This window comes from Streptosporangium sp. NPDC002544 (assembly GCF_040295965.1).
In the GTDB taxonomy this organism is placed as follows: Bacteria; Actinomycetota; Actinomycetes; order Streptosporangiales; family Streptosporangiaceae; genus Streptosporangium.
Genome location: NZ_JBEOWJ010000020.1, coordinates 135,742 through 183,740 on the forward strand (window position 1 = coordinate 135,742; position 47,999 = coordinate 183,740).

General features: G+C 71.5%; 39 protein-coding genes (1 of these 39 running past the window's edge). 19 read left to right on the top strand and 20 right to left on the bottom strand.

Annotation, left to right across the window (positions count from 1 at the left end; genetic code table 11):
* Window positions 1-1,891: the 5' portion of an ATP-binding protein gene (locus ABT061_RS28430; RefSeq protein ID WP_350923605.1), read on the bottom strand. The gene continues 224 nt to the left of window position 1, outside the view; 1,891 of the gene's 2,115 nt are visible here — the first part of the coding sequence; the start codon lies at window positions 1,889-1,891; the stop codon falls past the left edge of the window.
* A 167-nt stretch (window positions 1,892-2,058) separates the two neighbouring features.
* On the opposite strand from ABT061_RS28430, the gene ABT061_RS28435 reads away from it, so the two are divergent.
* The gene (locus ABT061_RS28435) at window positions 2,059-2,241 is read left to right on the top strand and encodes a hypothetical protein (RefSeq protein WP_030918684.1); all 183 of its coding nucleotides are present in this window, start codon (window positions 2,059-2,061) and stop codon (window positions 2,239-2,241) included.
* On the opposite strand, the gene ABT061_RS28440 is transcribed toward ABT061_RS28435, so the two are convergent.
* Both ABT061_RS28440 and ABT061_RS28445 read right to left on the bottom strand, forming a co-directional pair.
* Window positions 2,238-3,119, bottom strand: coding sequence for an ABC transporter permease (locus ABT061_RS28440; RefSeq protein WP_350923607.1), 882 nt, complete (start codon window positions 3,117-3,119; stop codon window positions 2,238-2,240). The genes ABT061_RS28435 and ABT061_RS28440 overlap by 4 nt on opposite strands.
* Entirely contained in the window at window positions 3,116-5,707 is a 2,592-nt protein-coding gene (locus ABT061_RS28445; RefSeq protein ID WP_350923609.1) for a CocE/NonD family hydrolase, read from the bottom strand. Before ABT061_RS28445 ends, ABT061_RS28440 begins: the two co-directional genes overlap by 4 nt.
* 226 nt (window positions 5,708-5,933) lie before the next feature.
* Between ABT061_RS28445 and ABT061_RS28450 the strand changes: the two genes are divergently transcribed.
* The gene (locus tag ABT061_RS28450; RefSeq protein ID WP_350923611.1) at window positions 5,934-7,094 is read left to right on the top strand and encodes a hypothetical protein; all 1,161 of its coding nucleotides are present in this window, start codon (window positions 5,934-5,936) and stop codon (window positions 7,092-7,094) included.
* On the opposite strand, the gene ABT061_RS28455 is transcribed toward ABT061_RS28450, so the two are convergent.
* The 7 genes from ABT061_RS28455 to ABT061_RS28485 all read right to left on the bottom strand — a co-directional run bounded on the left by ABT061_RS28455 (window position 7,052) and on the right by ABT061_RS28485 (window position 12,223).
* Window positions 7,052-8,083: a CopD family protein gene (locus ABT061_RS28455; protein ID WP_350923613.1), complete on the bottom strand. Its 1,032-nt coding sequence runs from the start codon at window positions 8,081-8,083 to the stop codon at window positions 7,052-7,054. The genes ABT061_RS28450 and ABT061_RS28455 overlap by 43 nt on opposite strands.
* Window positions 8,080-8,685: a copper resistance CopC family protein gene (locus ABT061_RS28460; RefSeq protein ID WP_350923616.1), complete on the bottom strand. Its 606-nt coding sequence runs from the start codon at window positions 8,683-8,685 to the stop codon at window positions 8,080-8,082. Before ABT061_RS28460 ends, ABT061_RS28455 begins: the two co-directional genes overlap by 4 nt.
* Window positions 8,686-9,006: 321 nt before the next feature.
* Window positions 9,007-9,378 (bottom strand): DoxX family protein, encoded by a 372-nt coding sequence (locus tag ABT061_RS28465; RefSeq protein ID WP_350923618.1) that lies wholly within the window; start codon window positions 9,376-9,378, stop codon window positions 9,007-9,009.
* A 32-nt stretch (window positions 9,379-9,410) separates the two neighbouring features.
* A complete protein-coding gene (locus ABT061_RS28470; protein ID WP_350923620.1) occupies window positions 9,411-10,208 on the bottom strand; it encodes an ABC transporter permease in 798 nt (265 codons plus the stop codon).
* Window positions 10,205-10,975 (bottom strand): ABC transporter permease, encoded by a 771-nt coding sequence (locus ABT061_RS28475; RefSeq protein WP_350923622.1) that lies wholly within the window; start codon window positions 10,973-10,975, stop codon window positions 10,205-10,207. Before ABT061_RS28475 ends, ABT061_RS28470 begins: the two co-directional genes overlap by 4 nt.
* Window positions 10,965-11,882, bottom strand: coding sequence for an ABC transporter ATP-binding protein (locus tag ABT061_RS28480; RefSeq protein WP_350923624.1), 918 nt, complete (start codon window positions 11,880-11,882; stop codon window positions 10,965-10,967). The genes ABT061_RS28475 and ABT061_RS28480 overlap by 11 nt, the downstream gene beginning before the upstream one ends.
* 50 nt (window positions 11,883-11,932) lie before the next feature.
* Window positions 11,933-12,223, bottom strand: a complete 291-nt coding sequence (locus ABT061_RS28485; RefSeq protein WP_350923626.1) for an antibiotic biosynthesis monooxygenase — start codon at window positions 12,221-12,223, stop codon at window positions 11,933-11,935.
* 60 nt (window positions 12,224-12,283) lie between these two features.
* On the opposite strand from ABT061_RS28485, the gene ABT061_RS28490 reads away from it, so the two are divergent.
* On the top strand, window positions 12,284-12,916 hold the full coding sequence (locus tag ABT061_RS28490) for a TetR/AcrR family transcriptional regulator (RefSeq protein ID WP_350923628.1): 633 nt from the start codon (window positions 12,284-12,286) through the stop codon (window positions 12,914-12,916).
* On the opposite strand, the gene ABT061_RS28495 is transcribed toward ABT061_RS28490, so the two are convergent.
* The 3 genes from ABT061_RS28495 to ABT061_RS28505 are packed head-to-tail and all read right to left on the bottom strand — an operon-like array spanning window position 12,913 to window position 16,006.
* Window positions 12,913-14,097 carry a 2-oxo acid dehydrogenase subunit E2 gene (locus tag ABT061_RS28495; protein ID WP_350923630.1) on the bottom strand — a complete coding sequence of 395 codons (1,185 nt, stop codon included), beginning with the start codon at window positions 14,095-14,097 and terminating at the stop codon, window positions 12,913-12,915. The genes ABT061_RS28490 and ABT061_RS28495 overlap by 4 nt on opposite strands.
* On the bottom strand, window positions 14,094-15,080 hold the full coding sequence (locus ABT061_RS28500; protein WP_350923632.1) for an alpha-ketoacid dehydrogenase subunit beta: 987 nt from the start codon (window positions 15,078-15,080) through the stop codon (window positions 14,094-14,096). Before ABT061_RS28500 ends, ABT061_RS28495 begins: the two co-directional genes overlap by 4 nt.
* A complete protein-coding gene (locus tag ABT061_RS28505) occupies window positions 15,077-16,006 on the bottom strand; it encodes a thiamine pyrophosphate-dependent dehydrogenase E1 component subunit alpha (protein WP_350923634.1) in 930 nt (309 codons plus the stop codon). The genes ABT061_RS28500 and ABT061_RS28505 overlap by 4 nt, the downstream gene beginning before the upstream one ends.
* Before the next feature lie 410 nt (window positions 16,007-16,416).
* On the opposite strand from ABT061_RS28505, the gene ABT061_RS28510 reads away from it, so the two are divergent.
* From ABT061_RS28510 to ABT061_RS28555, 10 genes are all read left to right on the top strand, one after another.
* Window positions 16,417-22,110, top strand: coding sequence for a non-ribosomal peptide synthetase/MFS transporter (locus tag ABT061_RS28510; protein ID WP_350923636.1), 5,694 nt, complete (start codon window positions 16,417-16,419; stop codon window positions 22,108-22,110).
* Window positions 22,107-22,286 carry an MbtH family protein gene (locus tag ABT061_RS28515; RefSeq protein ID WP_350923638.1) on the top strand — a complete coding sequence of 60 codons (180 nt, stop codon included), beginning with the start codon at window positions 22,107-22,109 and terminating at the stop codon, window positions 22,284-22,286. The genes ABT061_RS28510 and ABT061_RS28515 overlap by 4 nt, the downstream gene beginning before the upstream one ends.
* Entirely contained in the window at window positions 22,283-22,531 is a 249-nt protein-coding gene (locus ABT061_RS28520) for an acyl carrier protein (protein ID WP_350923640.1), read from the top strand. The genes ABT061_RS28515 and ABT061_RS28520 overlap by 4 nt, the downstream gene beginning before the upstream one ends.
* Window positions 22,528-24,021 carry a class I adenylate-forming enzyme family protein gene (locus ABT061_RS28525; protein ID WP_350923642.1) on the top strand — a complete coding sequence of 498 codons (1,494 nt, stop codon included), beginning with the start codon at window positions 22,528-22,530 and terminating at the stop codon, window positions 24,019-24,021. Before ABT061_RS28520 ends, ABT061_RS28525 begins: the two co-directional genes overlap by 4 nt.
* 8 nt (window positions 24,022-24,029) lie before the next feature.
* Window positions 24,030-25,580, top strand: coding sequence for a condensation domain-containing protein (locus tag ABT061_RS28530; RefSeq protein WP_350923644.1), 1,551 nt, complete (start codon window positions 24,030-24,032; stop codon window positions 25,578-25,580).
* Complete coding sequence (locus tag ABT061_RS28535) at window positions 25,577-27,073, top strand: condensation domain-containing protein (RefSeq protein ID WP_350923646.1); 1,497 nt, start codon at window positions 25,577-25,579, stop codon at window positions 27,071-27,073. Before ABT061_RS28530 ends, ABT061_RS28535 begins: the two co-directional genes overlap by 4 nt.
* Window positions 27,060-28,541 carry a condensation domain-containing protein gene (locus ABT061_RS28540; protein WP_350923648.1) on the top strand — a complete coding sequence of 494 codons (1,482 nt, stop codon included), beginning with the start codon at window positions 27,060-27,062 and terminating at the stop codon, window positions 28,539-28,541. Before ABT061_RS28535 ends, ABT061_RS28540 begins: the two co-directional genes overlap by 14 nt.
* A gap of 56 nt (window positions 28,542-28,597) precedes the next feature.
* Window positions 28,598-30,448: a non-ribosomal peptide synthetase gene (locus tag ABT061_RS28545; protein ID WP_350923650.1), complete on the top strand. Its 1,851-nt coding sequence runs from the start codon at window positions 28,598-28,600 to the stop codon at window positions 30,446-30,448.
* The gene (locus ABT061_RS28550) at window positions 30,445-33,543 is read left to right on the top strand and encodes a non-ribosomal peptide synthetase (protein WP_350923651.1); all 3,099 of its coding nucleotides are present in this window, start codon (window positions 30,445-30,447) and stop codon (window positions 33,541-33,543) included. Before ABT061_RS28545 ends, ABT061_RS28550 begins: the two co-directional genes overlap by 4 nt.
* Window positions 33,544-33,696: 153 nt before the next feature.
* Entirely contained in the window at window positions 33,697-34,968 is a 1,272-nt protein-coding gene (locus ABT061_RS28555) for an MFS transporter (protein ID WP_350923654.1), read from the top strand.
* 90 nt (window positions 34,969-35,058) lie between these two features.
* Here ABT061_RS28555 and ABT061_RS28560 read toward each other — a convergent pair whose 3' ends face one another.
* Window positions 35,059-35,856: an SDR family NAD(P)-dependent oxidoreductase gene (locus ABT061_RS28560; RefSeq protein WP_350923656.1), complete on the bottom strand. Its 798-nt coding sequence runs from the start codon at window positions 35,854-35,856 to the stop codon at window positions 35,059-35,061.
* Window positions 35,853-36,860 carry an AurF N-oxygenase family protein gene (locus ABT061_RS28565; protein ID WP_350923658.1) on the bottom strand — a complete coding sequence of 336 codons (1,008 nt, stop codon included), beginning with the start codon at window positions 36,858-36,860 and terminating at the stop codon, window positions 35,853-35,855. Before ABT061_RS28565 ends, ABT061_RS28560 begins: the two co-directional genes overlap by 4 nt.
* A gap of 180 nt (window positions 36,861-37,040) precedes the next feature.
* Here ABT061_RS28565 and ABT061_RS28570 point away from each other — a divergent pair, with 180 nt between their 5' ends.
* The gene (locus tag ABT061_RS28570; RefSeq protein WP_350923661.1) at window positions 37,041-38,015 is read left to right on the top strand and encodes a DMT family transporter; all 975 of its coding nucleotides are present in this window, start codon (window positions 37,041-37,043) and stop codon (window positions 38,013-38,015) included.
* A gap of 13 nt (window positions 38,016-38,028) precedes the next feature.
* Here ABT061_RS28570 and tnpA read toward each other — a convergent pair whose 3' ends face one another.
* Entirely contained in the window at window positions 38,029-38,457 is a 429-nt protein-coding gene (gene tnpA / locus ABT061_RS28575; protein ID WP_350923663.1) for an IS200/IS605 family transposase, read from the bottom strand.
* Between the two features lie 24 nt (window positions 38,458-38,481).
* Between tnpA and ABT061_RS28580 the strand changes: the two genes are divergently transcribed.
* Window positions 38,482-39,624: an RNA-guided endonuclease InsQ/TnpB family protein gene (locus ABT061_RS28580; RefSeq protein ID WP_350923665.1), complete on the top strand. Its 1,143-nt coding sequence runs from the start codon at window positions 38,482-38,484 to the stop codon at window positions 39,622-39,624.
* 53 nt (window positions 39,625-39,677) lie between these two features.
* Here ABT061_RS28580 and ABT061_RS28585 read toward each other — a convergent pair whose 3' ends face one another.
* Together ABT061_RS28585 and ABT061_RS28590 are read right to left on the bottom strand one after the other, a co-directional pair.
* Window positions 39,678-40,295 carry a TetR/AcrR family transcriptional regulator gene (locus tag ABT061_RS28585; protein WP_350923667.1) on the bottom strand — a complete coding sequence of 206 codons (618 nt, stop codon included), beginning with the start codon at window positions 40,293-40,295 and terminating at the stop codon, window positions 39,678-39,680.
* 17 nt (window positions 40,296-40,312) lie between these two features.
* Window positions 40,313-41,248: a sensor histidine kinase gene (locus tag ABT061_RS28590; RefSeq protein ID WP_350923669.1), complete on the bottom strand. Its 936-nt coding sequence runs from the start codon at window positions 41,246-41,248 to the stop codon at window positions 40,313-40,315.
* Window positions 41,249-41,413: 165 nt separating this feature from the next.
* Between ABT061_RS28590 and ABT061_RS28595 the strand changes: the two genes are divergently transcribed.
* From ABT061_RS28595 to ABT061_RS28610, 4 genes are all read left to right on the top strand, one after another.
* Window positions 41,414-42,592 (top strand): acyl-CoA dehydrogenase family protein, encoded by a 1,179-nt coding sequence (locus ABT061_RS28595; protein WP_350923670.1) that lies wholly within the window; start codon window positions 41,414-41,416, stop codon window positions 42,590-42,592.
* Between the two features lie 31 nt (window positions 42,593-42,623).
* Window positions 42,624-43,604, top strand: coding sequence for an acyl-CoA dehydrogenase family protein (locus ABT061_RS28600; RefSeq protein ID WP_350923672.1), 981 nt, complete (start codon window positions 42,624-42,626; stop codon window positions 43,602-43,604).
* A gap of 13 nt (window positions 43,605-43,617) precedes the next feature.
* Window positions 43,618-45,093, top strand: coding sequence for an AMP-binding protein (locus ABT061_RS28605; protein WP_350923674.1), 1,476 nt, complete (start codon window positions 43,618-43,620; stop codon window positions 45,091-45,093).
* A gap of 297 nt (window positions 45,094-45,390) precedes the next feature.
* Window positions 45,391-46,146, top strand: coding sequence for a dienelactone hydrolase family protein (locus ABT061_RS28610; RefSeq protein WP_350923676.1), 756 nt, complete (start codon window positions 45,391-45,393; stop codon window positions 46,144-46,146).
* A 108-nt stretch (window positions 46,147-46,254) separates the two neighbouring features.
* Here the strand turns inward: ABT061_RS28610 and menC are convergent, their stop codons facing one another.
* Together menC and ABT061_RS28620 are read right to left on the bottom strand one after the other, a co-directional pair.
* The gene (gene menC / locus ABT061_RS28615; RefSeq protein WP_350923678.1) at window positions 46,255-47,355 is read right to left on the bottom strand and encodes an o-succinylbenzoate synthase; all 1,101 of its coding nucleotides are present in this window, start codon (window positions 47,353-47,355) and stop codon (window positions 46,255-46,257) included.
* A 205-nt stretch (window positions 47,356-47,560) separates the two neighbouring features.
* On the bottom strand, window positions 47,561-47,999 hold a 439-nt coding region (locus ABT061_RS28620; RefSeq protein ID WP_350923680.1), incomplete at its 5' end, for a dipeptidase.

Below are 47,999 nucleotides of genomic sequence, written 5' to 3' on the forward strand. Positions count from 1 at the left end.
GGGAGGCGAGCACCGGCTGGCCGTCCTCCAGCGCCTGCCTGGCGACCACCTCGATCGCCAGGCCGATGCCGAGCACGTCGTGGAAGTAGCGTTTGAGGCGGAGCGCCTCACGGGCGTTCGACGTGGCCTCGGGCGAACGGCCCATCGCCTGGCACACGCTGGCGAGCGCGTAGATGGCGTACGAGCGCAGCCACAGCTCGCCGCGCTGGGTGCAGACCGCGATGCAGTCGCGCAGCAGCACCTCGGCCTCGGCCGGCTCGTTCTGGATGAGCAGCACCATGGACAGCTCGACGATCGAGGGGAGCAGACCCGGGTTGAGCTCCCGCCCGCTCTTGTGGAACTCGATCGCCACGCCCAGCAGCGCGCTCGCCTTCTGCAGGTCGTTCTGGAGGAAGGCGGCGGTGCCGAGCATCTTGGTGGCCAGGATGACCGCGCCCGAGTCGCCGACCCTGACGGCGTCCGAGCTGCACTGCTCCGCGGCCTCGATGGCACCGCTGATGTTGCCCTGCGCGCTGTTGATGTAGGACAGCACCCAGAGCGCCTTGCACCGCTCGGCGCTCGGCTGGCGAGCCAGCTCCAGGGTCTTCTCCAGATAGAGCCTGCCCTCGCGGGCCAGCCCGCAGGCGACCCACATGAACCACAGGGAGGACAGCAGCTTCAGCCCGGACTGCACCTCGCCGGGAGTGCGCAGGCAGTAGTCGAGCGCGACGCGGATGTTGTCGTGCTCGTGGCGCATCCTGACGTACCAGTAGACCTGGCGGGCGCCCGACCAGGCGTCCTCGCTCCTTGAGGCCAGCTGCAGGTAGTAGTCGCGGTGCTTCTCCCTGATCCGGTCGCGCTCACCGAGCTTGTCCAGCCACTCCTCGCCGTACTGCCGCAGGGTGTCGATCAGCTGGTAGCGGTGCCCGGACGGCGTGCCGTCGCTCAGCAGGATCGACTTCTCCACCAGGCTGGAGATGAGGTCCATGATGTCCTCTGAGGGGAGACTGTCCCCTGAGCAGACGTAGCGGGCGGCATCGAGCTCGAAGTCTCCCGCGAAGACCGACAGCCGTGCCCACAGGAGCCGCTCGGCCGGCTCGCACAGCTCGTGGCTCCAGCCGATCGCGGCCCGCAGCGTCTGGTGCCTGGGCAGCGCGGTGCGGCTGGCCCCCGCGAGCAGGCTGAACCGGTCGGCCAGCAGGCCGAGGATCTGCTCCACGGAGAGCGCGCGCATCCGGACCGCGGCCAGCTCGATGGCGAGCGGGATGCCGTCGAGACGGCGGCAGAGCTCGGCCACCGGGCCGATGTTGCCCTCGTCCAGCATGAAGTTGGGCACCACCGCACCGGCCCGCGCGACGAAGAGCTGAACCGCCTCGTTGGTGAAGACGTCCTCGCCCGGGGAGTCGCCGGGGACGGTCAGCGGCGGGATGGTGACCGTGTGCTCGCCCTTGGCGTTCAGCGACTGGCGGCTGGTCGCCAGGATGGTCAGGCCCTTGGCGCTGCGGAGCAGGTCCTCGAAGAGCGCGGCGCACGCGTCGACCAGGTGCTCGCAGGTGTCGATGATCAGGAGGATCTCGCGGTCGCCCAGCCACTCGATCAGCGTCTCGTCCGCCGAGCGGGCGGACTGGTCGGCGATCCCGAGGGCCGAGGTGATCGTGTGGCGCACCATCCCCGAGTCCTGGAGGCGGGCCAGGTCGGCGAACCAGACGCCGTCCTTGAACTGGCTGCGCATCAGATGCGCGATCCGCAGGGCGGTGCGTGACTTGCCGACCCCTCCGATGCCGGTCACCGTGACCAGACGGTGCTCGCTCAACCGCTGCCTGAGCGTGGTGAGCAACCTGGTGCGCCCCACGAAGCTGGTCAGCTCGTTGGGGAGATTGCCGTCTCGCCGCCATCCTGCTGGCGTTGTCATGGCGCCTCACGGGGGTTGCGGAAACCTGCCCTCGCATCGTACCCGCTGGGCTTTCACCTGTCCCAGGCGTGGCCAAGCCCCGCCAGCCTTCTCCGCGAAGAGACAGGCCCGGCCTGTCTTCTTCGCGGAGCGAGAAGACAGGCCGGGCGGATGGCTAGCATGGGCACGTGACAGTGCTCGAACCCGATGACCTGCGTCCCGATGACCTGCGTCCCGTCGACCTCGCCGACGACGGCCTGCCGGTCCTGCCCGACCAGACCGCCGACGACACCGACGTCGGCTGGAGCGAGTGGCGCGAGGCCGACGACGACGCCCGCCTGATCGAGGAGCGCCCCCCGCACTGGGGCTAGGAGACCACGTCCTTGACGCGGAAGCGGCGGAAGGCGAACGCGATCATGATCACCGAGTAGGTGACCGAGACGGCCACCCCCTTGAGCATGCCCTCGTACGAGGGCTGGGCCGCCAGGGCGTCCAGCCACGCGTTGCTCCAGAACGTCGGCAGGAACTCCCTGAGCGAGCCGAGCGCCTCGACCGCCTGCAGGATGTTACTGACGATCACCAGGCCGACCGCCCCGCCGACCGCGCCCAGCGGGGAGTCGGTGCTGACCGAGAGCAGGAAGGCCAGGGCCGCGACCACGAACTGGCTGACCAGGACATAGCCGACCACCACCCCGAACCGGGGCAGCACGTCCAGCGCGGCGATCGTCTCGCCGGTCTGCGGCACCCGGACGTCGTTCCAGCCGAAGGCGAGGGTGCCGGCCAGCAACGCCATCACCGGCAGGCAGATCACCGCCGCCGCCGAGTAGCCCATCGCGACGATCAGCTTCTGCCGCAGCAGCCGGTCGCGCGGGATCGGGGCGGCCAGCAGGTAGCGCAGCGACGACCAGCTGGCCTCGCTGGCCACGCTGTCGCCGCAGAACAGCGCCACCGCGACGGCCAGCAGGAAGTTCGCCGACGTCAACAGGGCGAACGCCGCGAAGTTCAGCCCGCCCTGGGTGGCCAGGTCGACGACGCGCAGCCCGGTGGCGCCTGACTGCCCGGGCCCGGCGCCGAACTTGAAGGAGATCACCAGGATCCATGGCAGCGCGAGCAGCAGGCCGAACACGACCAGCGTGCGGCGCCGCTTGAACTGCCGGACGATCTCCACGGCGAGCGGCAACGTGCGCCCCGGCGCGTACCCGCGCGCCGAGCCGGTCGGGGTGGTGAGGGCGGCGTTGGAGTCGCTCATGCCTTGTTTCCGATCAGGTCCAGGAAGACGTCCTCCAGGCGGGTGCCCGAGCCGTTGACCGGGGTGTGGCTGGCCAGCAGCTCGCTCACGGTCCCGGCGGTGACCAGGCGCCCGCGGTGCATGACCACCGCGTGGCTGCAGGTCTGCTCGACCTCCGACAGCAGGTGGCTGGAGACGATGACGGTGCGGCCTCCCTCCGCGTAGCGGATCAGGACCTCGCGCATCTCGCGGATCTGGGGCGGGTCGAGCCCGTTGGTGGGCTCGTCCAGTACCAGCAGGTCGGGCAGGCCGAGCATGGCCTGGGCGATGGCCAGGCGCTGGCGCATGCCCTGGGAGTAGGTGCGGACGGCGCGGTCCAGGGCCTTGCCGAGCCCGGCGATCTCCAGGGCCTCGGCGAACCTGGCGTCCTCGGCGGGCCGCCCGGTCGCCTTCCAGTACAGCTCCAGGTTCTCGTGGCCGTTGAGATGCGGCAGGAAACCCGGGCCCTCGACGAACGAGCCGAGCCTGGACAGGACCGGGGCGCCGGGCACGACCCGGTGACCGAAGATCCGGATCTCGCCGCCGTCGGGCCGGATCAGGCCCATCAGCATGCGCAGGGTGGTGGTCTTGCCCGCCCCGTTGGGGCCGAGCAGGCCGAGCACCTGGCCGTGCTCCACGGTGAACGACAGGTCGTCCACCGCGCGCTCGCCGTTCCGGTACGCCTTGGTCAGCCCACTGATCCGCAGCGGTACGGAGTCCAGTTCGGGATCGTGCTCGTCGACGGTGCGGCGGCGCCCGGCGAGCAACAGGACGGCCGCGACGACGAGGGATGCCAGCGGCAGCGCCCAGATCCACCAGGCGGGGCCGGTCTGCGGGGTGCGCAGGGTGGCGTGGGTGGGGACGGTCACGGCCGGCGAGGCCAGGGCGACCTTGTGGACGGCCGGGGCCGCCGGGGTGCTGTAGGCCAGGTCGGTGGTGGTGAACGCGACCCGCAGCCGGTGCCCGACGTCGAATCTGTGGTCGATGGCGGGCAGGGTCACCGTGGCCTCGCCCGAGCCGTCCGCACCGATCGCGATCCTGAGCGGGGCGACGAGCCCCTCGGGCAGGATCGGCGCCTGGGTCGCGCCCGCGACGTCGTAGAGCTTGGCGAACAGGGTGACCTCGCCCGCCGGGCTCTTCGCCCCGTCGCTCCCGGTCCGCGCGTCGGGCGCGGGTTCCGAGGTCACCCGGACCCGTACCGTCGAGCTGCCGGTGACCTGGAGCGGGGCGGTCAGCGGGGCGGAGTCGAAGACGGCGCTCTGCCCCGTCATGTCGATGGACAGGTTCACGCCTGAGCCACCGCCGAGGCTGCCGAAGCCGGGCACCGCGGAGATCGAGGAGGGAGAGCCGCCGGGCGGGGTGGCCACCGACTGGTCGGGGCCGCTGAGCGGTACGGAGGTCTGGCCGCTGCCCGACAGCCCGGGGTAGCGGTCGGCCGTGGCGTGCAGCTGGATCGGTTGGCGGGTACCGGGGTCGCGGCCGCCGTTGCGGGTGACCGTGAAGGCGCCGCCGGCCTGAGCCGCGTCGCCGGCCTCCTTCAGGTAGCGGTCGAACCAGCCGAGCGTCCTTTCGTGCAGCCAGTCGACCTCGCCGTCGCCACCGTCGTGGCCGCCGTCGAACCAGGCGACCTGTACCGGGGCGCCGGTGGCGGCGATGGCCTTGGCGTTGGCGTCCGCGTGGCCCAGCGGGAACAGCGAGTCGCGCTGTCCCTGCAGCAGCAGTGTCGGAATCCTGATCTTCCCGGGCACCGAGATCGGGCTCGACCTGCGCAGCGTCTCCACCGCGCTCGCCGTCGCCCGGCCGCTCTGGGCCACCTGCTGGTACATGTCACAGATCTCCGGCAGGAACCGGCCGCAGCGCACCTCCTCGGCGGTGAGCGGCCGCTCCTCGCCTTCGTCGTCCCCCCGGCCGGGGCCGAGGGCGGCCGGTGCGGGGCCACCCCTGCTGAAGAAGAGCCCGGCCCACATGCGCTTGAACACCCCGTTCTGGGGCCCCTGCCCGGTGGCGTCGGGGAACAGCGCGTCGGCCAGGTCGTACCAGGTGATCTGCGGGACGATCGCGTCGATCCTGGGGTCGTGGGCGGCGGCCATCAGCGCGATGGCCCCGCCGTACGAGCCGCCCGCGATGCCCACCCGCGGGTCGCCCGCCGCGTCGAGCCGGACCTCGGGCCGCTTCGCGACCCAGTCGACCAGCTGGCGCACGTCCTTGACCTCGTAGTCGGGGGAGTTCAGCGCGATCTGCCCCGAGGAGCGGCCGAAGCCCCGCGCCGACCAGGTCAGCACGGCGTAACCGTCCTGGGCCAGCCGCACCGCGGCGTCCCTGACGCTCTGCTTGCTGCCGCCGAAGCCGTGCGCGAGCAGCACCGCCGGAGCCCTGCCGCCTCCGGCGGGAGGGAAGAAACTCGCGTCCAGGGTGACCCGCTGGTCGTCGCCCGGCCCGTCGAGCACTGTGATCATCTGCTCCTGGGCCCGTACGTCCGGTGCGGACGGCCAGACCAGCCAGGCCACGACGCCGACGGCCAGCACGGTGACCACCGCGATCCAGGTGGCCGACCTTGCCCCACGTTTCACCAGTTCTCCTTGAGCGTGGGAATCCCCTCCCTTCGAAAGAGGGAGGGATGTCACGGCGTGAGCTTACTGATCCAAGCTGAAATGCTCCTGAGACGACTCTCAGGAGCGTCCCCGCCGGTCATCCGAGCAAGGATGATCACCTGTGCCGGAAGGGTGACGGTCGCCCCGATGGCTCGGGGATGTCCCTGATTGCGGACTGAGGTGGAGGGCGGCATCATTTCGACACGTGAAGCCAGTAGAAAGCCTCCGAAGAAGAGCCACTCCGGTCATCGAGTGGGCTCTGCCGTATTGGACGCGAGGAAAGGCCGGCAGGGAGACCCCGGAGGACCTGTTCAGGCTCCTCTACTTCGGGTGGCTGGTGGCTTTCTCCTTCAAGGTGCTCGGGGCGTCCTGGGACGTCTCCTGGCACTTCAAATGGCTCCGTGACGACCTGGCCCCGCCGCACCTGCTCAACAGTGTCGGCACCGCCATCGCCCTCGCGCTCACCATCATCCACATCTACACCGGTTACGGCGTCGACAAGCTCGCGCAGCGCCTCATCACCTGGGGTACGGCGGTCTTCCTGATCGCGGTACCGCTCGACCTGATCAACCACCGGGTCAACGGGCTCGACATCACCTCGTGGAGCCCGTCCCACCTGATGCTCTACATCGGCACGCTCTTCATGGTCTGCGGCGTCCTCTGGGGCTGGTTCATCCGGGCGGTTCCCGGCCGGACGCGCACGCTGGTCCTCGGCGGGCTCTTCGTCTTCCTCTTCGAGAACGTCTGGTTCCCGGAACAGCACCAGGAGTACGGGGTCTACGGCCTCGCCGCCTGGGACAGGGGCGAGCCGGACGCGGAACCGATCCTGATCAGGTTCGCCGCCGACCAGATCGGCCTGCCGGTGGACGACAGGGCGGTGGCGCTCCACTTCACGCTGCCCGTGCCCGACCAGCTCTACCCGCTCTACGCCGTGATCGCCGCCATGCTGGTGGCCGTCTTCGCCCGGGCGATGATCGGCCGGATGTTCTCCGCCACCGCGGTGGTCGGCGCCTACGTGGCCTTCCGCGCCCTGATCTGGCCCCTGCTCGCGGTCGCCGACTTCCCGCACTCGGCGGTGCCGATCTTCCTGATCGCCGGGGCGCTCGCCGTCGACCTGGCGTTCCTGATCAGGATGCCCGTGGTCAGGGCGCTGGTCGGCGCGCTCGGCGTCACCTTCATCGTCGACCAGGCGCTCCGCCTCCAGCACGAGATGCTCATGGCGCCCCCGCTGGTGCCCCCCGCGACCATGCTGATCGGGGGGGCGGGGCTGGCCGTCCTGTGGCTGGCGGCCGAATGGGCGTGCGGCCGCTACACGCTCCGAGCTCAGGACAGGGAGGCCGTGGTCAGCGCCACCGCCACCCCGTAGGCGAGCCCCATCACGGTGATCTCGGCCGCCGCCCACGCGACGACCGCCGTCGCCCGCCGCTCCGCGATGTGCGGCAGCAGGCGGAAGCGGATGTGGGCGGCGAACGGGATCAGCAGCGCCACGCAGACGACCTTGGCCACCACCAGCGGGCCGTACTCACCGCTCAGCAGCGCCCCCGGCAGCTCCACCCCGGGGGTGAGGGCCATCGTGGCGAGCCCGTTCACCAGCCCGGAGACGCTGACCAGGACCAGCGCCAGGGTGGCCAGCCTGGAGAACTTCGGCAGCACCCGCGCCAGCAGCTCCCGGTCCGCGGCGACCAGCAGGATGATCGTGAGCAGGCCGCCGGTCCAGGCCGCCGCGCCCATCACGTGCAGCTCCATTGAGATCATGATGGGGTCGTGCCAGACCGAGTCGACGGCGTGGCCGGTGACCGGGATCGGTAGCAGCCCGAAGAAGGCGATCACGATCCGCAGCTCGGCGGGGACCTTCTCGCCGTACCGCACGGCCAGCAGCCCGATCCCGGCGTAGGAGAGCGCGCAGGCGGCGGTGAAGAGCATGCCCTGCCCGGCGCCGACGCCGTCGACGTACTCGGCGATCATCGACGGAGTGGGGATCAGCCCGGGGTTCAGCTCGGCCGTCTGGAAGACGATGATGACCAGTGCCAGCAGCGCCCACGCCCAGGCGAAGGTCACGGCCATCGGCCGCGCCCGGCGCATCACCGGTTCGGTCCGTTCGGGGTCGTCGAACCCGAGCATCTTCGGCAGCAGGCTCAGCCCGACCACCGCCACCGTCGCCAGGTCCAGCAGCACCCGCAGCACCGGCAGGCCGTACTCCACCAGCGGCCCGGGGATGACGATTCCCGGCACCGCCTCCTGCGCGGTGAACGCGGTCGCGGCCAGCACCGCCAGCACGGCCCCCGACACGAACCCGCCGGCCACCAGCCTCCTGGCGGTGCCGGCCTCGGGGACCCGCTCGGTGGTCACGGTCATCTCGCGCCCCCCTCCTTCGTACGGCGCATCGCCACGACGGTGGCCCCGCCGAGCAGGACGATGGAGGCGGCGATCCACAGCACCGCCATCCCGGCCCCGCCGTTCTGCGCGGCCTCGGCGGCCTGGGCGCCCAGATCGGGGCCCTGGGCCGCGGCGGCCGGGGCCGTCGGTGCCGGGTCCGTGGGTGCCGGGTCCGCAGGCGCCTGTTCGGTGCCGGCCTGCTCCGAGGAGGCCGGGCCGGGTGCCGTCAGGGTGAAGGTGATCTTGCTGGAGACCGGGTGGCCGTCGGCGGAGAGGATCCGGTAGCCCACCACGTACTCCCCGGCGGGGCCGAGGGCCTTCACCCGGACGCTGGCCTTCGCCCTGTCGACCGCCGTCTTGCCGTCCTCCCACCGCGTGCCGTCGGGACCGGTCACGCTGATCTGCGCGAAGCCCTGCCGGACAGGCTGGTCGAAGGTGAGCGTGATCGTCTCGGGTCCGGTGGCCAGCTCGGCACCGTCCCTGGGGTCGCTGTCGATCAGCACGTTGTGGGCCTGCGCCGGGGTGACCGCGCCGAGCAGCGCGGCGCACGCGAGCAACAGGACCGTGAGTAGCCGCCTCACCGATCATGGCCTTCCGTTGGGTGCTTCATGACCTCGACATGTTCCCACCTTCACCTCGCGCTGGGGAATCGCGCCCGGCGGCAGGGGCGACCGGGGCGTCGGACGTCGCCGTTTCCCGGGGGTCCGGTAGCAATGAGGAAATTTCCAAAGTGATGGTGGCTCATGAGTCAGCTGGGTGACCGGGGGGCGGGGGGCGAACTCGACCAGGTACGGCTTGACATCCAGGACGGGCGAGCCTGCCGGTGCGTCCAGGTCGACGGCGCCCCCCACCTGCGCTGACGTCCTGCTCGAGGCGTTCACGACCTCGAGCGGGACGGAGGGTCAGAAGGAGTGAGGGCCGAAGCGGCCCCAGGCGATGACAGCGGCCAGCGCGAGCAGTACCACGTTGACGGCGATGGCCGACGGCTCTTTGCGGCGGGCGTGGGTGGCTGCGGCGCCGAGCATGGTGATGGCCAGGCCGGTGGCGGCCAGCGGGGTGAGGATCGGGGCGATGCCGGTGACGGCGGGCAGGAGCAGGCCGAGGGCGCCGAGAAGCTCGACCATGCCGATCAGGCGGATCTGGGTGGGGGTGAAGTCCTCCACCCAGGGCAGCATGGGGCGCAGTTTCTCCCTGGGCCGGCCGGCATGCATGACCCCGGCCAGGCCGAAGACGGCGGCCAGGAGGGCCTGCAGAATCCACAGGAACACGTTCACGTCAGTTGCTCTCTTTCTGTCAGGTTCTTGGCCTAGTAGCGGCCGAGGGTGCCGCGGTGCCGGGCGAGGTGTTCGAGCCGGTTGAACAGGACCACCCCGGCGGTGGTGATGAGCAGCGGCTGGGCCAGCAGCCACGTGAGGCCCCAGCCGGTTGGGAGGGTGGCCAGGGAGTGGCCGCCGAGCAGGATGTCGCGCATCGCCTCGATGCCGGGCGCGATGGGCACCAGCAGCCGGCTGAGGAAGGCGATCGGGTCCGGCATGGCGGCCAGGGGGACCAGCGTGCCGCCCACGATGGCGTAGACGGCCACGGACAGCTGGGTGATGATCTCGATGCGTTTGAACACCAGGGTCAGCCCGCACAAGATGAGAGCCAGCCCGCAGGTACCCAGCACGATGGCGGCCAGCGGCACGATCACCTGCGCGTCGAAGGGCAGCCGCCCGCCCTGAGTGGTGATGGCGACGACGCCGGTGGCCAGCACGGCCAGCGCGGTGGGCAAGGCCGAGATCACGGCGGCCACCTGACGGCCGAGGACGCTCGCGGCCGAGGGCAGCGGGGTCAGGTAGGTCTGTTCCAGAACACCGGACTGGATGTCGCCCAGATAGCTCCAGAACACCCGGTTGACCTGCTCATGGATGAAGGTCAGCGCCACCATGCCGACCAGCACCGGCAGCAGCAGTTCCGCACGTAGCTGCCCACGCCCCATGAACAGCACGATGAGCAGGTAGAACAGCGGGAACGTGATCATCTGGATGAGGCTTTCGCGCCATCCGGCGGCGAGGTTGAGCAGGCCCTTGCGGACCTCGGCGGCGAATCCGCGGGCGAAGGTCATGACGACTCCTGCAGCGCTCGGCGGTGGTTGCGGACGAACAGCAGGCCGCTGACGACGGTGAGCGCGAGGGTGTGGGCGAGCAGCCAGGGCAGTGTGCCGGCGTTCCAGACCTCGGCCAGGCTCCGGCCCTCGAACAGCGTCTGGGTGATCGCCTCGATGCCCAGCGTGGTGGGCAGGACTCTGGCCAGTACGGCCAGCCAGTCCGGATAGAGGGCCAGTGGCAGGAACGAGCCGTTGAGCAGCAGTATCAGCGAGGTGAACAGCGACTGCAGGGCGCCGATCATCGGGGAGACCAGCGCGAGGGCCGCCAGCAGGAACGTGAAAGCCAGCACGTTCACCCCCAGGAGCACGGCCGGCAGGAGCGCCGCCCAGCGCAGCGGGATCGAGATCCCGGCCACCAGCATCGGGACGAGGGAGGCGACGGCCGCCACCGCCAGTCCGAACACCGAGGCGGTGATCAGCCGGCCGAGCATCGGCAGCCACGGCGGCGCCGGGGTCATCTGCGCCTGGGCGAAGGTGCCGGCGCGTTTCTCCTCGATGAGGTCGGCCACCATCACCAGGCCGGCGTACTGCAGGAACCAGTAGCCGCCGATCGCGACCAGAGTCTGCGGCAGCAGATCCTGGCGCAGCTCGCCCTGGCCCAGGACGAACTGCAGGCCGAGGTACATCATGGTGCTGATCAGCAGCGTGATGACGTGTCCGACCGGGTGGGCCAGCTGAACGCGCAGACCCTTGCCGATCTCCGCGCCCAGGACGTTAAGCAGCATGGGACGGCTCGTTCACCAGGGTGAGGAACACATCCTCCAGATCGGGCTGCACCTGGGTCAGCGACTCCAGGACGACCCCCTGCGTGCGCAGGCGCTCGACCACGTCGTACACCTCAATCGGATCGCTCACCCGCACGCTGATCGTGGTGACGCCGTCGCGGGTGACGGCGTCGAACCCGGGTGGCGCCACTCCCTCGACGCGGATCTCGTACCTGTCGCGTTCGCGGAAGCCGGCCAGCAGCTCATGCGTGGGCAGGTCGGCCACGAGCCGCCCCTGGCGGATGACGGCCACCCGGTCACACAGCTCCTGGGCCACATCGAGCTGGTGCGTGGTGATCAGGATGGTGGTGCCGAGCTCGCGGGCCTGCTCGGTGATCCAGTTCTTGACGGTGCGCGTGGCCTCGACGTCGAGGCCGAGCGTCGGCTCGTCCAGCAGCACGATCGGCGGGGCGGCGATCAGGGCGACGGCGATCGCGACCTTCTGCTGCATGCCGCGCGAGAAGCCGCCGACCCTGTCGTCGCGCCGCTCCCACAGGCCCAGATCGGTCAGCAGACCCTTCGCCCGTTCGGCGACCTGGCCCTTGCGCAAGCCTTTGAGCCGGCCGAAGTACATCAGGTTCTGCCAGGCCGACAGGCTCCAGTAGACGTTGCGCGAGCCTTCCAGCACGGCGCCGAACTGCGCCATCGCGGCCGAACGTCGGCGGACCACGTCGAAGCCGCCCAGCCGGGCCTGGCCCGAGGTGGGGGTGAGCAGCCCGGCCAGCATCTTGATGGTGGTGGTCTTGCCGGCGCCGTTGGGTCCCAGGAAGCCGAAGACCGATCCGGCGGGGATGCGCAGCGACACCTCGTCGACCGCTCGGACCTGCGCCGACCCGTACACCTTTGTCAACGCGTCGATTTCGATCATGTCATCTCCTCATGGGGGTCCCGGCCCCTTCCGCGGGCCGGGACGGGGGATCAGTGCTCGTCCAGGACCTCGATGTCCTCCACCGCGGCATCGCGGGTCAGTGAGAAGGCCGCGGTGGCCTCGGCGTTGCCGGGTACGGCCTGGCGGGCCGCCCGCAGGCTCGCGGCCGAATCCCAGCGCCAGATGCCCACCCACGTCTCGTCGCCGAGCCGGCCGAGGCGCGCTTCGGTGAGTCCGGGAAAGGCGGCCCGGGTGGCGGAGACCAGGGCGGCGTGCCGGGTCCGGAGTTGCTCGGCGTCGGCGGGGTCGGCCTGGAAACGGGTGACGGTGATGACCGGCATAACTGGACCTGCTCTCTAGAGTTGACTTCTAGTTATCGAATCTAGAGATAGACTCTAGCCATGAGTGATGTCAAGCGGATGAGCAAGCGGGCACAAAAGGCGCAGGAGACGCGTCGGCGCATCCTGCAGGCGGCACTGGAGCTGTTCGTGCAGGACGGCTACGGTGCGACGAACCTGCAGGACATCGCCGCCAAGGCCGGGGTCGCGGTGCAGACGATCTACTTCGTCTTCGGCAACAAGCGCACCCTGCTGAAGGAGCTGGTCGACGTCACCATCGCAGGCGACGACGAGCCGGTCGCCACGATGGACCGGCCGTGGTACACCGGCGCGCTGGCCGCCGGCACCGCCCAGGACATGCTGCGCGCCTACGTCGTCGGCACGACCTCGGTCCTGGAACGGGTCGCGCCGATCGGCAAGGTTTTGGAGGCGGCGGTCGCGAGCGACCCCGAGGTCGCCGCCCTATGGCCCAACGACGTCGATCCCCGACATGTCGTCCAGCAGAGAGCGGCCAGGGCGCTCGTCGGCAAACCCGGCGCGCGGGCCGAGATGTCGGTGGAAGAAGCCGCCGACCTGCTGTACGGCCTGCTCAGCCCCGAGCTGTACCTGCTGTTCGTGCACGAGCGCGGCTGGCCGCGTGAGCGCTGGGAGCGGTGGGCCTGCCAGACCCTGAGCGCCCAGCTCTGCTCAGGTTAGGGCGTCAGCCCCGGTTTCTCCAGGGCGGCCCTGAGCGCGCCGAGGAACTCCGCCGCCTCGCGGCCGTTGACGAAGCGGTGGTCGTAGGCGAGGCCGAGGGAGATCACCTTTCTGGTGACGAAGGCGCCCTCGCGGGTCTCCACCACCTCGGGGCGCGGGGCGCCGAGGGAGAGCGCGCAGATCTGGCCGGGGAAGACGATCGGGATCGCGGTGATCACCGAGGTGTCGGTGTGCAGGGTGAGCATGATGTTGCCGCCCACCAGGTCGCGTTCCCTGAAGGTCCCGCTCAGCGCGGTCTTACGGAAGCCTGCCAGGTCGCGGGCGATCTCGTCGAGCGGGCGCCGGCCCGCGTCGCGCACCACCGGTACGTACATGCCGCCTCCGAGGTCGACGGTCACCCCCACCTCCGCCGTCGTGGCGCGGCGGGCGCGGCGGCCGTCGACGGGTGTGGCGAAGAAGAGGGGGAAGCGGTCGAGCAGCCGCCCGGTCGCCTGGACGAGCAGCTCGGGCAGGCCGATGAGAGCACGTAGCCGCTTCGTCTCCGCCCGGGCGAACGGCAGCGCGTCCGTCACGTCCACCCGCATGACCGTGAAGGAGGCGGGGATCTCCCGGTGCGACCGCTCGACCACCTCGGCGGTACGCCGCTGTGCCCTGGACGGCTCGATCAGCTGTGAGTCGTCCTGGTCCGGCGGGATGAGCGGGGCGGTACCCCTCATCGGTTCGACCGGGGGAAGGGTGACGCTCACCGCGCCGCCCGTTCTGGCCCGCGAGGTGGGGAGCGGGACCAGGTCGGCCCGCCTGACCACCTTCCTGCCGAGGGTCCGTACCTGGTCCATGGAGATGCCGTACTCCTTCATGGCCCGCCGGGCGGGGGCGGTGATGACGATCTCCTCCTGCCCCGCGCCGGTCTCGGCGGGTGCGGGTACGGGATCGTCTCCGGGGTCCTCGCCGTCGGGCAGCAGACGGGCGATGACCTGGCCGGGAGAGCACTCGGCGCCCACCTGAAGCAGGTGCCGCAGCGTCCCGTCCCGTTCGGCGGTCAACTCCTCGGCCGCCTTGGAGGTCTCCAGCACCGCGAGCGGCTCCCCGGCCCGTACGGCCTGGCCGTCCTTCGCCTCCCACTCCACCAGCAGGTACGAGGCGTCGTTGTTGTTGAGCTTGGGTACCCGGACCTCGGTCAAGACAGGGCCTCCGCGACGGCGTGCCGGATCCGGCCGGACTGGACGAGGATCTCGCGCTCCAGGTGGGGGGCGGCCGGGATGACGCTGTCGGCCGCGCTGATGAGGCTGATGGGGCGGCGCAGGGTGGACCAGAGCCGGGGGTGGAGCACCCGCGCCACCTCGGCGCCCCAGGTGCCGCCCTCCGAGCCGTCCTCGACGACGCACACGTGCCGGGCGCGGTCGAGCCCGGGGAGCGTGGGCAGCGGGTAGAGCCGCGCGGGAACCAGCAGCTCGCAGGCCACGTCCTCCTCCATCAGCAGGGCGCGCATGGCGTCAAGCGCCCGGTGGGTCATGCCGCCGTGGACGATCAGCGTGCAGTCGGGCTCGGTCACGCCGTCCACGAAGACCCGGGCGACGCCGTCGGTCAGCTCGTAGCGGAACAGGTCGTCCACGACACCGCCCTCGTACATGCGCCGGGTGTAGAGGACCTTGTCCTCGAAGAACAGGCAGGGCTGTTCCAGGGCGAACATCAGGGCGAACAGCTCGCCCGCGTCGTGGAAGGGGGTCATCTCGAACAGCGAGAGGCCGGGCACGCCGATGAAGTGCTTCTGCGGGCTCTGGCTGTGGGTGGGGCCGTAGCCGCGGTTGCCGCCCGACGGGCAGCGGACGACCAGCGGGATGGGGACCCCCCTGCCGTACATGGAGGTGGACTTGGCGGCGAAGTTCACCAGCTGGTCGAAGGTGAGCGCGGCGAAGTCGGCGAACATGATCTCGACGATCGCGCGGTCCCCGGCCAGCGCCAGGCCCGCGCCGATCCCGGCGATCGCCCCCTCGCTCAGCGGGGTGGACCGGACGCGGTGGCCGAACCGGGTGGACAAGCCCTTGGTGACCTTGAAGGCCCCGCCGTACGGATCGCTGACGTCCTCACCGAGCAGGTGCACGCGGGGGTCGGCCTCCATCAGGTCGTGCAGTGCCCGGTTGAGGTGCTCGGAGACGCGGGTCACGGGCGCTCCCAGACCGACGGGGGACGGGCGGCGACCTCGGCGGCGATCCGCTCGACCCGCTCGCGGGCCGCCAGGTCCAGGGCGGCGAAGTGCTCGGGGAAGTCCCGCGCGTAGCGGGCGTACCAGTCGTGGCCGGCGGCCAGGGCGATCTCCTCGGGGGTGCGGGTGTCATCGCCCTTGCTGTGCGGGCCGATCCGGTGGGTGACGAACTCGACCACCAGCGGGCGCGACTCCCCGCGGACCACGCCGAGCAGGGGCGCCAGCTCGGCGCGGATCTCGCCGACCTCGGTGGAGGTCACCCGGTGGTGCGGGATGTCGAACGCGGCGGCGCGGGCCGCGATGCTCCCGGCCATCTGCGCCGACGTCGGGGTGGACTGGGCGATGCCGTTGTTCTCGACGACGACCAGCAGCGGGACCCGCCAGAGCCGCGCGATGTTGAGCGCCTCGTAGACCGCCCCCTCGCCCCAGCTTCCGTCACCGACGTAGGCGCAGGTGAGCGCGCCCGTCTCGTTGAGCTTCAGGGCCACGCCGACCGCGACGGGCAGGCTCTCGCCCTGGACGCCGGTGGACAGGAAGCGGCGGTGGTAGACGTGCTGGCTGCCGCCGACCCCGGCGCAGAGCGCGCCCTCGCGACCCATGATCTCGGCGAGCAGTCCGTGCGGCTCGGCGTACCTGGCCAGGAAGTGTCCGTGGCCGCGGTGGTTGCTGAGGACGAAGTCGTCATCGCGGAGCAGCGGCGAGAGCGCGACCGGGATGTACTCCTGGCCCAGGCAGGTGTGGGTGGTCCCGCTCAGCTCACCCGCCTCGAAGAGCCTGAGCAGGGTCAGCTCGAAGTGCCGGATGAGCAGGAGGAGTTCCAGGTCCTTTCGCGGCGGTGGGGACGGCGGCTGCCGCAGGCACGGGGGGATTGGGGCGGTGACGACCACGTGTGCGCTCCTGGCATCGAACGATCTTTGGGAACACGCTCGGCCACTGGGGCGGAGGCGGCATGGGAGCGCTCCCATCCGGAGCGTAGGAGGCGCACGAATGAGAGTCAATGACTGTGCGGATGACAGATATTCAAGAAATGAAGAATAGGGGTATTCATCTGCAAAAAGGGTCTAAAAGGTGATTTGTTTCGGTTCATGGCGCTCGAAAACAACGCTGTAACCTTGACGAATTCGGCGAGAGATCTCTAGCCTCCTCCGTGGGAGCGTTCCCACGACGCCGTGCGTCCGCGCGGTGACATGAGGCGCCCGTTCGGGCGCCCCCACTCGCCCGAACGCTCACATCTTTCGGCGCCGGGGTGACTCCGCGCCGCGCAGGTCTCCGGGCCGCGCCGATCCGGCCGGCCGACATGGGATCGCACACTCGGGCGATCCCGTTCCCCGCCGCGGGGGAACGCTCACGGGTTCCTCTTCGCCAGTACGGAGGTGTCTTGACGCGAACCGGCCTCTCACCGGCCAAGAAAGCACTGCTCGCCCAGCGACTGGGCGGCCGCGTCGTCACGGCGGCGATTCCGCCGCGCCCTTCCGGAGCGGTGCCCCCGCTCTCCCCGGCGCAGGAACGGCTCTGGTTCCTGGAGCAGTACGCCCCCGGTACCTCCGCCTACACCGTGGCCTTCGCGGCCACGCTGGAGGGGGAGATCGACGCCGAGGCACTCGCCCGAGCGCTGACCGAGGTGGCCCTCCGGCACGAGAGCCTGCGCACCCGGCTGGTCACCACCCCCGACGGCGGTCCCGCGGTCGTCGTCGACGACGCGCCCGCGGTCGTGCTGCGGACCGCCGGCGACCTCGCGGAGATCGACGAGGAGCTGGCCAGGCCCTTCGATCTCGCCGCGGGCCCGCCGCTGCGGGCGCTCCTGGTCGGGCTTGGACCGTTCGAGCACGTACTGCTGCTCACCATGCACCACGCGATGACCGACGGCTGGTCGTGCGACATCGTCATGGAGGAGCTCCTCACCCTGCACGCCGCGTACCGTGCGGACCGCGACCCGGAGCTGCCGCCGGTGCCGGTGAGCTACGGCGACTACGCGCACTGGCAGCGGGAGCGCGACCACACCGAGGAGATCCGCTACTGGCGGCGGCGTCTGGACGGGCTGCCCCCGCTGGAGCTCCCCGCCGACCGCCCGCGTCCTGCCGAGCAGAGCTGGGAGGGCGCCGCCTGTGGCGTGGCCCTGGACGCCGAGCTCAGCGCGGCGGTCACCGCGCTGGGCCGCGCCCACGGCGCCACCCCGTACATGATCCTGCTCGCCGCCTTCGAGGTGCTGCTCTCGCGCTACGCGCGGCAGTACGACTTCGCGGTCGGCTCGCCCGTCTCCGGGCGGGACCTGCCCGAGCTGGAGCGGGTGGTCGGCGTGTTCGTCAACTCGCTGCCGATGCGCGCGGACCTGTCCGGCGACCCCACGTTCGCCGAACTGCTGGCCAGGGTCAGGGAGACGGCGCTGGACGCCTATGCCCACCAGGAGCTCCCCTTCGACCGGCTCGTCAGCGAGCTGGGCGTGGAGAGGGACGTCAGCAGGTCACCGGTGTTCCAGGTGATGTTCGCCCTGCAGAACTACCGCTCCAGGCCGCTGGAGGCCCCGGGCCTGACCATGACCCCCTACCCGGTGAAGGCCACGGCCAGCCGGTTCGACCTGGCCCTCTACCTGTTCGAGACCCCCCACGGGCTCGCCGGTCACCTCACCTACAGCACCGCGCTGTTCGACCCCGGCACCGTCGCGCGGATGGCGGCGTGCTTCGAGAACCTGATGAGGTCGATCGTCGCCGACCCCGGCGCGCCGATCTCCGAGCTTGAGATCCTCCCGCCGGACGAGCGTCGCCGGGTCCTGGCACTCGGCGAGTCCACCCCCGTGACCCCCTTCGGCGCCGGGCTGTTGCACGAGGCCGTGTCCGAGCGGGCCCGGCTCACCCCGGACGCCGTCGCGGTCGTGGCGGGCGACACCTCGCTCAGCTACGCGGAGCTCCAGAGGCGGGCGGAGCGGCTCGCGCGCCTGCTGCGGCGGGCCGGCGTGGGCCGCGGCGACCGGGTCGCCGTCTTCCTGGAGCAGTCGGCGGACACGGCCGTCGCGGTGCTCGGCGTGCTCAAGGCGGGCGCCGCCTATCTCCCGCTGGAGCCCGACCATCCCGGTGACCGGATCGCCTACGTGCTCTCCGACGCCGGGGCGCGGGTGGCCGTGACCGCGTCCGACCTCCGTGACCGCCTGCCGGAGGGGCTGCCCACGGTCGGAGTCCCCGCCTCGGGCGACCCGGAAGGCGACCCGGAAGGCGCCGAGGACTCCGACAGGCAGGGCGCCGGGCCGGTGGAGAGCGGCGTGACCCCCGACGACCTGGCGTACGTCATCTACACCTCGGGGACCACCGGGCGGCCCAAGGGCGTGGCCGTGCAGCACCGGCAGGTCATGGTCTATCTCGCCGGGGTGCGGGAGCGGCTGGAGATCGAGCCGGGCGGGGTGTTCGGACTGCTCCAGTCGCTCGCCTTCGACTTCGGGGTGACGATCTTCTACCTGTGCCTGATGACCGGGGGCGCGCTGCACCTCATCCCCCCGCGCACGGCCGCACCGGAACTGGCGGCCTACTTCCGCAGGCACGGCGTCGACTATCTCAAGATCACCCCATCCCACCTGGCGGCGCTGCTCGCCGACGCGACCCCGGACGAACTGCTCCCCGGCAGGCTGCTGATCCTCGGCGGCGAGGCGGCACCGCGCGCCTGGGCCGCGGAGCTCGCGGCGGCCGGGCGGTGCCGGGTGATCAACCACTACGGCCCCACCGAGGCCACCGTCGGTGTCACCACCTACTCCGTCGAGCCCGGCACCGCTTCCGGAGTCGTGCCGGACGGTGCCGCCCCCGCCCCCCGGGCCGCCTCGGGGGCCGCTCCGGGGGCAGGGACGGCGCTGCCCATCGGATCACCCATGCCCGGGGCGCTGGTACACGTGCTCGACGACAACCTGCGGCCGGTCCCGGCCGGGGTTCCCGGCGAGCTCTACCTGGGCGGCGACCGCCTGGCCCGCGGCTACCTGGGCCGTCCCGGGCTGACCGCCGACCGCTTCCTGCCCGACCCGTACGGCGCCCCCGGTGCCCGGATGTACCGCAGCGGCGACCTCGGCCGCTGGCTGCCCGGCGGGGAGCTGGAGTTCCTCGGCCGGCGTGACCTGCAGGTGAAGGTCCGCGGCTACCGGGTGGAGCCGGCGGAGGTGGAGGCGGTGCTCTCCGAGCATCCGGGGGTGAGGGGCGCCGTCGTGGATCTGAGAGGCGGGCGCCTGGTCGCCTACCTGGTCGGACAGGCCGGCCCGGCTGCCCCGGAGGCCGCCGAGATGCGGTCCTGGCTGGCCGAGCGGCTCCCCGACTACATGATCCCGGCCCGCTACGTGTGGCTGGACGAGCTGCCGCTGAAATCCCACGGCAAGGTCGACAGGTCGAAGCTGCCGGATCCCGCCGCCGAGGTCTCGGCCGCGGGGTTCGTGCCGCCGGAGACCGCGCTGGAGGAGACGGTCGCCGGGATCTGGGCCGAGATCCTGGAGGTGGAGCGGGTCGGCGCGCTCGACGACTTCTTCGATCTGGGCGGCCACTCGCTGCTCGCCATGCGGGTGATCGCCCGGCTGCGCGCGCAGGTCCCCGAGCGGGCGGTGACCGTGCTGGAGCTGTTCAAGAACCGCACGGTCAGGGAACTGGCCCGGCTGCTGGAGACCGGCGGCGACGGCGGGCGAGAGCTGCTGCACCGGCTCACCCCGCCCCGCACCGCCAAGGCCACCATGGTCTGCGTGCCGTTCGGCGGCGGCAGCGCCGTCGTCTACCAGCCGCTGGCCGACGCGCTGCCCGCCGACTGGGCGCTGTACTCGGTCGCGGTTCCGGGGCACGAGCTCGGCGAGCGGTCGCGGCCGTTCGACGAGGTCGCCCGCGAGTGTGCCGAGGAGATCCTCGCCGGGGTGCGCGGGCCACTGGTGCTCTACGGGCACTGCGGGCTCGGCGTCATGCTGATCGTGGAGATCGCCCGGCACCTGGAGGCGGCGGGCCGCCCGGTCGACGCGATCTACCTCGGCGGCGTGTTCCCCTTCGCCCGCCCAGGGCGCGGCCTGGGCTGGCTCGGCACCCTGATGGACCGGATGACCAGCGACCAGGGCAGGATCAACGCGCTCTCCGCGGCGGGGCTCGACGTCGAGGAGTTCGAGCGTGACCAGCTCAGGCTGATCATCGAGAACCGCCGCCAGGGCACCCGCATGGCGGAGCGCTACTTCACCCGGCTGTTCGAGGAGGAGGCCCGGCCCTTCGCGGCACCGGTCATCGCGGTGGTGGGGGAGCGGGACCCGGCGACCGAGTTCTACCAGGAGCGCTACCGCGAGTGGCTGCGCCTGTCCGGCACCGCCGCCTGCGTGGTGCTGGACGAGGCCGGGCACTTCTTCGTGAAGTACCGGGCGCGGGAACTGGCCGACATCCTCACCGGTACCCACCTGGCCCTGGCCCGAGGACAGACCGCGCCGCTGGAACGCACCGAGGACTCCACCTGGTGGCTCCAGGGCGTCTCCGGCGAGCCCCACCGCTCCGACTCGCCCCCCGCCTTCGCCCCCGCACTCGTCCCTGTGCCCGAGTCCGGCGCCGCGGAGGGCTCCGACGGTGCCACGCGGACCGGCGGCCGGGCCGACCTCCGGATGGTCGGCCCCGACGAGCCCGGCACCGTCACCATCACCGGCACCGCCCCCGGTGGGCCTCCGCCCGGCATGCGGCGGTTCCTGCTGGTCTCGGTGGGGCAGCTGGTCTCGATCACCGGGTCCGCGCTGACCGAGTTCGCCATCCCGATCTGGATCTACCTGACCACCGGGTCGCTGGCCAGGTTCGCGCTGTTCGCGGTGCTGGGACTGGTGCCCGGCATGCTGGTGGCGCCGCTCGCCGGAGCGATCGTGGACCGTTACGACCGGCGCAGGGTCATGCTGTGCGGGGACATCGGCGCCGGGAGCACGCAGCTCGCGCTGGGCGTGCTGCTCTGGACCGGAAATCTGCAGATCTGGCACATATATCCGTTGCTCGTCTGCCTGTCGATCGCGCTGACCTTCCAGCGGTTCGCCTACGGCTCGGCGATCCCGCAGCTGGTCCCCAAGCGGTTCCTCGGCCATGCCAACGGCGTCGTCCAGATGGCCACGGGCACCGCCCAGCTCGTCGTGCCGCTGATCGCGACCGGGCTGATGGCCACGATCGGGCTGGAGGGCATCCTCATCATCGACGTCGCCAGCTACCTGGTCGCCACGCTGGTCCTGCTGTTCGTCCGCTTCCCGACCGCCATGCCCTGGCGCCGCAGGGAGAGCGTCCTGGCCGAGATGGTGAACGGCATCCGCCACTCGTGGGGCAACCCCGGCTTCCGCGGCATGCTCGTGTTCTTCGCGGTGCTCAACGTCTTCCTGTCGCCGCTCTTCCTGATGATCTCCCCACTGGTCCTGTCGTTCGCGACGCTCGACGACGTCGGCAGGGTCGCGTTCGCGGGAGGGCTCGGGGTCTTCCTCGGCGGCCTGCTGATGACCGTCTGGGGCGGGCCCCGCAGGCGGCGCCTGTACGGGGTGCTGCTCGCCACGCTCGCCCTGGCGGTGTTCTGCGTGCTCACCGGATTCCAGCAGAACCTCGCCCTGATCGCGGTCGGCTCGTTCGGCATGTCGTTCTGCCTGACCCTGCTGAACGGCGTCTACGCCACGATCATCCAGGTCAAGGTGGCACAGCGGTTCCACGGCCGGGTCATCGCGCTCAACACCCTCGTCGCCTGGTCCACGCTGCCGATCGGCTTCGGCCTGGTCGCGCCGTACGGCAGCGCCCTGTTCGAGCCGCTGCTCGCCCCCGAAGGCCCGCTGGCCGGCACCGTCGGCCTGCTGATCGGCACCGGCGAGGGCCGCGGCATCGGTTTCATGTACGCCTGCTTCGGGCTGGCCATCGCCGTCATCGCGCTCGTCGCCATGCGCGTGCGGGTGCTGGCCCGCTTCGACGCCGACGTACCCGACGCGCTCCCCGACGACCTGGTCGGTTTCGAGGCTCTGCGGAGCCGTACCCGCAAGAAAGAGGAGGTTGGGTCATGAGTTTCCTGGTGGTGCTCAACGACGAGGAGCAGTACTCGATCTGGCCGGCGGGCAGGGAGCTGCCCGCCGGGTGGCGGGCCGAGGGTTTCGAGGGGGACAGGGAGGGCTGCCTCGCCCACATCGACGAGGTGTGGACGGACATGCGCCCGCTCAGCGCGCGGGGGGAGGTGGCATGACCGACCCGCTGGCCTCCAGGATCGCCGGGATGATCTCCGTCGCCTGCGACGGGCGGCTCACCGCCGACGAGATCGCCGGCTCCGACACCTCCCTGTCCGCGCTGGGCGTCACCTCGCTGGCGCTGCTCCGGCTCATCGACGCCGTCGAGGACGAGTTCGACGTCGCCCTCGACCTCGGCGGGGGCGCCGCCTACCTCGACAGCTTCCCGCTGCTGGTCGGTTACGTGAGCGAGCGGACCTCGTGAGCCCGGAGACCGTGCCGCAGATGCTCGCGCTCCGCGCCGAGCAGGACCCCGAGCGGGAGGCGGTGATCGTCGAGGGCGTCGCGTCGATGACGTTCGGCGAGTGGGACCGGCGCTCGGACGACGTCGCGCACGGGCTGCTCGACCGCGGCGTGCGGCGGGGCGACCGGATCGGGCTGCTCTTCGGGAGCCGGGACTGGGTCGACTTCGCCGTCGCCTACTGCGCGGTCCAGAAGACCGGCGCCGTCGCCGTGCCGCTCTCCGACCGGCTCGCGCCCGCCGAGGTACGGCACATGCTGGAACACTGCTCGGCCTCGGCCCTGCTGTGCGGGCGCGACCTCACCCCGCCGGAAGGCGACCGCTGGAGCGCGGCCGTCGCGGAACTGGAGGGGGGGACGGCGGGGCCGCCCGGGGTGCGGGTCGAGCCCGCGGACCTGGCCCAGATCCTCTACACCTCGGGCACCACGGGGCTGCCCAAGGGCGTGGGCGCCAGCCACGCCAACCTGGCCTTCGGCTGCGAGACCCGCCCCAACCGCCGCAGGTTCGGCCACTCGCGCCACTTGCTGCACGCCTTCCCGATCGGTACCAACGCCGGTCAGACGATGCTGATGAACGCGCTGGACGCCCGTCCGGCCATGCTCACCCTCGGGCGTTTCACCCCCGGCCGTCTCGCCCGGCTGATCGAGTCGCGCCGGGTCGGCACCGTGTTCGTCGTACCCGCCATGGCCATCGAGTTCCTCAACGCGGGGCTGCACGAGCGCCACGACATGTCGAGCGTCCTGCTGCTCGGTTCGGCCGCCTCGGCCCTACCGCCCGCGGTGGCCGCGCGCCTGGCCGACGCCTTCCCCAACGCGACGGTCACCAACTACTACACCTCCACCGAGGCCGCTCCCGCCCAGACCATCATGATCTTCGATCCGTCCAGGCCGGGGGCGCTGGGACGGCCCGCGTTCGGCGGGGCCCTGCGCATCACCGACGCGCACGGCGACCCGCTGCCCCCGGGAGAGACCGGCGAGGTCTGGATGTGCTCACCCACCGCCACCCGCTTCTACTACCGGGACGAGCAGGCGGGCGCCGAGGCGTTCAGGGGCGGCTGGGTGCGGATGGGGGACATCGGCCGCCTGGACGCCGAGGGCTACCTCCACCTCGTCGACCGGGAGAGCGACGTGGTCAAGTCGGGCGCGTTCAAGGTCTCCACGCTCCAGGTGGAGGCGGCGCTCCACGAGCACGAGGCCGTCGCGGAGGCCGCGGTGCTCGGCGTCCCGCACCCGGTACTCGGCAGCGTGCTCGCCGCGGCGGTGGTGCTGCGGTCCGCCGGGACCTCCGGCGGGGATCTACGGGCCTTCCTGATGGACCGCCTGGCCGGGCACGAGCTCCCCGAACGGGTGCTCGTCGTCGACACCCTGCCCAGGAACCAGTCGGGAAAGGTCGTCAAAAGGGAGCTGCGGGGCCTGTTCGAGGTCGCCGCGACAGGTCAGACGGAAGGCGCGTGAAGATGTCGATGTCGCTCACAGCGGGATGGGACCGGGCGACCTTCGCCCAGCACGGGATGTGGATCACCGAGCGGATGGGCGCCGGTGGCCGGGTCTACGCGATGCCGCTCACCCTGCGGCTCGACGGCCCGCTCGACACCGGTGCGATGCTCGCCGCCTGTGCCGCGGCCGTCGAGCGACATCCCGTGCTCGCCGCGGTCCTGGCGGAGCGGGACGGCGAGGTCCGCCTGCTCCCCGGCAAGGTGCCCCCGCCGATCCGCTTCGAGGAGACCCCGCCCGAGCCCGGCCGGCTTGAGGAGGAGGTGGCGCGCCCCTTCGACCTGGAGTCGGGTCCGCCGGCCAGGTTCACCCTCTTCAGGCTGGGGGCCGAGCGGCACCTGCTGCAGATCGTCGCCCACCACGCCGTCTTCGACGGCGTCTCCAAGGATCTGCTGCTCCGTGACATCGCCGCAGCCTACGGGGGTTCCACCCTCGCCCCCCTGACGCTCTCCTGCGACGAGATCGCCCGCGCCGAGCAGGGCCGGGTCGCCGCCGCGCTGGAGGAGGCGGCGGAGTTCTGGCGGCCGAGATGGCAGGACGGGCAGGACCTGCTGCTGCCCGGCCTCACCCGCACCTCGCTGCGCGCCGCGCCCGGTGACACCGTGGAGTTCCGTCTCGGCGGCGAGGTCGCCGCCATCGCCGCCGACCTGGGCCTGACCCGCTTCGAGGTCGTGCTGGCCGCACTGCACACGCTCCTGTACGGGTACGGCAACGCCCGCGTCACGGTGGCGGTGGACCTGTCCACCAGGACCGAGGAGACGCGCGAGCACGTGGGGGCGTTCGTCAACGAGCTGCCCGTGGCCTCCAGCCCGGCCGGGACGTTCGCCGAGTTCGCCCTGTCGATCAGGGAGGAGCTACGGGCGATCTACCGCTATCGCGAGATTCCCCTGGCCAGGGCGCTGGGCGGGATCAGCCCGCGCTCCGCGCTCACCCCCGTCTCGGTCAGCTACCGCAGACGCCCGGCCGGTGACCCCTCCTTCGCGGGGCTGGACGCCTCGGTCGACTGGACGGCGTCCAACGGCGCGGTCCGCAACACTCTGCACCTGCAGGTCGTCGACGGCGCCGACGGCACGGCCGGGGCCGAGGCCCGCCTGCGGTTCAATCCCGAGATCCTGGACCGCGCCGCCTGCGAGGGCGTCGCCGAGCAACTGCGGGTTCTGCTCGCCGGTATCGCGGCCCGCCCCGGCGCCCCGCTCGACGAGCTGCCCCTGCCTCCCCGGATCGTCCCCGACGATCAGGCCGATCACGGCCTCGTCACCGGTCCGGTCTCCGGCGGCGAAGGCGCCAGGGGGGAGGACGTCGAGCTCCTCGGGCAGGTCACGGCGATCTGGTGCGAGGTGCTCGGTGTGGACACGGTCCAGCCGGACGACGACCTGTTCGACCTCGGTGGTCACTCGCTGACGATCACCCAGATCATCGCCCGTGTCCGGGACGGGATGGGCGTCGAGCTCTCCTTCGAGGTGTTCATCGACTCCCCGACCGTCGAGGGCGTCGTCGAAGAGATAGCCAGAGCCCGATGACGGCCGAATCCGGGTCATCGGTGGTGACCGTCGAGTTCTCCGGGGCGCGGGGCGGCGAGTCGCCGCTCACCTGGGGCCAGCTGGCCATCTGGAGGATCACCCGGTGGCTTGAGGACGGCGACCCGTACTTCAACATGCCCTGGGTGCTGCCCGTCTACGGCAGACACACCCAGGGCGCCGTCATCGGCGCCCTGCGCGGCCTCGTCGAGCGGTACGAGACCCTCAGGACCACCTGTGAGGACGCCGCCGACGGGCCGGTCCAGCGGGTGGCGAGCCGGGGCCGGTTCGACGTCGAGGTGGTCGACGCCGGGGAGGACAAGCCACTCGCCGCCGCCAAGAAGGTGTCTGAGGGGCTGGCAGCCAGGGGCTTCGACTACGCGGTCGAGCTGCCGTTCCGCTGCGCCGTCGTGACCGTTGGCGGCCGCCCGCGCGCGGTGGCCTTCGCGCTGTCCCACTTGGCGGTGGACGGCTGGGCGCTGGACGTGCTCGCGGGTGACTGGCGGGCGCTGCTGGCCGGGGACGAGCTGCCCGCTCCCGGGTGGCAGCCGCTGGACCAGGCCGCCTTCGAGCGTGAGGGGGCGGGAGCGGCCCGCGGTGAGCGGGCGCTCCGCCACTGCCGCGCCGAGCTTTCGAGGGCGCCGGAGACCATGTTCGACTTCCCCCGCATCACGGCGGAGGAGCCGAGGTTCGTCCGGGTCGGCATGGAGTCGGTGGCCGTCGCCGCCGCCGCCGAGATCCTGGCCGAGCGGTGGTCGGTCAGCACGGCCAGCGTGCTGACCACGGCGAGCGCGGTGCTGCTGGGCGCGCTCACCGGGCACCGCCGGGTGGTCATGCAGCTGATCGTGGCCAACCGGCACGACCCCAGGACCGCGGCCATGGCCGGCACCGCGGTGCAGGACGGGCTCCTCGTCCTCGATCTGCCGGACGGGACGTTCGCCGACGTGGTCCGTGCCGGGCACCGGCGGGCGTTGACGGCCTACCGCAACGCGCACTACGACCCGTACCGGATGATGGCGCTGCGCGAGGAGATCGGAAGGGAGCGTGGCGGTCCCGTCGACCTGTCCGCCTACTTCAACGACGCGCGGACCACCGCTCACTGGCCCAACCTGCCCAAGGTGGAACCGGCGGGGGATCCGGCCGCGGTCGCCGCCCTCACCGAGCGGACCAGGTTCTTCCCGGTCGGCGCCTGGGACGCGGTGGACGCCACGGTCTTCTTCGCCACCGGGCCCGCCACGAACACCTGCCGGCTCTACCTGCTGACCGACACCGCCTGCCTGCCGCGCTCCACCGCCTACGCGCTGCTGGGCGGGGTGGAGAGGCTGCTGGTCAGGGCCGTGGCCGAGGAGGTGGCGCTGGACGAGGTCGCCGAGCTGTGCGGCATCGTCCCGATCGAGCGCCCCACCGTCCGGGAGGCGGCCCTTCCCGGTACGGCGGAGATCGAGCAGAGCCCGGCGACGGCGAGATCCAGGGAGGTGGCCGGTGACCACGCCTGACCCCCGTGTCGCCGCGGAGACGGACCTCGCGGTGCGGGAGTCCGCGCCGGAGCACGCGGCGCAGGACCGGCGCGAGGAACTGCTCGGCCGGCTGGCGCGGCTGTCGCCGGAACGGCGCGCGGCGCTGCTGGCGGCGGCGCGGGAGCGGGACGGGGGCAGGCGGTGGCCGCTGTCGTTCGGGCAGGAGCGTCTCTGGTTCCTCAGCAGGTTCGACCCCGGCGACACCACGTACCACACCCCCTGGTGCGTGCGGCTGCGCGGCCCCGTCGACGTGCGGGCGCTCGCCGCCGCCTTCACCCGCGTCGCCGAGCGGCACCACGTGCTGCGCACCCGGTTCCGGCTGGCCGGTGACCGTCCCGTCCAGATCGTCGTGCCCGTCGCGCCGGTACCGGTGGAGCGGGCGGACGTCACCGGCGACCCGGCCCCGGCCGTCGTGGAGTTCGTGAACCGGCCGTTCGACCTCGAAGGCGGCCCGCCGCTGCGCGTGGCGCTGCTGCGGCTGGGCGAGGAGCACTTCCTGCTCTGCATCGTCCTGCACCACATCGTCGTCGACGGCTGGTCGCTGGACGTCCTCATGCGGGAGGTGACCGAGTGCTACGCCGCCCACCGCGAGGGCAGGCCGCCGGCGCTGGAGGAGCTCCCGGCGCAGTACCCGCAGCTCGCCGAGGAGGACAGGCGCCGCGCCGAACGGGACGAGGACGCCTCCCACCTCGACCACTGGACCCGCGCGCTCGCCGGGGTGCCGGCGCTCGACCTCCCCGCCGACCATCCTCGTCCCGCCCGCTGGAGCGGGCGCGGCGGGCAGGAGAGCCTGCTCGTGCCCGACGAGGTGATCACCCGGCTGGAGGACGTCGCCAGGAGCGCGCGCTGCACGCTCTTCATGGCGCTGCTCGCCGCCTACCAGGCGACCCTCTCGCTGGCCTCCGGGCAGCGGGATCTGTGCGTCGGGGTGCCGGTCTCCGGCCGGGACCGTACCGAGATCGAGCCGCTGATCGGCTACTTCGCCGGCACGCTCGTGCTCCGTGCCGACCTGTCGGGCGACCCCACCTTCCTCGAACTGATGAAACGCACCAGGCTGACGCTCTTCCGGGGACTCCAGCACGCCGGCACGCCGTTCGAGCGGATCCTCGCCTCGTTGCGCCTGCCCCGTGACCTGAGCAGGCCGCCGCTCTTCCAGGCCATGTTCAACCTGCACAACCTGCCCAAGGACGACCTGCTGCGGACCACGATGGGCGACCTGTCGGCCGAGGTCTACCCCGTCCCCGCGACGGGCCGTACCAAGGCCGAGGTGTCCGTGGACGCCTGGCGGGGGCCCGAGGGCCTCGGCGGCGTCCTCGACTACAGCAGTGACCTGTTCTCCGCCGGAACCGCGCGGCGCCTGGCCCGCACCTTCACCGACGTGGTGGAGCGGGCCGGGACCGACCCGGGCCTCCGGCTGTCCGACCTGAGAGGTGTACGACCGTGGTGATGTCCTCCCCGGCGCGAGAGCCGGGACTCACGGCACCAGACCCGCAGGGAGAGGGCATGGTGACGGTGCCGGAGCTGATCCGCGACCGGCCGGCGACGGCACCCGACACGGTGGCGGTCAGCGGGCAGGGCGGCGAGCTGACCTACCGGGAGCTGCACCGGCGGGTCGACGACCTCGCCGCGCTGCTGCGCGAGTGGGGAGTGGGCCCCGAGGTCCCGGTCGGGCTGTGCATGGAGCGCACCACGGGGATGGTCGTCGCGGTCCTGGCGGTCTGGGCCGCCGGAGGCGCGTACGTCCCGCTCGACCCCGCCTTCCCCGAGGACAGGCTGCGGCTCATGCGCCAGGACGCCGGGATCGGCCTGGTGCTGACCCAGGCCGGCGTGGACCGGCGCCTGCTGGCCGGAGTCCCCCGGATCCTCGTGCTCGCCCCGGACGGTACCGCCCCCACCGCCCGCCGCGACACGCCGCGGGGACCGCGGGGCGACCTGGCGTACGTGATGTACACCTCGGGCTCCACCGGGCGGCCCAAGGGGGTGGAGGTCCCGAGGCGCGCCGTGCAGAACCTGCTCGGCTCGTTCGCCGAACGGCTGAAGCTCACGCCCGAGGACCGCTGGCTCGCCGTCACCACCCTGTCGTTCGACATCTCCGTCCTGGAGTTGCTGCTCCCCCTGGCGTGCGGGGCGCGGGTCGTCGTGGCCTCCGCGAGCCAGGCGGCCGACGGCCGGAGGTTGCGGGCGCTGGCGGTCGCCGAGCGGATAACGGCGCTGCAGGCCACCCCGGCCACCTGGCGCATCCTGCTGGAGGCCGGCGGAGTGCCGGAGACGATCCGCACCCGGCTCTGCGGGGGAGAGGCACTGCCGCGCGACCTCGCCGACGCGCTCCTCGCCCCGGGGACGAGCCTGTGGAACGTGTACGGGCCGACCGAGACGACCGTGTGGTCCACCGCGGGGATCGTCGCGCCCGCACCGGCCCGGGTCGTGCTGGGGGAGCCGATCTCCGAGACGTCCCTGTACCTCCTGGGCGACGACGGCCTGCCGGTCGCGGACGGCGAGGCCGGGGAACTTCACATCGGCGGGGCCGGGGTGGCCCGCGGCTACCGGGGCATGCCCGCCCTGACCGCCGCCCGCTTCCTGCCCGACCCCTTCGCGGCCGGCGGGGGAGGGCGCATGTACGCGACCGGCGACCTCGTCCGGCGCACCCCGGACGGCCGCCTGGAGTACCTGGGCAGGGCCGACAGCCAGGTCAAGGTGCGGGGGTTCCGCATCGAGCTGGAGGAGATCGAGACGGTCCTGCGCTCGGTGGAGTGGGTGCGCCAGGCCGCCGTCGGTGTCCACCGGGGACCGGACGGCCTGCCCACGCTGGTGGCCTACCTGGTCGGTGCGGAGGGAGCGGCACCGGAAGGGCCGTGGGAGGCGCTGCGCGCCAGACTCAGGGCGAGCCTGCCCGAGTACATGGTGCCCGCGCACCTCGTCACCCTCGACGCCCTGCCGCTCACCCCCAACGGCAAGCTCGACCGCGCGGCGCTGCCGGCGCCCGACCGGGCTCGGGCGTCGACGACCCCCTACCGGGCGCCGTCGAGTTCGGCGGAGGACGAGCTCGCCGCGATGTGGGAGGAGGTGCTGGGAATCGAGCGGCCGGTCGGGGTCGACGACGACTTCTTCGAGCTCGGCGGGCACTCGCTGACGGCCGCCCAGATCATCGCCAGGGTCCAGTCGCGCTTCGGCGTCGCCGTGCCGCTGGTGGCGCTCTTCGAGCATCCGACCGTCGCCGGGCTCGCCCGGCAGCTGGACCGCCTGGGCGACGACGACCTGGACCTCGTCGAGGTCGCCGCGCTGCGCGAGCAGCTCGACGGCCTCGGTGCCGAGGAACTCGCGGCGATCTTCGACGAACTGGGGCCGGGCGCGTGAGGGCGCCCCTGTCCCCGGCGCAGGAGCGGCTCTGGATCCTGCAGCGCGTCGATCCGGACGACGCCTCCTACAACATGTATCTCGTACGCCTGCTTCGCGGCCCCCTCGACCAGGCCGCGCTGATCTGGGCGCTCACCGACGTGCTGACCCGCCACGAGAGCCTGCGCACCAGGTTCACCGAGGAGGACGGCGTTCCCTGGGCCGTGGTGGAGAGCGGGGCACCCGGGATCGAGTGGCTGCGCTCCGGGAGCCGCGAGGACGCGGAACGCCTGGTGGCCGAGCGGACCAACGAGCCGTTCGACCTGGAGGCCGGGCCTCCGCTGCGGGTGGCGGTGATCCGGATAACCGACGACCGGCATGTGCTCTGCGTCACGATGCACCACATCATCTCGGACGGCTGGTCGCTCAACGTCATCCTGGACGACCTGGCCGACTGCTACACCGCGCGCCTCGCCGGGGCCGAACCCCGGCTGCGCCCGTTGCCGGTCCAGGCGGGCGACTACGCGCGCTGGCAGCGGCGCAGGGCCGAGCGGGCCGTGCCGTACTGGCAGGAGAGGCTCGCCGCGCCGCCCCCGGTCGAGCTGCCGTTCCGCCGGGAGGGGGCGGGGAGCGGGCGGGGCGAGTTCCAGGGTGTCCGGTTGTCACCCGAGACGGCGCGGCGGCTGGAGCGGCTGGCCGCCGAGCAGCGCACCACCCTGTTCACCGTGCTGGTCGCCGCGTACCAGACGTTGCTGCTGCGGCACACCGGGCAGACCGACGTCCTGGTCGGCACCGTCGTCGCGGGGCGGGACCGGGTCGAGCTGGAACCGATGGTCGGATACGTCTCCCAGACGGTGATCCTCCGCGGGGACCTGTCGGGCGACCCGCCGTTCACCGGCCTGATCGGCCGCAGCCGTGGCGAGGTCCTCGCCGCGCTGGGCAACTTCTCGGTCCCCTTCGAGCAGCTCGGCCACCCCGTGGAGTCGCTGCTGTCCTCCATGCTCATCCTGCACAACCAGGACGCCGGTCCCCGGCGGGCGTTCGGCGAGCTGACCGTGACCGACATCGACGCCGGATTCCGGCAGGCCAAGGTGGACCTCCTCGTCGAGGTGTGGTCCGACGAGAACGGGCTCGGCCTCTCCCTCTGCCATGACACGGGCCTGTTCGAGGCGGCAGAGGTCGGCCGCCTGGCCGCCAGGTTCGCCCTGCTCCTCGAATCCGTCGCGGCCCGCCCCGACACCCCGCTCTCCGCCCTGCCGATCTGGACCGACGCCGACCACGCCGACATCCACACCCTGTCGGCCGGGCCGTCCGGCGCCGAGCTCGCCGGGGACGTCCTGGTGCCCGAGATGATCCACCAGGCCGCGCGGCGGACGCCCGAGGCCGTCGCCGTGGTCTGCGGGCGGGAGAGCGTCACGTACGGCGAGTTGCTGGCTCGCGCGGGCGCGCTCGCCGGGGTCCTCCGTGACGGCGGGGTCGGCCGCGGCGACGTCGTCGGGGTCTGCCTGCCCCGCTCGATCGAGGCGATCACCGCGCTGCTCGCCGTCTGGTGGGCGGGGGCCGCCTACCTGCCGTTCGACCCCGACGTCCCGGACGAGCGGCTGGCCTTCTCGATGGCGGACGGCTCGGCCACCCACCTGATCACCCTGCGCGAACCGCCGCCGGGCCGCGTCGCCGTCGCCCCCGCGCCACCCGCGCCTCCCGGGGGCGCCGTCGGCGCCCCCGCCCCCCTCCGGGGCGCGACCGTGCCGCTGGACGCCGCGTACGTCATCACCACCTCGGGCTCCACCGGCGTGCCCAAGGGCGTGCTGGTGGAGCACGGCGCGCTGGCCGCGCGGGTGCGGTGGATGCGCGCGGACTACGGCCTGACCTCCGGCGACCGGGTCGTCCAGTTCGCCTCGCTCAGCTTCGACGCCCATGTCGAGGAGGTCTTCCCGGCGCTGGCCGCGGGGGCCACGCTGGTGCTCCTCCCCGACGGGGCGACGAGCCTGCCCGACCTGCTGGCCTCGCCGGAGGGCGAGGCGGTCACCGTGCTCGACCTGCCGAGTGCGTACTGGCACTCACTGGCCGAGGAGCCGGGCGAGACCGCCTGGCCCGCCTCGCTCCGCCTGGTGATCCTCGGTGGTGAGCAGGTCTCCGCGGCGGCGGTGGAGCGCTGGCGCGGCCTGCTCGGCGACCGGGTCCGGCTGGTCAACACCTACGGCCCGACCGAGGGGACGGTGATCGCCACCGCCGCCGACCTCGGGGCGCGCGACGTCGTGGGCCGCCCGCCGATCGGCGGCCCGATCGCGGAGACCACCGTCCGGGTGCTCGACGACAGGGGAGAGCCCCTGCCACCCGGCGCGGCCGGGGAACTGGTCATCGGCGGGGCCGGGGTGGCCCGCGGCTACCTCGGCAGGCCGGCGCTCACCGCCGGCGTCTTCGTCCCCGACCCGTACGGTGCCCCCGGGGCGCGCCGCTACCGGACGGGGGACCGGGCGCGGTGGCGCTCCGACGGGCGGCTGGAGTTCCTGGGGCGGCTGGACGCGCAGCTGAAGATCCGAGGTTTCCGGATCGAGCCGGGTGAGGTGGAGAGCCGCCTGCTCGCCCACCCGCAGGTGGGCCAGGCCTTCGTGACCGGCCGGGGCGAGGAACTCGTCGCCTACGTCACCGGCACCGCGGATCCGGCGGACCTCAGGGAACACCTGGGGCACTCGCTCCCGCGCCAGCTCGTCCCCACCGCCTGGGTGAGCCTGGAGGCGTTCCCCCTCACCCCGGGCGGCAAGATCGACCGCGCCGCGCTCCCCGAACCGGTCGCCGCCTCCTTCGCCGAGCGGGTCGCGCCGCGCACGGACGCGGAGAGGCTGGTGGCCGGGATCTGGGACGAGTTGCTCGGCACGGGGGCGGTCGGTGTCTTCGACGACTTCTTCGCACTCGGCGGGCACTCCCTGCTGGCGACCCGGGTGGCGGCGCGGATCAGGCGGGCCACCGGCATCGAGGTCCCGATCCGGACCGTCTTCGCCATGAGCACCGTCGCCTCACTCGCCGAGGCGCTGGAGGAACTGCTGATCAAGGAACTGGACGCCCTGACCGACGAGGAGGCCATGGACCTGCTCGCGGGCACCGACCATTCCTGACCCTGCCGGTGGCGCTCTCAGGCGTGCTCCCGGTGGGAATCCGGTGTCGGCCGGGGGCTGTTGATAAGGGAGGGAGGCGGCGTAGCATCCGGGCACGCCTCGTGTTGTCGGGCGCTTGTTCGGAGTCGTGAGTCACGAGGATGCGAGGCCCCAATGAGCGTTGTCCAGCCCGGTCCCGACCCGAGGTCGGCGCTCGCGGAGCCGACGCGCAGGGTGGGGCCCTGGTGGGTGGCCGGCATCTCGCTGGCCAACCTGGCGCTCTGGATGGGGTACTTCGGGCCGCTCCAGGTCCTGCTTCCCTCGCAGGTGGCGGTGGTCGACCCGGCGGGCAAGGAGGGGGCGCTGGCGCTGGTGACCGGGCTGGGGGCCGCCGTCGCGATGCTGTTCAACCCCGTCGCGGGGGCGTTGTCCGACCGCACGGCGGGGCGGTTCGGGCGCAGGCACCCGTGGTCGCTGGCCGGGGCATTGGTCGGCGCGGGGGCGCTGGTCCTGCTGGCGGGGCAGGGGACGATCGCCGGCCTGGCGGCCGGCTGGTGCCTCGCGCAGGCCGGGCTCAACGCGATGCAGGCCTCGCTCACCGCCGGGGTGCCCGACCACGTGCCGGTGAGCCAGCGGGGTGAGGTGTCGGGCTGGATCGGGATTCCCCAGTCGCTGGGGGTGGTGCTCGCCGTGGTCCTGGTCACCATGGTCGCCACCACCACCGAATCCGGATATTTCCTGATAGCGGTGCTGATCCCGCTCTGCGTGCTCCCCTTCGTTCTCACCACCCCCGACCCTCGCCTGGCGGCCAGGCCCCCCTTCGAGCTCGGGGCCTTCCTGAGAGGTTTCTGGATCAGCCCCCGCGCCCACCCCGACTTCTTCTGGGCCTGGCTGACCCGCTTCCTGATGCAGCTCGGCAACGCCGTCGCCACGCTCTACCTGCTGTACTTCCTCACCGACGCGGTCGGCTACGAGCGGCTCTTCCCCGGCGAGCGGGCCGAGGACGGCCTGCTCACGCTGATCCTGATCTACACCACGACGGTCGTGCTCACCACCGTCGTCGCGGGCGTCGTCTCCGACCGGCTCGGCCGCCGCAGGGCGCTCGTCACGGCCTCCGGCTTGATCAGCCTGGTCCCCGCGGTGATGCTCGCGTTCTGGCCGCTGTGGCCGGTGGCGACGGTCGGCGCCGCGATCATGGGGGTCGGCTTCGGCATCTACCTCTCGGTCGACAACGCCCTGGTCACCCAGGTCCTGCCGGCCGCCGAGGGACGTGCCAAGGATCTCGGTGTCATCAACATCGCCAACTCGGGACCCCAGGTGCTCGGCCCGGTCATCGCCGGTCCCATCGTGGCCGGTCTCGGCGGCTATCCGGTCCTCTACCTGACCTCCGCGGCCCTCGCCCTGCTCGGCGCCGCCCTTGTCTGGAAGATCCGCTCGGTGCCCTGACCGTACGGCCGGACGCCGTCCGCCGCGGGGAGCCGTGCCCCGCGCGTGCGCGGCACGGCTCTTCGGGGGCGCCGGCCGGTCGGCGCCCCTTCAGCGCCCGCTCAGGCGGCGGACGGCGAGGGCGGCCACCCGGACGGCGGCCGAGGGGGAGAGGCGGGTACCGCGCCAGGCGAGGCGGCCGACGGCGGGCGCCACGATGAGGGCGCGATTGCGGGCCATGCCCCTGATGATGTCGGCGGCCAGCGCGTCGACGGAGTAGAGACGGCCCATGGTCCTGCTCGCCGACTCGCGGGCGCCGGCGCCGGTCGGGGTCTGCGGCAGACCGGGATTGGCGTTGTCGAGCAGCGGGGTGTCGGTGAACCCGGGGCAGACCACGCTCACCCGGACACCGTGGGCGGCGGCCTCGGCGCGCAGGGCGAGCGAGAGCCCGACCACCGCGTGCTTGGTCGCCGTGTAGGGCGCCATCAGCGGCGCGGGGACCAGCCCGGCCAGGGACGCGGTGTTCACGATGTGCCCGAAGCCCTGCCGCTTCATGATCGGGTAGGCCGCGTGGACGCCGTGGACGACACCGCGCAGGTTCACGTCGATCGTCCGGTTCCAGTGGTCGAGGGTGAGCTCGTCGACGGTGCCGCCGACCGCGATTCCGGCGTTGTTGAAGACGACGTCGAGCCGTCCCCGCTCGGCCGCCACCCGCTCGACGAGATCGGCCACGGCCCGCGCGTCGGAGACGTCGAGCGTCGCGGCCGAGCCGCCGAGCTCCTTGGCGGCACGCTCGGCCCCGGCGCCGTCCAGGTCGGCGATGACGACGTGCGCGCCGCGCCTGGCGAACTCGCGGGAGACGGCCCGGCCGATGCCGGAGGCGCCCCCTGTCACGATCGCCGTTCTCATCTGCCCGCCTTCCCGGTCCGTGTCGTGCCGGGCGCCGGGGGCGCCCAGATGCCCATCGCCTTCCACACCCGGCGCTGGACGGGGTTCATCAGGCCCAGCTCGGCGCAGAGCTCGCGGGTCTTGCCGATCGAGTCGCGGATCTCCGCGGCCATCTCGGGGTTGCCGGTGTAGACCTCCCTGACGACGTCCTCGGGGATGCCGAACGTCCTGATCATCGAGCCTGGCGGTGAGAGCATGATCCGGGCCATGATGCCCAGGATGACAGGGGAGACGAGGCCCAGTGTGAAGCGCCGGTAGCGGGGCATCCGGGGCACCCGGCGGCGCAGGTAGTGGCGGGCGAAGGAGATGTGCCTGGCCTCCTCGGCGATGTGAATCCGTATGATCGTCTCCTCCAGCGGATGCCGGGCCCTGCCCGCTTTGATCATCTTGCGCTGCACGTGGTCGATCGGGTCCTCGCCGCCGAGGACGAAGACGAAGAAGAGCTCGGTGGAGATCAGCGGGATCCACGGGGTGATCTGCGCGAGCAGGCTCAGCGGCCCCGGCATGCCCTTTATTGGAAGTTTCGTGCGGTTCACGAACTCTTGGAACATCATCCCGTGATGTCCCTCTTCGATGGTCTCGTGGTAGACGTAGCGGAACTCGGGGGAGCCGTTCGGCAGCCGGTACGCGTAGTTCAGCAGCCCGCGCTTGAGCAGGTTCTCGAACTGCAGGCCGATCTTCATGGCGGTCGCCACCCGCCACAGCCCGATCCTGGCGCGGATCTCGGGAGGCTGTGCCCGGTACCAGGCGTGGCCGCCCAGCCTGTCGACCTCGGGCAGCTCCCAGCGCGGGTCGTCCTGGAAGACGAGGAACTCCTGCTCGTCCCAGGGGATGTCGACGTACGGCTCCCAGTGCTTGTCGACGGACGCCTTCGAGAGGCGCCCTATGACCGCCTCGTACGCGCGTCTCTCGGTGACCTGCTGGTCGCCCTCTCTGTCCGCGGCGGTCTCTGGGGCTGGTGTCATCGCTGCCCTCCCATCGGATGTCTGCGCTAATTGTACGAAGCATCTAATAAGACGGAAAGTCCCGCGGAGGTATGAGGTCCCTCGCACCGGTGTGACGTCCTTCACTCAGCGTTGTATTAAGGCCACTCCTGCTCCGGTCGGTGACCTGTCCGTCGCTGCAGGTGATGTAACCCTTCGACTATGGCAGTGGTCGCAGCCCCCCGGCCCCTTCTGGGAATCGCGCTCCTGACCTTCGTCAGCGCCGCCTGGGGGTCGGCTTTCCCGCTGATGAAGGACCTCATCGTCCGCATGCCCGTGGCGGACCTTCTCGCCGAGCGGTACGGCATCGCCACGGTCGTGCTGGTCGCGCTCCGCCCGAGTAGCCTGCGAGGGCTCTCCGAGAGCACCTGGCTGATCGGCATCCTGCTCGGCCTGCTGTTCGGCGTCGGCCAGACGGTCCAGGCGGTCTCGCTGCACGACCTGCCCTCGTCGGTCTCGGGGTTCACGGTCGGCTCGTACGTGGTGATCACCCCGGTCCTCGGGCTGGTCCTGCTCGGCGCCAGGACCTCGGCCAGGATCTGGGTCGCGGTGGCGCTGGCGACCGTCGCGATGACCGTGTTCACCCTGCTGAAGGGCGTGGAGGGCGACATCTCCCCGCCCGCGCTGGTCGCCACCCTGGTGTCGGCCGTCCTGTACGCGGCCCACACGCTGGTGCTCGGCAACTCCGCCGAGGCGCGGCGGCACGCCTACGCGGTCACGGTCATCCAACTCGGCGCCATCGCCGTCATGACGGGCGTCCTCGCCCTGCCGGGCGGCCTGACCCTGCCCGCCACGCCGGCCGACTGGCTGATCCTCGGCCACCTGTCGATCGTGGCCTGCGCCCTGGGTTTCCTGGCCCGCTCGTGGGGCCAGGTCCACGTGCCGCCGGTGCCCGCCACGGTGATCCTGTCGACACAGCCGCTCTGGGTGACCGTCCTGGCCGTCGCGCTGTACGGGGAGTCGCTCACCCTGAGCGTCTTCCTCGGCGGAGGGCTGATCGCCCTCGCCATGCTCCTGGTCGTGCTGCCCAGGGGGCTGTTCAGCGTGATCTGGCGTGGAATCCCGGGCAGTTCACGCCCGGGAGGAAACGACAGCACGGGAGGGCCGCCAGGGCCCGAGCGGTGCGGTGACCGGTAGGCCGTCGAGCGGCTCAGCCCGGGCGTCTCTGGTCTTCGATGTACTCCTTGATGATCGATAGGGGTGCGCCGCCGCAGGAGGCTGCGAAGTACGACGGCGACCAGAAATGCCCGCCCCACAGATACTTATGGATATGTGCCGGATACTCCTTGCGCAATAGCCGGGCGGACACGCCCTTGAGGCTGTTCACCAGCGTCGAGAGGGCGACTTTGGGTGGGTAGTGCACGAGCAGGTGCACGTGATCTTCCTCGCCGTTGAACTCGACCAGCTCCGCCCCGAAACCGTCGCACACCTCGATCATGATGTCTTCGCAGCGACGCAGGATCTCGCCGGTGAACACACCTCGCCGATACCTCGAGACAAAGACCAAATGTGCATGAAGCGCGCAAACAACGCTTCGACCTCTTCTTATATCGGGGCTCGGTTCCCATCTCGGTGACATGGACCTAACGCTAAAGTGTTCGAGGTGAAGCTGGTGGTGCAGGTGAGACTCCTGCCGACGCCCGAGCAGGCGGCGGCGCTGCAGGCGACCCTGCACGCGGTCAACGACGCGGCCACCTGGGTGGCGGCGCTCGCCCACCACCAGCGGGTATTCCGCAATTACGACCTGCGCAGGCACGCCTACGGGCAGATCAAGGACGACTACGGGCTGGCGGCTCAGGCCGCGCAGCATGTCATCAAGAAGGTCACCGACGCCTACGCCACGCTGCACGCCAATCTCCGCAACGGCAACGTGGGCAGGCCCGGCTCCGCGCGGCGCGAGCGGGCCTTGGCCAAGCCGATCGTCTTTCGCCCCGGCGCGGCCCAGCCGTTCGACGACCGCTGCCTGTCCTGGCAGATGGACGCGCGCACAGTGAGCATCTGGACCACGCGCGGGCGAATGAAAAACGTGGCGTTCGCCGCCTCGGCCGATCAGCTCCAGATGTTGGCCGCCTACCGCAAGGGCGAATCGGACCTCGTATACCGCGATGGCATGTGGTTCCTCATCGCCACCTGCGACCTGCCAGAGGTGCCGGTGCGCACCCCGAACGGATTCCTGGGGGTGGACCTGGGGATCGCCAACATCGCGACCACCAGTGGCGGGGTTCGCCACAGCGGCAAGGGCCTGAACGCGGTCCGCCACCGCCACCGCGAGCTGCGCCGCCGCCTGCAGGCCAAGCAGACCAAGTCCGCCAAACGGCTGCTGAAGAAACGCCGCCGCAAAGAAGCGCGCTTCGCCGCCGACACCAACCACACCATCGCCAAACGCATCGTGACCGAGGCGCAACGCACCGGGCAAGGCATCGCCCTGGAAGATCTCCAGGGCATCCGCGACCGGGTACGGCTCCGCAAGCCCCAGCGGGTCACGTTGCATTCATGGAGCTTCCACCAGCTCGGCCGGTTCATCGCCTACAAGGCGGCCCGTGCCGGTGTCGCTCTGATATTCGTGGACCCGGCCTACACCTCGCAGGCCTGCTCGGCCTGCGGGCACGTGGACAAGAAGAACCGGCCCGACCAGGCCGGCTTCGCCTGTACGTCGTGCGGTTTCGCTGAGCACGCCGACGTCAACGCAGCTCGTAACATCGCCTCGCGCGGTGTCACAAGCTGGGCAGTGAGTCACGCTGCCTGACGCGGACCAGACCGTCGAAGCCACCGACGGCGAGGAGCTGCAAGCTCAGTCCTTCAGGGCTGAGAAGCTGACCTCAGTTCGGCGGGGGAGAGGCCCAGTTCCGCCGCGGCGGCCGTCTGGATGAACTCGGTCATGCGCGCCCGGGAGAGCAGCCGCCTGTGCACCGTCACCTGGGTGGCCAGGCCGTCGATGAGAGACATGATCCGCCAGGTCGAGCCCTCGGGGTCCGCGCAGACGAAGGTTCCCGCCGCGACGCCGTCGTCGATGATCGCGTGAAGCGCCTCCTTCCACCGCGTGTCGATCCTGCGGGACGTCTCCTCAAGCTCGGAGTTGCGCATCGACTCGGCCCAGGCGTCGATCCACAGGGCCCACGACTTGGTCTTTCCGCCGGGGGGATAGAACCTGAGCAGGGCCCGCAACCGGTCGAGGGGTGAGCCGCCCGACTCCTCCACCCTGGCGAGCGCGTCCAGATGGAGTTGGGCCGCGTAGGAGAAGGCCTGGGCGAACAGCTTCTCCTTGGTCTCGAAATGGTAGAAGAGCAGCGCCTGGCTGACGCCGGCCGCCTGCGCGATGTCCGCGGTTCGGGTGTGACCGAACCCCTGGGCCGCGATGACATCGCAGGCGGTTCGGAGCAGATCTTCACGACGTAATCGCCCAAATCCCCTTGCCACAAGGGAACCCTAGCGGGTCAGGGGGCGCCGTCCTGGTCGGGGTGCAGGGGGATCCGCAGGACGAACCGCGCGCCCCGGACGCTGTCCTCCAGCCTCAGGATGCCGCCGTGGGTGCGGGCGATCTCCCTGGCGATGGGGAGTCCCAGTCCGGTGCCTCCCTCGTCCCTGTTGCGGGAGGCGTCCAGCCGGGCGAACCGCTGGAAGACCAGCTCCCGCTGCTCGGGCGCGATCCCGGCGCCGTCGTCGAGCACCTCCACGACGGCCGTTCCGTCGTCCCTGGTCACGCTCACCGAGACCTTGGAGTCGGCGTGCCGTTCGGCGTTGTCCAGCAGGTTCGTCAGCAGCCGGGCCATCCGGAGCCGGTCGCCGGTGATCGCCACCCCCGGCTGCAGCTCCCTGTCGATCCGGACGTTGCGCCGGTGCCTGTCCAGCTCATCGCAGACAAGCATGCCCAGGTCGATCCGCTCGTAATGGGCGGGCACCCCGGAGTCGAGCTTGGCCAGTGTCAGCAGGTCCGAGACGATCGCCTGAAGCCGGTCCAGGCTGGCGAGCATCGCGTGGGCCTTCGCCGTCCAGTCGATGTCGTCGGGGTAGCGCAACGCCTCCTCCACCTGGGCGCGCATGGCGGTGAGCGGGCTGCGCAGGTCGTGCGAGGCGTCGGAGGCGAACCTGCGCTGCTGCTCGGCCGAGGCCTCCAGCCGGTCCAGCGTCTGGTTGATCGTCTCGGCCAGTTGCCTGATCTCGTTCCGCGCGGCCGGCACCGGCACCCGGCGGCCGATGTCGGTCGCGGTGATCTCCTCCAGCTCGCGTCTGATCGCCTTGACCTGCACGAGCGCCGTCTTCACGGCCCTGAGTGTCACGATCGTGAAGGCGGCGCCGCCTATCACGATGGTTGTCGTGACGGCGGTGAGCGTCAGCCGACGGTGTACCGACCGCGCGTTCCCCGCGAACACTTCACTCCTCGGCGCTGAATAGGGCCACTAGGCGGATTAATTGCCGTTTCCTGGTGATTGATGGCCAAGAAGGGGCAAATATCCTTTCACCTTCCCCTGCAGAGCATTGCTCTGTACGGCTGATCGGGTGCTGGCTAGAGTAAGTGAGCACTGATTGGAGCGGACATGAATCTTCAGGAGTACCGGCGGCGTGCCAGGACCTGGCTGGAGGCCAACGCTGGCGACGTCGAGGCCGAGGCCACCCCGGACGCGGGTGGGGTCGCTGCCGCGAAGGCCTTCATGGCGCGCATGTACGACGCGGGCTACTCGGGGATCGGCTGGCCGAGCGAGTGGGGCGGCCAGGGGCTGACCCAGGCGGAGGAGCGGGCCTTCGCCGAGGAGGCCGCGGGCTTCACACTGCCGACCTACGTCTTCTCCATAGGACTCGGGATGTGCGGGCCGACCCTCGTCGACCTCGGCACCCCCGAGCAGAAGGCCAGGCACCTGCGTCCGCTGCTGCGTGGCGAGGAGATCTGGTGCCAGCTCTTCTCCGAGCCCGGCGCCGGCAGCGACGTCGCCGCCCTGCAGACCCGGGCCACCCCGGCCGAGGACGGCTGGACGGTCACCGGGCAGAAGGTCTGGACCTCGGTCGCCCAGCACGCCTCCTACGGGCTGCTGCTCACCCGCACCGACGTGGACGCGCCCAAGCACAAGGGCCTTTCGATGTTCATCGTGGACATGCGCGCCCCCGGCGTCACGGTCCGCCCGCTGCGGGACATGACAGGCCGCGCCCACTTCAACGAGATCTTCTTCGACGACGTGCACATCCCCGCGGAGAACCTGGTCGGCCAGGTCAACGACGGGTGGAGCTGTGCGGTCACCACACTCCTGCACGAGCGTCTGTCCATCTCCAGCGGCGTCGGCATGGGCGGCCGCAAGGACAACCCGGTCGCCTTCGAGGTGCTGCGCCACACCGCCGACACCGCCGACCCGGTGGTCAGGGACCAGCTCATCGAGCTGCACATCCGCTCCCGCGCGCTCGCCCTGTTCAACGAGCGCCTCTCCCAGGAGACCAAGGCCGGCGTCTTCCCCGGGGCCAGGGGCAGCGCGGCCAAGCTGCTGCTGGCCGAGCTGACCATGTTCCAGGCCGACCTCGCCACCTCGCTGGCCGGGCCGGGGGCCGTCGCCTACGAGGAGGGTGGCGGGCGGCTGGCCGAGGCCGTCTCACTCGCTCCCGCCATGGCCCTCGGCGGCGGCACCAACGAGATCATGCGCAACATCATCGGCGACCGGGTGCTCAACCTGCCGCCCGAGCCGCGGGTGGACAAGAACGTGCCGTTCAAGGACCTCAAGGTGAACGGGTGACCTCCGGGCTCGCGCAGAAAGGCGGAAACATATGAAGCTCGTGCTCACCGAGGAACAGCGGGAACTGCGCGGCGCGGTCCGTGCCTTCCTCGCCTCCGCCTCGCCGCTGCCCGAGGTCCGGCGGGCCGTCGAATCCGAGACCGGCCACGACCCCGAGGTCTACCGCAGGCTCAACGGCGAGCTCGGGCTCGCCGGCCTCGTCGTCGGAGAGGAGCATGGCGGCGCGGGGGCCGGGTACGCCGAGCTCGCGGTGGTCCTGGAGGAGACCGGCGCGGCGCTGCTGCCGGGCCCCTTCCTGGCCACCACCCTCGCCACGATCCTGCTGACCGAGGTGGGCGACAAGGAGCTGCTGCCCGGCATCGCCGCGGGGACCACGCTCGCGACCGTCGCCCTCGACGGCGGTCGTGCGCTCAACGGTGCCGAGGCCGACGTGGTCCTGGCGATCGAGGGGCCGCGGGTCCTGGCGGTCAGAGGCGGTGACCGCACCCCGCTGACCACCCTGGACATCACCCGCAGGCAGGCGAAGGTGGATCTGGGCGCGGGCGAGGAGATCGCCTCGTCGACGGAGGGCGTGGCGAGGGCCAGGGACCTGTTCGCGGTCGCGGTGGCCGCCGAGCAGCTCGGCGTGCTGCGCGCCTCGCTGGACGCCATCGTCGGCTACGCCAAGCTCCGGGTGACCTTCGGCCGCCTCATCGGCTCCTACCAGGGCGTCAAGCACCGGCTCGCCGACATGCACTGCAAGCTGGAGCAGGCCGAGTCGATAGTCCGCTACGCGGCCTGGGCCGCGGACGAGGCGCCCGGCGAGCTCTCCTCGGCCGCCGCGCTCGCCCAGGCCTACGTCGGCAGGGCCTGCTTCGAGGTGGCCCGGGACAACCTCCTGCTGCACGGCGGCATCGGTTTCACCTGGGAGCACGACGCGCATCTCTACTACAAGCGCGCCAAGGCCGACGAGGTGCTGCTGGGCGCGCCCCGCACGCACCGTACCCGCCTCGCCGAACTGCTGGAGCTCTAAAGGAGGAACGTCCATGGCCGACATCAGCGGGCTACCCACCTTCTACCGGATCGCCGAGGCCGATCCCGGCCGCCGCGCGCTGATCCACCCCGACGGCGCCGTGACGACCTACGGAGAGTTGCTGGCCACGGTCAACCAGGTCTCACACGGCCTGCGGGCCCGCGGGCTCGGCCGAGGCGACGTGGTCGCCGGAGTGCTGCCCAACGGCATCGACGCGGTGGTCATGCTGATGGCCACCGGGCAGGTGGGGCTGTACTACGTACCGGTCAACTGGCACCTCACGGCCGCCGAGATCGACTACATCCTGGCCGACTGCGACGCCCGGGTCGTGGTCGCCGACCCGTCGTACTCCGTCGAGAAGGCCGTCGGCGTGGCCGAGCTGGCCGAGGGGCAGCCCACGACCGCCCCTGACGACCGCTCGGGCGGCGGCGTCATGTGGTACACCTCGGGCACCACCGGGTTCCCCAAGGGCGTGCAGCGCCCGCTCTCCAGCCACGAGCCGGAGGCGACCGTCCCGCTCTACACCTGGTTCCTGGGCGAGGTCTGCGACCTGCGGGCCGGCGACGAGATCCACCTGGTGACCTCGCCGATGTACCACTCCGCGCCGTGCGCGCACACCATCTTCGCCCTCCACCTCGGGCACACCCTGGTGATCGCGCCCAGGTTCGAACCGGAGGCCATTCTGGAGCTGGTCGACAGGTACCGGGTCGGCAACGCGCTGATGGTGCCGACCATGTTCCACCGGATGCTGCAGCTTCCGGCGGAGGTCAGGGCGCGCTACGACGTGTCGTCGCTGCGGCAGGTGGTGCACACCGGCGCGGCCTGCCCGGTGGCGGTCAAGAAGGGCATCATGGACTGGTGGGGGCCGGTGCTGTACGAGTACTACGGCTCCACCGAGACGGCCATCGCCTTCTCCGTCAAGCCGCACGACTGGCTGGAGCGTCCCGGCACGGTCGGCCGCCCGGCCCCGACCTTCGAGGCGAGGATCCTCGGCGCGGACGGGGAGGAGCTCCCCGCGGGCGAGCCCGGCATGATCTACGTCAGGTCGGGCACCGGCGGTTTCGAGTACCGCAAGGACCCGGAGAAGACCGCCGCCAGCATGCGCGGTGACTGGTACGCCCCCGGTGACATCGGCTTCATGGACGCGGACGGCTTCCTGTTCCTCTGCGACCGCCGCACCGATCTGATCGTCTCCGGCGGGGTGAACATCTACCCCGCGGAGATCGAGGCGGCGATCCTGGAGCACCCGGCGGTCGCCGACGTCGTGGTGATCGGCGTGCCCGACGAGGAGTGGGGCCACCGGGTGGTCGCCCTGATCCAGCCGGTGCCCGGCCCCCGCCCCTCGGTCGAGGAACTGCTGGCACACCTCGGCCCGCGGATCGCCCGCTTCAAGCACCCCAGGGTCATCGAGTTCCGCGACGAGCTGCCCCGCACGCCCACCGGGAAGCTCTCCCGCTCCAAGGTCAGGGAGGAGTATCTGGCCTCCTGACGGTCCCGTGCCCGTACGCCCGGCGGACCGGGGCGTTCGCCTCCGGTCGACGGGAACGCCGGGGAGGGGCTCCCCGATCCGCTCGCGCCGGGCCGCCGCGTGAAAGAGGCGCGGAAACCTCAATTCCTTGAAGCGCTTTTCGTGACCACTGTTTAATCGCTCGTATATCGATAATTAATTTATCCATGATATCATGTTGGAAACCATCGAATAAGTGCGGCTAATGTTTCGGGCGTAAACTCCAGTCAATTCAAAGGAGTGTCGTCCGTGTGTTACGACGCAGCTGCCGCCCCGCCTGTGCCGAATGCTCCGATCACCCGGGCGGAGGCCGCGCAGGCCATCCTGACCTCGGGTGACGGCACGCGCGTCGGCGCATTTCTCGCCCGCCCCGAGAAACCGTCAGGGGTGGGGGTGCTCGTTCTCCCCGACAATCGCGGACTGTCGGGCTTCTACCAGCAGCTCGCCGTACGGCTGGCGGAGCTGGGGCACACCGCGGTCGCGATCGACTACTACGCGCGCACCGCCGGAACCGACTACCGCGACCGGCCCGAGAGTTTCGCCGACATGGCCACGCTCATGCCGGACCATCTCGCCAGGCTGACCTCTGAGGGACTGTCCGCCGACATGTCGGCCGGTGTCGAAAGGCTCCGCGAGAGCTGCCACACCGTGGTCTCCCTGGGGTTCTGCATGGGGGGCAGGTTCGCGTTCAACACCGCCGCCCCCCGCTTCGGCCTCGACGGGGTCATCGGGCTGTACGGCTTTCCCGGCGAGCTCAACGGGGCTCCCGGCCCCATCCAGCTGGCCCACCTGATGACCGCGCCGGTCCTCGCCCTGTGGGGCGGTGGCGACGAGAACATCCCGCCGGCCATGGTGACCGCCTTCGACGACGCCCTCACCGCCGCCGGGGTCGGGCACGAGTTCGTCACCTACCCGGACGCGCCCCACGGCTTCTTCGATCATCAGCTTCCCGACTTCGCCGACGCCTCGGCCGACGCCTGGCGGCGCATCACCCGCTTCATCTCCGCCACCGCCCAGGAGGCCATCGCGAAGTGAGACCGGTCGAGTCCCGGACGTGATCGGTCGCGCGTCCGACCGGCTCCGGCGGCGGAATCTCGCATCCGTGACCGGGCTTCGGGCCGGCCGCTTCGCGGGAGCCCGTGGTCAGCGGGTGATCCACTCGGTGGAGGTGGTGACCTCCCGCAGCACGCCGGGGATCGGCTCGACGCCGATGCCCGGCCCGCCGGGGACGTCCAGATGGCCGTCGCTCAGCTCGAAGGGCGGCGTGATGTCCGTCGTGTAGTAGCGATGGGAGGCGGAGATGTCGCCGGGCAGCGTGAAGCCGGGCAGGGCGGCCAGGGCGACGTTGGCGGCGCGGCCGACGCCCGTCTCCAGCATGCCGCCGCACCAGACGGCGACGCCGTGGGCGCGGCACAGGTCGTGGATGCGCCGGGCCTCCAGGTAGCCGCCGACCCGGCCGGGTTTGACGTTGACCACGGAGCAGGCGCCCAGCGAGATGGCGGCGGCCGCGTCGGCGGCCGACTCGATGGACTCGTCCAGGCAGATCGGGGTGGTGATCCTGCCGGCCAGCCGGGCGTGCTGGACGATGTCGTCGTGGGCCAGCGGCTGCTCGATGAGCAGCAGTCCGAAGGGATCCAGCCTGGCCAGGTGGGGCGCGTCGGCGAGGGTGTAGGCGGCGTTGGCGTCGACCTGGAGGAGCAGGTCGTCGCCGAAGCGCTCCCGTACCGCGCGGACCGGTGCCAGGTCCCAGCCGGGCTCGATCTTGAGCTTGATCCGGACGTAGCCCTCGTCGAGATAGCCCGCGACGGTGTCCAGGAGTTCGGGGACGGAGTTCGTGATCCCGATCGACACCCCGGCGGGAACGCGGTCGGCGGCGGCGCCGAGGAAGGAGGCGAGGGACTGACCGGACGCGCGCAGCCAGGCGTCCAGGACCGCGCTCTCCAGGGCCGCCTTCGCCATCCGGTGGCCTTTGAAGGGCTGCAGCGCGCGGCCCACGCCGTGGACGTCGGCACGGGCGGGCAGGGCCGGGATGAGGAAGCGGCGCAGCACGTCGGCGGCGGCGTCGACGTACTCGGGGGAGTAGAGCGGGTCGGACATGGCCACGCACTCGCCCCAGCCCTCCGCCTCGGGGGTGACCACGCGGAGCAGGAGCACGTCGCGTTCGGTCTCCGTGCCGTAGGAGGTACGGAACGGCGTGACCAGTGGCATCGCGACCCGCCTCAACTCGATCCCGGTGATCTTCAAGCTTCCTTCTCCCATTCGTCGCACCGGGTTCCATTGTCATGCCGGGGGCACCCCCGCGTCGGGAGTATCCGCCTGGGGGCCGCCGCTCCACGAGGTGGCCCGTCTCACGGCCGAGGCCGATCGCCTCCTTGCGGCAGGCCGCCCGCTGTCTCGCGGAGGAGCGGCCGCCGCCCCCGTCCCAGCTCGGCTCATGCCTCCGCGAGGCTCAGGCGGGCCTGCCCAGCTCGGCGCGGAACAGCCGGTGCACGTTGCCGCCGATGATCTTCACGATCTCCTCGTCGGCGAAGCCGTGCTTGAGCAGGGCGTCGGTGACCAGGGGCAGGCCGCTCGGGCCGGACAGTCCGGGCAGGGTCGCGCCGATGTCGATGCCGCTGTAGCCGGGTTCTTCGCAGCACGGGGGAGTGACGTCGTGCATGACCTCGCGGATGAAGTCCGGACCGAGCCCCACGTGGTCGATCCCGCCGACGCTCACCACGTGCTCGATGTGGTCGACCAGCCGGTCCACCGTGTACTCGGTGACGTCCTCCGTCAGGAAGGCGGGCAGGAAGTTGACGCAGACCACGCCGCCGGTGGCGGCGACGCCGCGGATCTGGTCGTCGGTCAGGTTGCGGTGGTGGTCGCGCAGCGCGCGGGCCGAGGAGTGG

Coding starts and splice junctions, on each gene's coding strand:
- ABT061_RS28440 (WP_350923607.1), bottom strand. CDS start 3,119: ATGAGCGACTCCAACGCCGCCCTCACCACCCCGACCGGCTCGGCGCGC.
- ABT061_RS28455 (WP_350923613.1), bottom strand. CDS start 8,083: ATGACCGTGACCACCGAGCGGGTCCCCGAGGCCGGCACCGCCAGGAGG.
- ABT061_RS28470 (WP_350923620.1), bottom strand. CDS start 10,208: ATGACCTTCGCCCGCGGATTCGCCGCCGAGGTCCGCAAGGGCCTGCTC.
- ABT061_RS28475 (WP_350923622.1), bottom strand. CDS start 10,975: ATGCTGCTTAACGTCCTGGGCGCGGAGATCGGCAAGGGTCTGCGCGTT.
- ABT061_RS28480 (WP_350923624.1), bottom strand. CDS start 11,882: ATGATCGAAATCGACGCGTTGACAAAGGTGTACGGGTCGGCGCAGGTC.
- ABT061_RS28485 (WP_350923626.1), bottom strand. CDS start 12,223: ATGCCGGTCATCACCGTCACCCGTTTCCAGGCCGACCCCGCCGACGCC.
- ABT061_RS28490 (WP_350923628.1), top strand. CDS start 12,284: ATGAGTGATGTCAAGCGGATGAGCAAGCGGGCACAAAAGGCGCAGGAG.
- ABT061_RS28510 (WP_350923636.1), top strand. CDS start 16,417: ATGGGATCGCACACTCGGGCGATCCCGTTCCCCGCCGCGGGGGAACGC.
- ABT061_RS28515 (WP_350923638.1), top strand. CDS start 22,107: ATGAGTTTCCTGGTGGTGCTCAACGACGAGGAGCAGTACTCGATCTGG.
- ABT061_RS28520 (WP_350923640.1), top strand. CDS start 22,283: ATGACCGACCCGCTGGCCTCCAGGATCGCCGGGATGATCTCCGTCGCC.
- ABT061_RS28530 (WP_350923644.1), top strand. CDS start 24,030: ATGTCGCTCACAGCGGGATGGGACCGGGCGACCTTCGCCCAGCACGGG.
- ABT061_RS28535 (WP_350923646.1), top strand. CDS start 25,577: ATGACGGCCGAATCCGGGTCATCGGTGGTGACCGTCGAGTTCTCCGGG.
- ABT061_RS28545 (WP_350923650.1), top strand. CDS start 28,598: ATGGTGACGGTGCCGGAGCTGATCCGCGACCGGCCGGCGACGGCACCC.
- ABT061_RS28555 (WP_350923654.1), top strand. CDS start 33,697: ATGAGCGTTGTCCAGCCCGGTCCCGACCCGAGGTCGGCGCTCGCGGAG.
- ABT061_RS28560 (WP_350923656.1), bottom strand. CDS start 35,856: ATGAGAACGGCGATCGTGACAGGGGGCGCCTCCGGCATCGGCCGGGCC.
- ABT061_RS28565 (WP_350923658.1), bottom strand. CDS start 36,860: ATGACACCAGCCCCAGAGACCGCCGCGGACAGAGAGGGCGACCAGCAG.
- ABT061_RS28570 (WP_350923661.1), top strand. CDS start 37,041: ATGGCAGTGGTCGCAGCCCCCCGGCCCCTTCTGGGAATCGCGCTCCTG.
- tnpA (WP_350923663.1), bottom strand. CDS start 38,457: ATGTCACCGAGATGGGAACCGAGCCCCGATATAAGAAGAGGTCGAAGC.
- ABT061_RS28595 (WP_350923670.1), top strand. CDS start 41,414: ATGAATCTTCAGGAGTACCGGCGGCGTGCCAGGACCTGGCTGGAGGCC.
- ABT061_RS28600 (WP_350923672.1), top strand. CDS start 42,624: ATGAAGCTCGTGCTCACCGAGGAACAGCGGGAACTGCGCGGCGCGGTC.
- ABT061_RS28605 (WP_350923674.1), top strand. CDS start 43,618: ATGGCCGACATCAGCGGGCTACCCACCTTCTACCGGATCGCCGAGGCC.